The sequence below is a fragment of the Aminobacter sp. MDW-2 genome, assembly GCF_014250155.1.
In the GTDB taxonomy this organism is placed as follows: domain Bacteria; phylum Pseudomonadota; class Alphaproteobacteria; order Rhizobiales; family Rhizobiaceae; genus Aminobacter; species Aminobacter ciceronei.
Genome location: NZ_CP060197.1, coordinates 57,672 through 112,037, shown reverse-complemented (window position 1 = coordinate 112,037; position 54,366 = coordinate 57,672). Strand labels below are relative to the sequence as shown.

General features: G+C 64.6%; 60 protein-coding genes and 1 pseudogene (2 of these 61 running past the window's edge). 24 read left to right on the top strand and 37 right to left on the bottom strand.

Annotated features, from left to right (window positions below):
- The 5 genes in view from kdpA to H5P29_RS00545 are tightly spaced (at most 56 nt apart) and all read left to right on the top strand, a layout consistent with a single transcriptional unit that may run on beyond the window.
- A protein-coding gene (gene kdpA / locus H5P29_RS00565) for a potassium-transporting ATPase subunit KdpA (RefSeq protein ID WP_154384688.1) crosses the window boundary here: on the top strand, positions 1–201 show its end. Its footprint begins 1,503 nt before the window's first position; the window shows 201 of its 1,704 coding nt (coding positions 1,504–1,704); its start codon lies beyond the left edge, outside the window; its stop codon occupies positions 199–201.
- Between the two features lie 37 nt (positions 202–238).
- The gene (kdpB, locus tag H5P29_RS00560; protein WP_154384689.1) at positions 239–2,311 is read left to right on the top strand and encodes a potassium-transporting ATPase subunit KdpB; all 2,073 of its coding nucleotides are present in this window, start codon (positions 239–241) and stop codon (positions 2,309–2,311) included.
- A gap of 12 nt (positions 2,312–2,323) precedes the next feature.
- The gene (kdpC, locus tag H5P29_RS00555; RefSeq protein ID WP_067954600.1) at positions 2,324–2,893 is read left to right on the top strand and encodes a potassium-transporting ATPase subunit KdpC; all 570 of its coding nucleotides are present in this window, start codon (positions 2,324–2,326) and stop codon (positions 2,891–2,893) included.
- Positions 2,894–2,949: 56 nt separating this feature from the next.
- Complete coding sequence (locus tag H5P29_RS00550; protein WP_154384690.1) at positions 2,950–5,688, top strand: sensor histidine kinase KdpD; 2,739 nt, start codon at positions 2,950–2,952, stop codon at positions 5,686–5,688.
- On the top strand, positions 5,685–6,377 hold the full coding sequence (locus H5P29_RS00545; RefSeq protein ID WP_067954596.1) for a response regulator transcription factor: 693 nt from the start codon (positions 5,685–5,687) through the stop codon (positions 6,375–6,377). The genes H5P29_RS00550 and H5P29_RS00545 overlap by 4 nt, the downstream gene beginning before the upstream one ends.
- Positions 6,378–6,444: 67 nt before the next feature.
- On the opposite strand, the gene H5P29_RS00540 is transcribed toward H5P29_RS00545, so the two are convergent.
- Both H5P29_RS00540 and gyrB read right to left on the bottom strand, forming a co-directional pair.
- On the bottom strand, positions 6,445–7,080 hold the full coding sequence (locus H5P29_RS00540; RefSeq protein WP_067954593.1) for a Pr6Pr family membrane protein: 636 nt from the start codon (positions 7,078–7,080) through the stop codon (positions 6,445–6,447).
- Between the two features lie 165 nt (positions 7,081–7,245).
- Positions 7,246–9,693 carry a DNA topoisomerase (ATP-hydrolyzing) subunit B gene (gyrB, locus tag H5P29_RS00535; RefSeq protein WP_067954591.1) on the bottom strand — a complete coding sequence of 816 codons (2,448 nt, stop codon included), beginning with the start codon at positions 9,691–9,693 and terminating at the stop codon, positions 7,246–7,248.
- A 502-nt stretch (positions 9,694–10,195) separates the two neighbouring features.
- Between gyrB and H5P29_RS00530 the strand changes: the two genes are divergently transcribed.
- Complete coding sequence (locus H5P29_RS00530; RefSeq protein ID WP_083948229.1) at positions 10,196–12,094, top strand: PAS domain-containing protein; 1,899 nt, start codon at positions 10,196–10,198, stop codon at positions 12,092–12,094.
- Positions 12,095–12,162: 68 nt separating this feature from the next.
- On the opposite strand, the gene H5P29_RS00525 is transcribed toward H5P29_RS00530, so the two are convergent.
- Both H5P29_RS00525 and H5P29_RS00520 read right to left on the bottom strand, forming a co-directional pair.
- Complete coding sequence (locus H5P29_RS00525; protein WP_067954587.1) at positions 12,163–12,609, bottom strand: response regulator; 447 nt, start codon at positions 12,607–12,609, stop codon at positions 12,163–12,165.
- A 140-nt stretch (positions 12,610–12,749) separates the two neighbouring features.
- Positions 12,750–13,319 carry an NADPH-dependent FMN reductase gene (locus H5P29_RS00520; protein WP_154384691.1) on the bottom strand — a complete coding sequence of 190 codons (570 nt, stop codon included), beginning with the start codon at positions 13,317–13,319 and terminating at the stop codon, positions 12,750–12,752.
- Positions 13,320–13,502: 183 nt separating this feature from the next.
- Between H5P29_RS00520 and H5P29_RS00515 the strand changes: the two genes are divergently transcribed.
- Together H5P29_RS00515 and H5P29_RS00510 are read left to right on the top strand one after the other, a co-directional pair.
- Complete coding sequence (locus H5P29_RS00515) at positions 13,503–14,873, top strand: cytochrome P450 (RefSeq protein WP_154384692.1); 1,371 nt, start codon at positions 13,503–13,505, stop codon at positions 14,871–14,873.
- A 125-nt stretch (positions 14,874–14,998) separates the two neighbouring features.
- The gene (locus H5P29_RS00510; RefSeq protein ID WP_154384693.1) at positions 14,999–15,277 is read left to right on the top strand and encodes an acylphosphatase; all 279 of its coding nucleotides are present in this window, start codon (positions 14,999–15,001) and stop codon (positions 15,275–15,277) included.
- Positions 15,278–15,386: 109 nt separating this feature from the next.
- Here the strand turns inward: H5P29_RS00510 and H5P29_RS00505 are convergent, their stop codons facing one another.
- From H5P29_RS00505 to H5P29_RS00490, 4 genes are all read right to left on the bottom strand, one after another.
- Positions 15,387–15,617 (bottom strand): DUF3297 family protein, encoded by a 231-nt coding sequence (locus H5P29_RS00505; protein WP_067954580.1) that lies wholly within the window; start codon positions 15,615–15,617, stop codon positions 15,387–15,389.
- 121 nt (positions 15,618–15,738) lie between these two features.
- Entirely contained in the window at positions 15,739–16,110 is a 372-nt protein-coding gene (locus H5P29_RS00500; RefSeq protein WP_067954578.1) for a YraN family protein, read from the bottom strand.
- Positions 16,103–17,002 (bottom strand): 16S rRNA (cytidine(1402)-2'-O)-methyltransferase, encoded by a 900-nt coding sequence (rsmI, locus tag H5P29_RS00495; protein WP_067954576.1) that lies wholly within the window; start codon positions 17,000–17,002, stop codon positions 16,103–16,105. The genes H5P29_RS00500 and rsmI overlap by 8 nt, the downstream gene beginning before the upstream one ends.
- Before the next feature lie 216 nt (positions 17,003–17,218).
- On the bottom strand, positions 17,219–17,656 hold the full coding sequence (locus tag H5P29_RS00490) for an EamA family transporter (RefSeq protein WP_067954574.1): 438 nt from the start codon (positions 17,654–17,656) through the stop codon (positions 17,219–17,221).
- 92 nt (positions 17,657–17,748) lie between these two features.
- Here H5P29_RS00490 and H5P29_RS00485 point away from each other — a divergent pair, with 92 nt between their 5' ends.
- Positions 17,749–18,222 carry a GNAT family N-acetyltransferase gene (locus H5P29_RS00485; RefSeq protein WP_154384694.1) on the top strand — a complete coding sequence of 158 codons (474 nt, stop codon included), beginning with the start codon at positions 17,749–17,751 and terminating at the stop codon, positions 18,220–18,222.
- Positions 18,223–18,228: 6 nt separating this feature from the next.
- Here the strand turns inward: H5P29_RS00485 and H5P29_RS00480 are convergent, their stop codons facing one another.
- Genes H5P29_RS00480 through rph form a run of 5 tightly spaced genes read right to left on the bottom strand, consistent with a single transcriptional unit; the run spans position 18,229 to position 21,512 of the window.
- Positions 18,229–18,549, bottom strand: coding sequence for a low molecular weight protein tyrosine phosphatase family protein (locus H5P29_RS00480; protein WP_154384695.1), 321 nt, complete (start codon positions 18,547–18,549; stop codon positions 18,229–18,231).
- Positions 18,550–18,561: 12 nt separating this feature from the next.
- Entirely contained in the window at positions 18,562–19,728 is a 1,167-nt protein-coding gene (gene hemW, locus H5P29_RS00475; RefSeq protein ID WP_154384696.1) for a radical SAM family heme chaperone HemW, read from the bottom strand.
- Positions 19,728–20,375, bottom strand: coding sequence for an RdgB/HAM1 family non-canonical purine NTP pyrophosphatase (rdgB, locus tag H5P29_RS00470; protein WP_154384697.1), 648 nt, complete (start codon positions 20,373–20,375; stop codon positions 19,728–19,730). The genes hemW and rdgB overlap by 1 nt, the downstream gene beginning before the upstream one ends.
- Positions 20,375–20,785 (bottom strand): VOC family protein, encoded by a 411-nt coding sequence (locus H5P29_RS00465; protein ID WP_067954565.1) that lies wholly within the window; start codon positions 20,783–20,785, stop codon positions 20,375–20,377. Before H5P29_RS00465 ends, rdgB begins: the two co-directional genes overlap by 1 nt.
- A 10-nt stretch (positions 20,786–20,795) precedes the next feature.
- Positions 20,796–21,512, bottom strand: coding sequence for a ribonuclease PH (rph, locus tag H5P29_RS00460; protein WP_067954563.1), 717 nt, complete (start codon positions 21,510–21,512; stop codon positions 20,796–20,798).
- Between the two features lie 149 nt (positions 21,513–21,661).
- Here rph and hrcA point away from each other — a divergent pair, with 149 nt between their 5' ends.
- Both hrcA and H5P29_RS00450 read left to right on the top strand, forming a co-directional pair.
- Positions 21,662–22,732, top strand: coding sequence for a heat-inducible transcriptional repressor HrcA (gene hrcA, locus H5P29_RS00455; RefSeq protein ID WP_067965763.1), 1,071 nt, complete (start codon positions 21,662–21,664; stop codon positions 22,730–22,732).
- Between the two features lie 24 nt (positions 22,733–22,756).
- The gene (locus tag H5P29_RS00450) at positions 22,757–22,954 is read left to right on the top strand and encodes a hypothetical protein (protein ID WP_067954561.1); all 198 of its coding nucleotides are present in this window, start codon (positions 22,757–22,759) and stop codon (positions 22,952–22,954) included.
- A 12-nt stretch (positions 22,955–22,966) separates the two neighbouring features.
- On the opposite strand, the gene H5P29_RS00445 is transcribed toward H5P29_RS00450, so the two are convergent.
- The 3 genes from H5P29_RS00445 to H5P29_RS00435 are packed head-to-tail and all read right to left on the bottom strand — an operon-like array spanning position 22,967 to position 25,222.
- Positions 22,967–23,764 carry a YiiX/YebB-like N1pC/P60 family cysteine hydrolase gene (locus tag H5P29_RS00445; RefSeq protein ID WP_067954559.1) on the bottom strand — a complete coding sequence of 266 codons (798 nt, stop codon included), beginning with the start codon at positions 23,762–23,764 and terminating at the stop codon, positions 22,967–22,969.
- A gap of 52 nt (positions 23,765–23,816) precedes the next feature.
- Positions 23,817–24,749 (bottom strand): CHAD domain-containing protein, encoded by a 933-nt coding sequence (locus tag H5P29_RS00440; protein ID WP_154384698.1) that lies wholly within the window; start codon positions 24,747–24,749, stop codon positions 23,817–23,819.
- The gene (locus H5P29_RS00435; protein ID WP_067954556.1) at positions 24,746–25,222 is read right to left on the bottom strand and encodes a CYTH domain-containing protein; all 477 of its coding nucleotides are present in this window, start codon (positions 25,220–25,222) and stop codon (positions 24,746–24,748) included. Before H5P29_RS00435 ends, H5P29_RS00440 begins: the two co-directional genes overlap by 4 nt.
- A 79-nt stretch (positions 25,223–25,301) precedes the next feature.
- Between H5P29_RS00435 and H5P29_RS00430 the strand changes: the two genes are divergently transcribed.
- The 5 genes from H5P29_RS00430 to H5P29_RS00410 all read left to right on the top strand — a co-directional run bounded on the left by H5P29_RS00430 (position 25,302) and on the right by H5P29_RS00410 (position 29,974).
- A complete protein-coding gene (locus H5P29_RS00430) occupies positions 25,302–25,985 on the top strand; it encodes a DUF1956 domain-containing protein (RefSeq protein WP_154384699.1) in 684 nt (227 codons plus the stop codon).
- On the top strand, positions 25,982–26,938 hold the full coding sequence (locus H5P29_RS00425; protein WP_067954551.1) for an HlyD family secretion protein: 957 nt from the start codon (positions 25,982–25,984) through the stop codon (positions 26,936–26,938). The genes H5P29_RS00430 and H5P29_RS00425 overlap by 4 nt, the downstream gene beginning before the upstream one ends.
- Positions 26,939–27,008: 70 nt before the next feature.
- Positions 27,009–27,926 (top strand): ABC transporter ATP-binding protein, encoded by a 918-nt coding sequence (locus H5P29_RS00420; protein ID WP_067954549.1) that lies wholly within the window; start codon positions 27,009–27,011, stop codon positions 27,924–27,926.
- Positions 27,923–29,065, top strand: coding sequence for an ABC transporter permease (locus tag H5P29_RS00415; RefSeq protein WP_154384700.1), 1,143 nt, complete (start codon positions 27,923–27,925; stop codon positions 29,063–29,065). The genes H5P29_RS00420 and H5P29_RS00415 overlap by 4 nt, the downstream gene beginning before the upstream one ends.
- A gap of 87 nt (positions 29,066–29,152) precedes the next feature.
- Positions 29,153–29,974 (top strand): DUF2066 domain-containing protein, encoded by an 822-nt coding sequence (locus tag H5P29_RS00410; RefSeq protein WP_154384701.1) that lies wholly within the window; start codon positions 29,153–29,155, stop codon positions 29,972–29,974.
- A gap of 213 nt (positions 29,975–30,187) precedes the next feature.
- Here the strand turns inward: H5P29_RS00410 and H5P29_RS00405 are convergent, their stop codons facing one another.
- A complete protein-coding gene (locus tag H5P29_RS00405; protein WP_067954543.1) occupies positions 30,188–30,511 on the bottom strand; it encodes a hypothetical protein in 324 nt (107 codons plus the stop codon).
- Positions 30,512–30,689: 178 nt separating this feature from the next.
- Here H5P29_RS00405 and mbfA point away from each other — a divergent pair, with 178 nt between their 5' ends.
- On the top strand, positions 30,690–31,673 hold the full coding sequence (gene mbfA / locus H5P29_RS00400; RefSeq protein ID WP_154384702.1) for an iron exporter MbfA: 984 nt from the start codon (positions 30,690–30,692) through the stop codon (positions 31,671–31,673).
- Between the two features lie 155 nt (positions 31,674–31,828).
- On the opposite strand, the pseudogene H5P29_RS00395 reads toward mbfA, so the two are convergent.
- From H5P29_RS00395 to H5P29_RS00385, 3 genes and pseudogenes are all read right to left on the bottom strand, one after another.
- Positions 31,829–32,153, bottom strand: a pseudogene (locus tag H5P29_RS00395) (antibiotic biosynthesis monooxygenase).
- Complete coding sequence (locus H5P29_RS00390) at positions 32,150–32,482, bottom strand: NIPSNAP family protein (RefSeq protein WP_067954537.1); 333 nt, start codon at positions 32,480–32,482, stop codon at positions 32,150–32,152. Before H5P29_RS00390 ends, H5P29_RS00395 begins: the two are co-directional and overlap by 4 nt.
- Positions 32,483–32,546: 64 nt before the next feature.
- A complete protein-coding gene (locus H5P29_RS00385; RefSeq protein ID WP_154384703.1) occupies positions 32,547–32,750 on the bottom strand; it encodes a DUF1127 domain-containing protein in 204 nt (67 codons plus the stop codon).
- Positions 32,751–32,835: 85 nt separating this feature from the next.
- Here H5P29_RS00385 and H5P29_RS00380 point away from each other — a divergent pair, with 85 nt between their 5' ends.
- Together H5P29_RS00380 and H5P29_RS00375 are read left to right on the top strand one after the other, a co-directional pair.
- A complete protein-coding gene (locus H5P29_RS00380) occupies positions 32,836–33,516 on the top strand; it encodes a helix-turn-helix transcriptional regulator (protein WP_067954534.1) in 681 nt (226 codons plus the stop codon).
- Positions 33,517–33,804: 288 nt separating this feature from the next.
- Entirely contained in the window at positions 33,805–33,957 is a 153-nt protein-coding gene (locus H5P29_RS00375) for a hypothetical protein (RefSeq protein ID WP_169808285.1), read from the top strand.
- Positions 33,958–34,207: 250 nt separating this feature from the next.
- Here the strand turns inward: H5P29_RS00375 and H5P29_RS00370 are convergent, their stop codons facing one another.
- Entirely contained in the window at positions 34,208–34,828 is a 621-nt protein-coding gene (locus H5P29_RS00370; RefSeq protein WP_154384738.1) for a glutathione S-transferase family protein, read from the bottom strand.
- Positions 34,829–35,097: 269 nt separating this feature from the next.
- Here H5P29_RS00370 and H5P29_RS00365 point away from each other — a divergent pair, with 269 nt between their 5' ends.
- Positions 35,098–35,448, top strand: a complete 351-nt coding sequence (locus H5P29_RS00365) for a YciI family protein (RefSeq protein ID WP_067965761.1) — start codon at positions 35,098–35,100, stop codon at positions 35,446–35,448.
- 17 nt (positions 35,449–35,465) lie between these two features.
- A complete protein-coding gene (locus H5P29_RS00360) occupies positions 35,466–36,728 on the top strand; it encodes an RNA polymerase sigma factor (protein ID WP_067954530.1) in 1,263 nt (420 codons plus the stop codon).
- On the opposite strand, the gene H5P29_RS00355 is transcribed toward H5P29_RS00360, so the two are convergent.
- From H5P29_RS00355 to H5P29_RS00335, 5 genes are all read right to left on the bottom strand, one after another.
- Positions 36,718–37,092, bottom strand: coding sequence for a DUF1850 domain-containing protein (locus H5P29_RS00355; RefSeq protein WP_067954528.1), 375 nt, complete (start codon positions 37,090–37,092; stop codon positions 36,718–36,720). The two genes, H5P29_RS00360 and H5P29_RS00355, sit on opposite strands and share 11 nt — an antisense overlap.
- A 2-nt stretch (positions 37,093–37,094) precedes the next feature.
- On the bottom strand, positions 37,095–39,206 hold the full coding sequence (locus tag H5P29_RS00350; protein WP_154384704.1) for a TRAP transporter permease: 2,112 nt from the start codon (positions 39,204–39,206) through the stop codon (positions 37,095–37,097).
- An 82-nt stretch (positions 39,207–39,288) separates the two neighbouring features.
- Positions 39,289–40,245 (bottom strand): TAXI family TRAP transporter solute-binding subunit, encoded by a 957-nt coding sequence (locus tag H5P29_RS00345; RefSeq protein ID WP_154384705.1) that lies wholly within the window; start codon positions 40,243–40,245, stop codon positions 39,289–39,291.
- Between the two features lie 117 nt (positions 40,246–40,362).
- Positions 40,363–41,343: a cysteine synthase A gene (gene cysK / locus H5P29_RS00340; protein ID WP_067954523.1), complete on the bottom strand. Its 981-nt coding sequence runs from the start codon at positions 41,341–41,343 to the stop codon at positions 40,363–40,365.
- 154 nt (positions 41,344–41,497) lie between these two features.
- The gene (locus tag H5P29_RS00335; protein WP_154384706.1) at positions 41,498–42,115 is read right to left on the bottom strand and encodes a LysE family translocator; all 618 of its coding nucleotides are present in this window, start codon (positions 42,113–42,115) and stop codon (positions 41,498–41,500) included.
- Positions 42,116–42,345: 230 nt separating this feature from the next.
- On the opposite strand from H5P29_RS00335, the gene H5P29_RS00330 reads away from it, so the two are divergent.
- Positions 42,346–43,602, top strand: coding sequence for an Hsp70 family protein (locus tag H5P29_RS00330; protein WP_067954518.1), 1,257 nt, complete (start codon positions 42,346–42,348; stop codon positions 43,600–43,602).
- On the opposite strand, the gene H5P29_RS00325 is transcribed toward H5P29_RS00330, so the two are convergent.
- The 3 genes from H5P29_RS00325 to H5P29_RS00315 form a co-directional block, all read right to left on the bottom strand.
- Complete coding sequence (locus H5P29_RS00325) at positions 43,599–45,344, bottom strand: SulP family inorganic anion transporter (RefSeq protein WP_154384707.1); 1,746 nt, start codon at positions 45,342–45,344, stop codon at positions 43,599–43,601. The genes H5P29_RS00330 and H5P29_RS00325 overlap by 4 nt on opposite strands.
- Positions 45,345–45,429: 85 nt before the next feature.
- On the bottom strand, positions 45,430–45,672 hold the full coding sequence (locus H5P29_RS00320; protein WP_067954516.1) for a helix-turn-helix domain-containing protein: 243 nt from the start codon (positions 45,670–45,672) through the stop codon (positions 45,430–45,432).
- Between the two features lie 89 nt (positions 45,673–45,761).
- A complete protein-coding gene (locus H5P29_RS00315; RefSeq protein WP_067954514.1) occupies positions 45,762–46,448 on the bottom strand; it encodes a phosphatase PAP2 family protein in 687 nt (228 codons plus the stop codon).
- Positions 46,449–46,701: 253 nt separating this feature from the next.
- On the opposite strand from H5P29_RS00315, the gene H5P29_RS00310 reads away from it, so the two are divergent.
- On the top strand, positions 46,702–48,687 hold the full coding sequence (locus H5P29_RS00310) for a PhoX family phosphatase (protein WP_067954512.1): 1,986 nt from the start codon (positions 46,702–46,704) through the stop codon (positions 48,685–48,687).
- Positions 48,688–48,734: 47 nt separating this feature from the next.
- Here the strand turns inward: H5P29_RS00310 and H5P29_RS00305 are convergent, their stop codons facing one another.
- The 8 genes from H5P29_RS00305 to H5P29_RS00270 all read right to left on the bottom strand — a co-directional run bounded on the left by H5P29_RS00305 (position 48,735) and on the right by H5P29_RS00270 (position 53,718).
- Positions 48,735–49,073, bottom strand: a complete 339-nt coding sequence (locus H5P29_RS00305) for a hypothetical protein (protein WP_154384708.1) — start codon at positions 49,071–49,073, stop codon at positions 48,735–48,737.
- Between the two features lie 167 nt (positions 49,074–49,240).
- Positions 49,241–49,546 (bottom strand): hypothetical protein, encoded by a 306-nt coding sequence (locus H5P29_RS00300; RefSeq protein WP_067954508.1) that lies wholly within the window; start codon positions 49,544–49,546, stop codon positions 49,241–49,243.
- 168 nt (positions 49,547–49,714) lie between these two features.
- Positions 49,715–50,464, bottom strand: a complete 750-nt coding sequence (locus H5P29_RS00295) for a hypothetical protein (protein WP_154384709.1) — start codon at positions 50,462–50,464, stop codon at positions 49,715–49,717.
- Positions 50,465–50,500: 36 nt separating this feature from the next.
- Complete coding sequence (locus H5P29_RS00290; RefSeq protein ID WP_083948223.1) at positions 50,501–51,103, bottom strand: GNAT family N-acetyltransferase; 603 nt, start codon at positions 51,101–51,103, stop codon at positions 50,501–50,503.
- 110 nt (positions 51,104–51,213) lie between these two features.
- On the bottom strand, positions 51,214–51,717 hold the full coding sequence (locus H5P29_RS00285) for a DoxX family protein (RefSeq protein ID WP_154384710.1): 504 nt from the start codon (positions 51,715–51,717) through the stop codon (positions 51,214–51,216).
- Positions 51,714–52,478 (bottom strand): DNA-binding domain-containing protein, encoded by a 765-nt coding sequence (locus tag H5P29_RS00280; RefSeq protein ID WP_154384711.1) that lies wholly within the window; start codon positions 52,476–52,478, stop codon positions 51,714–51,716. Before H5P29_RS00280 ends, H5P29_RS00285 begins: the two co-directional genes overlap by 4 nt.
- A gap of 2 nt (positions 52,479–52,480) precedes the next feature.
- Positions 52,481–53,368, bottom strand: a complete 888-nt coding sequence (locus H5P29_RS00275) for a DUF692 family multinuclear iron-containing protein (protein WP_154384712.1) — start codon at positions 53,366–53,368, stop codon at positions 52,481–52,483.
- A 62-nt stretch (positions 53,369–53,430) separates the two neighbouring features.
- Positions 53,431–53,718, bottom strand: a complete 288-nt coding sequence (locus H5P29_RS00270) for a DUF2282 domain-containing protein (protein WP_067954498.1) — start codon at positions 53,716–53,718, stop codon at positions 53,431–53,433.
- 192 nt (positions 53,719–53,910) lie between these two features.
- Here H5P29_RS00270 and H5P29_RS00265 point away from each other — a divergent pair, with 192 nt between their 5' ends.
- A protein-coding gene (locus H5P29_RS00265) for a sigma-70 family RNA polymerase sigma factor (protein WP_067954496.1) crosses the window boundary here: on the top strand, positions 53,911–54,366 show its 5' portion. The gene runs 81 nt beyond the window's last position; the window shows 456 of its 537 coding nt (coding positions 1–456); the start codon lies at positions 53,911–53,913; its stop codon lies off the right edge, out of view.

The window sequence follows — 54,366 nt, the reverse complement described above, 5'->3', positions numbered from 1 at the left end:
CCGGCACTCGCCATCGCCGGTTCGCTGGTCACCAAGAAGACGGTTCCCGCTTCCGCTGGCACCTTCCCCACCGACAGCCCGCTGTTCGTCGGCCTGCTTGCCGGCGTCATTCTGATTGTCGGCGGCCTGACCTTCTTCCCGGCGCTCGCCGTCGGCCCGATCGTCGAGCACCTCGCCATGATCGTCGGCCAGACGTTCTGATGCAGCGCCGCAAAACCAAACGACTGGAGTCTCTCACATGAGTGCCCACAAATCTGCGAGCCTGCTCGACGCTCGCATCATCCTTCCCGCCATATGCGACGCGTTCAGGAAGCTCGACCCACGCAGCCTGGCCAAGAACCCTGTCATGTTCGTCGTCGCCGTCGTCACGGCGCTGACATCAGTGCTGTTCATCAAGGACCTGGTCACGGGTGCGGGCGGGCTCGGCTTCTCGTTCCAGATCATCCTGTGGCTCTGGTTCACCGTGCTGTTCGCCAACTTCGCCGAGGCTGTCGCCGAAGGCCGCGGCAAGGCCCAGGCAGACTCGCTGCGCAAGGCGCGCACCGAAACCCAGGCCAAGCTGCTCGAGGGCGAAAGCCGCACCGCCTACAAGATGGTGCCGGGCACCAGCTTGAAGGTCGGCCAGGTCGTCCTGGTCGAGGCCGGCGACATCATCCCCTCCGATGGCGAAATCATCGAAGGTGTCGCTTCGGTCAACGAAGCCGCGATAACAGGCGAGTCCGCGCCCGTCATTCGTGAATCCGGTGGCGACCGTTCGGCCGTGACAGGCGGCACCCAGGTGCTGTCGGACTGGATCCGCGTGCGTATCACGGCGGCCGCCGGCTCGACCTTCCTCGACCGCATGATCTCGCTGGTCGAGGGCGCCGAGCGCCAGAAGACGCCGAACGAAATTGCGCTCAACATCCTGCTTGCCGGCATGACGCTGATCTTCGTGCTCGCCGTCGCCACCATCCCGAGCTTCGCTACCTATGCCGGCGGCTACATTCCGGTCATCGTGCTTGTCGCGCTGTTCGTGACGCTGATCCCGACCACCATCGGCGCGTTGCTGTCGGCCATCGGCATTGCCGGCATGGACCGTCTAGTGCGCTTCAACGTGCTCGCCATGTCGGGCCGCGCCGTCGAGGCCGCCGGCGACGTCGACACGCTTTTGCTCGACAAGACCGGCACCATCACCCTCGGCAACCGCCAGGCCACAGAGTTCCGTCCGGTCAAGGGTGTAACCGAGCAGGAGCTCGCCGACGCGGCCCAGCTTGCCTCGCTCGCCGACGAAACGCCGGAAGGCCGCTCGATCGTCGTGCTCGCCAAGGAACGCTATGGCATCCGTGCCCGCGACATGGGCTCGCTGCATGCCCATTTCGTGCCCTTCACTGCTCAGAGCCGGATGAGCGGCGTCGATTTCGACGGCTCTTCCATCCGCAAAGGCGCCGTCGACTCGGTGCTCAACCATGTCAAGTCGGGCGCCGCCTCAGCCTCGGGCGCACGGGTCGATGCCGAAGCGGTGCGTGGCATCCAGGCCATCTCCGACGAAATCGGCAAGCTCGGTGGCACCCCGCTCGCGGTTGTCCGCGATGCCCGCCTGCTCGGCGTCATCTACCTCAAGGATATCGTCAAGGGTGGCATCAAGGAACGCTTCACCGAGCTGCGCCGGATGGGCATCCGCACCGTCATGATAACAGGCGACAACCCGATGACGGCCGCCGCCATCGCTGCCGAAGCCGGCGTCGACGACTTCCTCGCCCAGGCGACACCTGAGAACAAGCTCAGCCTGATCCGCGAGGAACAGGCCAAGGGCAAGCTGGTGGCCATGTGCGGCGACGGCACCAACGACGCCCCGGCCCTCGCCCAGGCCGACGTCGGCGTGGCGATGAACACCGGCACGGTCGCCGCCCGCGAGGCCGGCAACATGGTCGACCTCGACAGCGATCCGACCAAGCTCATCGAGATCGTCGAGATCGGCAAGCAGCTGCTGATGACCCGCGGCGCGCTGACGACCTTTTCCATCGCCAACGACATCGCCAAATACTTCGCCATCATCCCGGCGATGTTCCTGGCCTTCTATCCCCAGCTCGGCGCGCTCAACATCATGGGCTTGTCGACACCGCAGAGCGCCATCCTGTCGGCGATCATCTTCAACGCCCTGATCATCGTCGCGCTGATTCCGCTGTCGCTGAAGGGCGTCAAATACCGGCCGATCGGCGCCGGCGCACTGCTCCGCCGCAACCTGCTCGTCTACGGCCTCGGCGGCATCATCGTGCCCTTCATCGGCATCAAGGCCATCGACATGGCAATCAACGCCATCGGCCTCGTGTAAAGGACATCCATCATGTTGAAGCAACTCAGACCTGCGCTCGTTATGATCGTCGCGCTCACCGTCATCACCGGCCTTGCCTATCCGCTTGGCATGACCGGCATCGCCCAGGTGCTGTTCCCCAGACAGGCCAATGGCAGCCTGATCGAGAAGGACGGCAAGATCATCGGCTCCGAGCTGATCGGCCAGGCTTTCGCCGGCGAGCAGTACTTCCATGGTCGCCCCTCTGCCGCCGGCGACGGCTACAATGCCGCCGCTTCCTCGGGCTCCAACCTCGGCCCGACAAGCGCCAAGCTCATCGACCGCATCAAGGCCGAGGCGGAGGCGCTGAAGCAGAGCGATCCTGGCGCACCAGTGCCGGTGGAACTGGTCACCGCCTCTGGCAGCGGTCTTGATCCGCACCTGTCGCCTGAAGCCGCCTATTTCCAGGTGGCACGTGTGGCCAAGGCCCGAGGTGCCGATGAGGCGGTCATCCGCAAGCTCGTCGACGGCCATGTCGAAGCCCGAGCGCTCGGCTTCATGGGCGAACCGGTTGTGAACGTCCTCAAGCTCAATTTGGCGCTCGACGCAGCGGTTGCGCCCTGACAAGGTTGTGCCGGAGTTCCAGCAGAACTCCGGCACGCCAGACTGCAAAAAGACAGATGCCAGACGATATCAGGGACAAGGAATCCAGGCCTTCGCCGGACGCGCTGCTTGAGACAGCCGAGCGTGAAGGACGCGGCCGTCTGAAGATCTTCCTCGGTGCCGCCCCCGGCGTTGGCAAGACTTACGAGATGCTGATGTCGGGCCGCGCCCGCCTTGCCGACGGCATTGACGTTGTCATCGGCGTCGTCGAGACTCACGGCCGCCGCGAAACCCAGGCACTGGTCGAAGGCTTCGAGGTCGTCCCGCGCAAGGCAGTCGACTACAAGGGGCGTACCCTCGAAGAGATGGACCTCGATGCCATCATCGCGCGCCGGCCGGCGCTCGCACTTGTCGATGAACTCGCCCACACCAATGCGCCCGGCAGCCGCCATCCCAAGCGTTATCTCGACGTCCAGGAGCTGTTGAGCCAGGGCATCGATGTCTACACCACGCTCAACATCCAGCATGTCGAGAGCCTCAACGACATCGTCGCCCAGATCACCCGCGTCACCGTGCGCGAGACGGTACCTGACTCCATCATCGATCGCGCTGACGATGTCGAGATCATCGATCTCACGCCCGACGACCTGATCAAGCGCCTGCACGAGGGCAAGGTCTATGTACCGTCCACGGCGCGCCGCGCCATCGAGAACTATTTTTCGCCCGGCAACCTGACCGCTCTGCGCGAATTGGCACTGCGCCGCACCGCCCAGCGCGTCGACGAGCAGTTGCTGACCCACATGCAGGCCAACGCCATTGAGGGGCCGTGGGCGGCCGGCGATCGCGTGCTGGTTGCCGTTGACGAGCATCCGCGCGGCGCCTCGCTGGTTCGTTATGCGCGCCGCCAGGCCGACCGCCTGCGTTGCCCATGGGCGGCACTCCATGTCGAGACATCGCGCTCGGCCAATCTGCCCGACGCCGACAAGGACCGGCTCGCCGCGACCATGCGCCTTGCCGAGCAGCTTGGCGGCGAGGCGATCACCATTCCCGGCCAGTCGGTGGCTGCAGACATCGTCCGCCATGCCGCCACCCACAACTTCACCCACATCGTCGTCGGCAAGCCGGCTAAGTCGCGTTGGCGCGAGTATTTCGAGGGCTCGGTTACCCACGACCTGATCCGCTATGCTGGCAACATAAGCGTTCACGTTACGTCTGGCGTCGAGCCGGACGCGGCACTTGCTTCGCAGAGCGTGAAGACGGCCACTCCACGGCGGCGCTTCGACCCATGGCCTTATCTCACGGCGGGACTGCACGTTGTCGGCGCGCTTGTCGTCGGCATTGCGCTGCGGCAATTCCTCGACGTTCGCAACATCGCACTGGTCTTCCTGATGGCCGTGCTGAGCTCGGCGGTCACGCTCGGCCTTTGGCCGGCATTGTTTGCCTCGGTGCTCAGCGCGTTCGCCTATAACTTCTTCTTTTTGCCGCCGCTCTACACGCTGACCATCGCCGATCCTGAAAGCGTGGTCGCGCTGGTGTTCTTCCTCATCGTCGCGGTCATCGCCTCCAACCTGACCGGCCGTGTCCAGCGCCAGGCCGCCGCCGCCCGCGAGCGCGCCCGGATGACCGAGGACCTCTATCTCTTCTCCAAGAAGCTTGCCGGCACCGGCACGCTCGACGACGTGCTCTGGGCCACCGCCTTCCAGATTGCGTCGATGCTCAAGGTCCGCGTCGTGCTGCTGCTGCCCGAGGAGGGCACCATCGCCGTCAAGGCCGGCTATCCGCCCGACGACACGCTCGTCGACGCCGACATCGCCGCTGCCAGATGGGCCTGGGAACACAACCGTGCCGCCGGCCGTGGCGCCGACACCTTGCCCGGCGCCAAGCGCCTCTATCTGCCGCTGCGCACCGGTCGCATGGCTGTCGGCGTCGTCGGTCTCGACAACGATCGCCAGGGCCCGCTTTTGACGCCCGAACAGCAGCGCCTGTTCGATGCGCTGGCCGACCAGGCGGCGGTTGCCATCGAGCGCATCCAGCTCGTCGCCGATGTTGACCGCGCCAGGCTTGCCGTCGAGGCTGACAGGCTGCGTTCGGCGCTGCTCACCTCGATCTCGCACGACCTCAAAACCCCGCTCGCCAGTATCATGGGCGCGGCCGGTGCGCTGCGCGAGTTTGGTGTGTCTTTGCCCGAGGAGGGCAGGGCGGAGCTCGTCTCGACGGTGCTCGACGAATCCGAACGCCTCAACCGCTTCATCGCCAATCTGCTCGACATGACCAAGATCGAGTCGGGCGCGATGGAGCCCAATTCGGCGCTGCATTATGTCGGCGATATCGTCGGCTCCGCACTTCGCCGCGCGGCCAAGATCACCGTGCAGCACAAGACCGAACTCGACATGCCGGCCGATCTGCCGATGCTGAAGCTCGATCCGGTGCTGTTCGAGCAGGTGCTGTTCAACCTGCTCGACAATGCCGCGAAATATGCGCCCGAAGGCTCGACGATCCGCATCCGCGGCTGGGCCGACGGTGCGACGGTTGCGATCCAGCTCATGGACGAGGGGCCCGGAATTCCGCAGGCTGATCTGGAGCGCGTTTTCGATACGTTCTATCGCGTCCGCAAGGGCGACCATGTCCGCGCCGGCACCGGTCTCGGCCTGTCGATCTGTCGTGGTTTCGTCGAGGCGATGGGTGGCACAATCATAGCCTCCAACCGCGCCGACCGGCCGGGCGCGGTCTTCACCATCACCATGCCGGTGCCGGCCGAGCGACCAAATATCACCGGGCCTGTCCTGGGCGGATCAAATCTGGACGGAATTGCATGACCAACGCGTCGGTGAAGATCCTGATCGTCGATGACGAGCCGCCTATCCGCAAGCTGCTGCGGGTCGGGCTTTCGACGCAGGGCTATGCCATTTCCGAAGCACCGGCCGCCAAGCCGGCGATGCTCATGGTCAGGGCCGAGAAGCCGGATCTCATCCTGCTCGATCTCGGCCTGCCCGACATGGGCGGGCACGATCTGCTCGCTGCCTGGCGGCGCGAGGGCCTTCACGTGCCTGTGATCATCCTGTCCAGCCGCACCGACGAGGCCGGTATCGTCAAGGCGCTCGAACTGGGTGCCGACGACTACGTGACCAAGCCATTCGGCATGAACGAACTTGCCGCCCGCATCCGCAACGCCCTTCGCCATAGGCTGCAGCAGCAGGGTGAAAAGCCGGTGTTCCAGACCGGCGAGCTGTCGGTCGACCTGGTCAAGCGCATCGTCAGGCTTGGCAGCCAGGAGGTGAAGCTGTCGCCCAAGGAATACGACATCCTGCGCGTTCTGGTGCAGCACGCCGGAAAGGTGCTCACCCACCGTTTCTTGCTCGAGCATATCTGGGGCGGCTCGGCCGACGTGCAATATCTCCGCGTCTATGTCCGCCAGCTCCGCCAGAAGATCGAAAAGACCCCCGACGAGCCGCAATACATCACCACAGAAACCGGCGTCGGCTACAGACTGCGCGAACCTGATTGACCGCAGACGTTGGGCTTCGCCTTGAGGGTTGCTTGAACGCGCCCGCGTCTTGAAGCAAGAGCAGGACCTAAGCCGCCCTTGCCACGCCCCTGCGGCCGCCCAGCAGGCGGTCGATGCTGACGAGCGTGACGGCGATGATCAGGAAGGCCGCGGTCAGCAATACGATGCTGGCCGTAAGCTGCGTGAGGTTCAGCGCTTCCGGGTTGAGGAACCAATAGGCGTACCAGCCATCGGCGGCACCCCTGGCAAAGGCATAGCCGCAATAGGCCAGCGGCGGCACCGCCGCCCATAGCGCATCCCGCCACTTGAGCCCGCCATGATCCCAGACGAGCCAGGTCAGGAAAAACAGTACCGGTGTTACGTCATGCAGCGCATGGTCGGCAACGGCCTGCCAGCCGGTCGGCTGCCAGATCGCCCTGAGCAACACCGAATAGACAAGCCCGCCGAACACGATCGCCGCCGCCGTCACCAGCCGTGAGCGTACCCCGGCGAACCGCCCGCCCGGATCAAGCACCAGCGCCGTCGCCACCACCGCCGCCATCAAGTTCATGATGATCGTGAAGAAGCCGAAGAACCGCCAAACCGCAGCAAGGATCGACCCGCCGTCATTGACGGCCTGGGTAATCAGCAGCGCGAGCTGCAGGGCGAGGGCGGCCCAGGCAGCGATAGCCGTGACGAAGGCGAGGCCGCGGCGGAGGGGCAATGGAGCTTTCCTGCAAGGCTGATTTCTTCCGCCAAGCTACATCAATGCGCCATCAGCGCAATGTACCGGCAACGGTTCCGGCCATCGCAGCATCTCCCTGCCAACGAAAATCGCCCCCTCCGCTGAATGAAGGGGGCGAAACATCAAACTCAGAAAACGCCGCGATCAGACGTCCAGATTGGCCACGCTGAGAGCGTTCTCCTGAATGAAGTCGCGGCGCGGCTCGACTTCGTCGCCCATCAGGCGGGCAAACAGCGCGTCGGCATCGGTGGCGTCATTGACCTTGACCTGCAGCAGCGAGCGCACGTTCGGGTCGAGCGTCGTCTCCCACAGCTGCTCGGCGTTCATTTCGCCCAGGCCTTTGTAGCGCTGCATGGTCAGGCCCTTGCGGCCCGAGGCGAAGACGGCGGTCAGCAGCGCCAGCGGCCCTGCCAGGGTCTCCGAATTGTCCTTGCGGCGCAGCACCGGCGGCTGCGAATAAAGCTCGGTAAGGCGTGCAGCATAACGGTCAAGCGCGCGCGCGTCGGCCGAGTTGATCAGCGCCATGTCGAGGTGGATGCTTTCCTTGACGCTGCGCAGCGTGCGTTCGAAGACATAGCCGCCCGAACCGTCATTGCTGGTCGCGATCTCGCCCGTCCAGCCGCGCTCGATGTCTTCCGAGATCAGGTCGAGGCGCTGGGCGATTGTTTCGGCCATTGCCTTGGCGCGGCCGAGATCGTTGAAGATGTCGGGGTTGAGCGCGCCGGCGATCGCCGCCTGCTCGACCACCGGCCTGGAATAACGCGTATGCAGGCCGTCGATCAGCGTGCGCACGCCAAGCGCGTCGGCCACGGCCATACGCAGATCCTGACCGGTCCGCACCTCGCCCGATGCAAGCGTCAGCGACGCCTCGTCGAGACCGACATCGACAAGGTAATCCTCAAAGGCGCTTTCGTCCTTCAGATACTGCGAGCTCTTGCCGCGCGTCACCTTGTAGAGCGGCGGCTGGGCGATATAGAGGTGGCCGCGCTCGATCAGCTCCGGCATCTGGCGGAAGAAGAACGTCAGCAAAAGCGTACGGATATGGGCGCCGTCGACGTCGGCGTCGGTCATGATGATGATCTTGTGGTAGCGCAGCTTGTCGGCGTTGAACTCGTCCTTGCCGATCGAGGTGCCGAGCGCGGTGATCAGCGTGCCGATCATGTCAGATGACAGCATACGGTCGAAGCGCGCACGCTCGACGTTCAGGATCTTGCCGCGCAGCGGCAGGATCGCCTGGTTCTGGCGCGAGCGGCCGCTCTTGGCGGAGCCGCCTGCCGAGTCACCCTCGACGATGAAGATTTCGGACTTGGCTGGATCGCGCTCCTGGCAGTCGGCCAGCTTGCCGGGCAGCGAGGTGATGTCGAGCACGCCCTTGCGGCGGGTCAGCTCCCGCGCCTTGCGCGCTGCTTCGCGCGCCGCAGCGGCCTCAACCACCTTGGCGATTAGCGTCTTGGCTTCGGTCGGGTGCTCCTCGAGCCAGGTGCCGAGTGCTTCGTTGACCAGGCTCTCCACCACCGGACGAACCTCGGAGGACACCAGCTTGTCCTTGGTCTGCGACGAAAACTTCGGATCGGGAACCTTGACCGAAAGCACCGCCGTCAGGCCCTCGCGGGTGTCGTCTGCGGTGATCGAGACCTTTTCCTTCTTCGAAATGCCCGAGGTTTCGGCATAGCCGGTCACCTGGCGCGTCAGGGCACCGCGGAAGCCGGCAAGGTGTGTGCCGCCGTCGCGCTGCGGGATGTTGTTGGTGAAGGCCAGCACGTTCTCGTGGTAGCTGTCGTTCCACCACATCGCCACTTCGACCGTGATGCCGTCGCGCTCGGCACGGATGGCGATCGGTGCCGCGATCAGCGGCTTCTTGGCGCGGTCGAGATACTTCACGAATTCGATCAGGCCGCCGTCATAGAGCAGCTCCTGCACCTTCACGTCGGCATGGCGCTTGTCGGACAAGACGATGCGCACGCCCGAATTCAGGAAGGCCAGCTCGCGCAGGCGATGCTCCAGCGTGCTGTAGTCGAAATCCACCATGGTGAAGGTGTCGGACGAGGGCAGGAAGGTCACTTCCGTGCCGGTCTCGTCGCCGGCCTGTCCCACCACCTTCAGCGGCGCCACGGCATTGCCGTGGCTGAAGGTCATCTCGTGGATTTCGCCCTTGCGGCGGATTCTGAGCTTCAGCCACACCGACAATGCGTTGACGACGGACACGCCGACGCCGTGCAGGCCGCCCGACACCTTGTAGGAGTTCTGGTCGAACTTACCGCCAGCATGCAGCTGCGTCATGATCACCTCGGCGGCGGAAACGCCTTCCGAAGGGTGGATATCGGTCGGAATGCCGCGGCCGTTGTCGGTCACGGTCACCGATCCATCGGGATTGAGTGACACCGTCACCAGCGTGGCATGGCCGGCCAGCGCCTCGTCGATCGCGTTGTCGACGACCTCATAGACCATGTGGTGGAGGCCCGAGCCGTCGTCAGTGTCGCCGATATACATGCCTGGGCGCTTGCGGACGGCATCCAACCCCTTCAAAACCTTGATGGAATCTGCGCCGTACTCGGCTTCTGCGCCGGGAAGGTTCTCGGACTGGTCGCTCATGAAAAACTTTCGTCTGACTGCCGCAGGAGGACGCGGCAAAATCGGCCCCGAATCGCACGCCCGTTGGTGCCCCAGATATAGGCGTTAAGTGTGGTTTTTCCAAGTTTTACCGGGCTTTTGCGAGGGGATAACGCCATGCCGCGTGGCCTTGCGGCGCCTCGTCCTCCGGCTTGATGGTTCGACCCATCTGCGCTGCCTGCAGCGCGTCCCGAAAACGAGTACAGGCCGTAGTTTACGTGCGCCAAATGCCGACACACTGCTACCGGAAGCCGATCGACGGCGGCATGTTGGCGACGCAGCCGTGGAAGCCGCCGATTGTTGGCAAACTGGCGAAACTATGTGATTTCTCGTCCGTTCATGTAGGCGGAGTTTGGAACAAACGCCGCGCTGGTGCATTCAGGCTCATCAATAATGTTGTCTCACTTCCGTCTGACACGGTGGGGCCCACTTTTTGCCGGCCTACACTTTTCACAACAGATTTCAGCCGAGAAAATTCTCATCCATGCCGACCACAAGACCATTGAAGGCCGACGACAAGGTTTCCAATCCGATCGTTTCAGGTGAGCTGGCCGGGCTCATCGAGGCCTTGGACTGGACGTCTACGCCGATCGGCCCGATCGGTTCTTGGCCGGCAGTCGTGCGCATGACGATCCGCATCATGCTGGCATCGGCAATGCCGATGTGCCTGCTCATCGGCCGCAAGGGCGTGATGATCTACAACGACGCCTATCGCGACATCGCGGGCGCGAGGCATCCGGCCTGCCTCGGCACTTCAGTCTTTGACAGCTGGCCCGAGGTCGCGCAGTTCAACCGTACCGTCATCGACCGCATCTTCGAGGGTGAAACGCTGACCTACGAGGATCAGGAACTGGTGCTGTGGCGCAATGGTGCCGCCGAACGCGTCTGGCTCGAGCTCGACTACAGTCCTTTGCTCGACGACGACGGCGAGGCGGTTGGTGCATTTGCGATCCTGGCTGAAACCACCAAGCGCGTACGTGCCGAAAAGGCACTCGCCCGCAGCGAGGAGCGCCTGTCGCTGGCGCTCGAGGCGTCGGGCATCGTCGGTGCCTGGGAACTCGATCTGACCAGCCGGATCGTCACAGCCGACGCGCGTTTCGCCGAGATGTTCGGCGTCGGCCTCGCCGAAGCCGAACAGGGCATTTCGGCTGAAGGCTTCTTCAGGCGCATCCATCCCGCCGACCGGGACTTCGTCGCGCGCAAGACCGATGAGGCAATCGCCAATCGCGGCGGATTTCGGGCCGAGTATCGCCTCGTCGACGACGATGGCGGTATCCGTTGGGTGCTTGCCACCGGCAAGTTTTTCGAAACCGTCGGCGGCAATCCGCGTCTGCCGGGCGTCGTCATCGACATCACCGAGCGCAAGGCGGTCGAGGCGGCGCTGGCGGCAAGCGAAGCCGGCTTCCGCACGCTTGCCGACACCATGCCGCAGATGGTTTGGTCGACCAGGCCCGACGGTTTCCATGATTATTACAATGCGCGCTGGTACGAATTCACCGGCATGCCGCTCGGTTCGACGGATGGCGAGGCATGGGCAGGTATGTTCCATCCCGACGACCAGGACCGCGCCTGGGAGTTGTGGCGCCATTCGCTCGCCACCGGCGAGCCCTACCAGATCGAGTACCGGCTGCGTCATGCCAATGGCGAATACCGCTGGACACTGGGTCGGGCGCTGGCCATCCGCAACGAGGCCGGCGAGATCATCCGCTGGTTTGGCACCTGTACCGACATCCATGAAACCAAGCAGGTTGCCGAGGAGCGCGAGATCGTCGCGCACGAACTCAGCCACCGCATCAAGAACATCTTTTCGGTTCTCAACGGCATCATCAGCCTGTCGGCGCGGTCCCATCCTGACATCAAGCCCTTGGCCGACCAACTCAGGCAGCGCATCAGCGCGATGGGCAAGGCGCATGATTTTGTCCGGCCGCACAGCCGGGCATCGCGGCCGCAGAACAACCAGTCTTCGCTGCGCGCCCTGGTCGAGCTTCTGCTCGCTCCGCATGTCGGCGACGATTCCGGCCGCTTTACCTTCCACGGTGACGACGCCACCATCGACGACGGCGCGGCCACTCCGCTTGCGTTGCTGTTTCATGAGCTTGCCACCAATGCGGCGAAATATGGCGCCTTGGCGGAGGCCGATGGCCGCGTGGTCATCGACGCTGTTCTGAGCGGCGACAAGTATCGCATGGTCTGGAAGGAAACGGGTGGCGCGCCAGTTTCGGGTCCGCCCGCCGACGAAGGTTTCGGCAGCCGCCTGATCACACTCAGCGTCCAGGGCCAGCTTGGCGGCACGCTGCAGCGGCGCTGGAAGGCGGATGGGCTCGAAGTGGAACTGACGATGCCGGCAGCACAGCTCAGCCGTTCGGCAACGTTGCGGCGCTAGAGCGACGACAAAGGGCGCAACGGCTTCGGCCGGAGCGCCCCTGATGATGTTGAGACGTCGCGTTTTCGTCAGGCGGTTACGCCAAGTCCGTCCTCGCGGTCATTGCAATTATCCGCTCCAAACAGCTTCAGCCGCGTTGGCGGTTCGGCGGCAAGGCGGTGTCGGCGCGCCACTGCATATCGTACCGCTTCAGACAATTCTTCGTCCATCACCGGCTTGGGAAGCACGCCGATCGTGCCGGGAACGCCGTCGCCCAGTTGCGAAGGGTTGGCGGTGATGAACAGCACCGTCACGCCGAACTGTTCGGCAAGAATCTTGCCCAGTGAAGGGCCGGTAGGACCATCCCGCAAATTGAGGTCAACAAGCGCTATTTCGGCATGCCGCGCCAAGTCGAGGGCACTCGCCGAGTCCATGGCGATGCCGATCGGGTGGTGTCCTAGCTCTTCGAGCATGCTCTCAATTTCGGTGGCAACGAAGATCTCGTCTTCAACCACCATCACCTTGCAGTTCATCATGTCACTCTACACGCGTATTCCCTGTTGATTGGTTGCATGGGCCAAACGTCACCGTCAGCGATAGGTTGCATGCCAGGGGGGTGAATTTCCGCAAAGACAATGTTCGTCGCCTCAATTGTGGTCCTGACGCAACGACGTGGTCAACCGACACGGAGCGGCTTCAGCGCTTCGCTCCAGCGGAACAGTTCGTTGAGCATCGTCTTGGCGCTGTCGTCGATCAGCGCGTTCGACTTGAACTCGCCATCCTCGGCGAGGTGCTGGGTGAAAGCGGGGATGGCGATCGCCTCGGGGATCGGCATGATCTTCAGCGTCGTCAAAAGCATCTTTTCCGACTGCACGGCGCGCAGGCCGGCAGAGACGCCGCCATAGCTCAGGAAACCGGCCGGCTTGTAGTTCCACTCGCGCGCCAGATAGTTGACGGCGTTCACCAGCGCAGGCGCGGCGAAGAAATTGTACTCCGGCGTCACGAACACGAAGGCGTCGCCGGCCTTGATCGCCTCGGACCACTTCTTCGTATGCTCGTTCTCGTACTGACCGAGCCTTGGGTGTCTGGGCTCGTCGAAGATCGGCAGGCCGAAGGCCTCGATGTCGGTGATGACGGGTTCGAATTTGCCATGCTCGCGCGCATAGGCATCGAGCCAGCGGGCGAAAACGGGTCCGACGCGGCCGGGGCGGGTGCTGGCCACGACGATATTGAGCTGGTATTTCAAGATTTCAGTCCTTGGCAGGTAAGGGGCGGTATCAAAAGGTGACTGGCGGGAAATAGTCGCTTGGACCCCGCCATGGCAAGAAGGCACCTCGAGGTAACCCGGTCACATCTCGGTCATCGTCCCGTTCCGCCGCATGGACGTGCCCACTCTCCATGCCTACATTCCACGGATGAGGCACATTTGATGGACACAAGACCCGAACCCTTCGTCCCGCCCGCGCCGACGCCGCGCAACACGCCGCCGTCGACGCTGGAGATGATGCGCATCGTCTATCGCAATCCGCTCGAGCTGTGGGGCGAGCCGTCCTACAACGAGCCCTGGATCTCGGTGAACGGCGTCGGCGGTCCGCTGGTCATCGCCAACGATCCCGGGCTCATCCGTCACGTGCTGGTCGACAACGCCAGAAACTACAAGATGGCGACCGTGCGCCAGATGATCCTGCGACCGATCCTGCGCGATGGTCTGCTTACCGCCGAGGGCGACGTCTGGAAGCGTTCCCGCAAGGCTATGGCCCCGGTCTTTACCCCGCGCCACATTTTTGGTTTCGCCCAGCCGATGCTCGCCCGCACCCTCGACTTCGTCAAACGTTACGAGGACGCCTCAGGCACCGTCGATGTTGCCCACGACATGACCATGCTGACCTACGAGATTCTGGCCGAGACGCTGTTTTCGGGCGAGATCGCGGGCGAGTCCGGCAGCTTCGCCCACGAGATCGACCGGCTGTTCGAGACCATGGGTCGCGTCGACCCGCTCGACCTGTTGCGCGCGCCCGAATGGCTGCCGCGCCTCACCCGCATCCGCGGGCGCAAGACCATGGCCTATTTCCGCAAGATCGTCACCGACACGGTGGCGATGCGCAGCGACAAGCTGGTGCGTGACGCAGCCGGCGCGCCCGAGGATTTCCTGACCCTGCTCTTGCGTGCCGAAGGCCCCGATGGCCTGTCGCGCCAGGAGATCGAAGACAACATCATCACCTTCATCGGCGCCGGCCACGAGACCACGGCCCGCGCGCTCGGTTGGACCATCTACTGCCTCGCCGAGGCGACCTGGGAGCGCGACCGCATCGAGCAGGAAATCGACGCAGTGCTGGCGCGCGAGCCCGATCCTGTCAGATGGCTCGACGCCATGCCGCTCACCCGCGCCGCTTTCGAAGAGGCCTTGCGCCTCTACCCGCCGGCGCCGTCGATCAACCGCGAGCCGATCGCCGAGGACGAATACAAGGGCTTCAAGATCCCGCGCAAGGCGCAAGTGCTGGTCATGCCCTGGACGGTCCACCGCCACCGCAAGCTCTGGGACAAGCCGGACGCGTTTCTGCCTGAGCGTTTCCATCCCGAAAACCGCGACAGGATCGACCGCTACCAGTATTTGCCCTTCGGCGCCGGTCCGCGTGTCTGCATCGGTATGAGTTTCGCCATGCAGGAAGCCATCATCGCGCTCGCCATCCTGCTCTCCCGCTTCCGCTTCGACACAACTGACGAAACCAGGCCCTGGCCGGTGCAGAAGCTGACCACCCAGCCGCAAGGCGGCCTGCCGATGCGGGTGACGCGGCGGTGACAGCATCTTTCTCCCCGTTTGAGGGGGGGCGGCGCGACGCTCGGCAGAGCCATGTCAGTGTCGCTCGACGCCGCCTTCCCACAAAGAGAGGACGGGGAATCCGGGAGCACCACATGGAGGCTGACATGAACGACAGCGCCGTCCTCGTCCGCATATCAGGCCGCGTCCAGGGCGTCAGTTTCCGCATCTGGACGCAGCGCGAGGCCCGTCGCCTCGGCCTGAACGGCTGGGTCCGCAATGAGCGAGACGGCTCCGTCAGCGCCTTGATCTCGGGTCCTGAAGAGGCAGTAACCTCGATGCTGGATGCGTTTTGGCAAGGGCCGCCCGGCTGTGAAGTCCGCAGCGTGGTTCAGGAAACGGCCAGTCCTGCCGACGTTTCCGCTGGCTTCAACATCACCGCTTGACCAACGCAACCGCGCCGACTGGCGCTTCCTCTCCCCCTGTCGAGGGGGAAAGTGGTACGCACAGCGGGTGGTGCTTAGGGGCGGCTGTTCAGCGTACTGCTCGCCAACATCACGCCTTCACGAAAGGCTCGACAGTGCCCTTGAGCTTGATGGTGATCGGCTCGCCGAAGCGGTCCTTGGACTTGCCGGCCGGCACACGGATCCAGCCTTCGCTGACGCAATACTCGCTGACGTCCTGGCGCTCTTTGCCGTTGAACATGATGCCGACGCCAGCCTCCAGCGCCTCTGCGTTGAAAAAGGGACTGCGCGGGTCGTTGCTCAGGCGGTCGGGCAGGGACATTGCCATCTCCAGTAACTAGGGCGCCCCCTGGGCGCGAACCTCGATTGCCCGCATCGCGAGCTTTGCGAGGCCTGTTAAGGGCAATGGCGGCAGGCGTAAAGAGCCAACGGCTGCTCGAAGCTCAGTTCCGCCCCTGGAAGGCGTTCTCGACATGCACCGGCCAACGACGCGGCAGCACCGCCACCATGTCGAAACGCACCGAAAGCTTGCCATAGTCGGGCTGTCGCGCGAGCCACAAATCGGCAGCGCCCTCGATGCGCCGTTCTGACCCATAGGCGACGGCCTCCATCGCCTCGACCAGCGTTCTACGCGCCTTCACCTCGACGATCAGCACCAGGTCGCCGCGCCGCGCGATCAAGTCGATCTCGCCGAGCTTGGTCTTGTAGCGGCGAGCGACGATCCGATAGCCCTTGAGCATCAGCGCAAGCGCGGCCAGCCATTCGCCGCGATGGCCGCGGCCCAGTGCCTTCTGCCGGGTGCGCCGGTCAGTCACCGGATCCTTCCCGGAGCTCCAGCAATCGGCGATAAAGCGCCGGTTTCTGCTGGCCGGTCATGCGCGCGGCTTCCGCCGCCGCCTTCGACGCCGGCATCTCCTTGGCCAGCGACAGCAGGAGCTTGTCGACGTCGTCGGCCGTCTCGGTCCGTTCCGCGGGTGGCGCAACACAGATGACGATCTCGCCCTTCGGCGTGTCGGCCGCAGCATAGTGCGCGGCGAGTTCGGCCAGCGTGCCGGTGCGGATTTCCTCGAAGGCCTTGGTCAGTTCGCGCCCGATCGCTGCCTGGCGCGCGCCCAACACATCGGCCATGGCTTCAAGGGTGTCGGCCACCCGTCGTGGCGATTCAAAAAAGATCAGCGTGCCGGGCACGGTCCTTACCTCTTCGAGCCGCGTCCGCTTCTGGCCGTCCTTGACCGGAAGGAAGCCGGCAAAGAAGAACGCATCCGAAGGTAGTCCCGAGGCGGTCAGTGCCGCCAGCACAGCCGAGGCGCCGGGGATCGGCACGACGCGAATGCCGCGCTCCTGTGCTTGCCCGACAAGGCGAAAACCCGGATCGGAAACCAGCGGCGTTCCCGCGTCCGATACAAGCGCTACGCTGCGACCGTTTTCCAGTGCCTCGATCAGCCGCGGCCCGGCTTCGCCGGCATTGTGCTCGTGATAGGCGGTCGGCCGCTGGCGGATGCCGTAGCGGTCGAGCAATACGCGGGTAACACGCGTGTCCTCGCAGGCGACATGGTCGGCGCCGGCCAGGGTCTCCAGCGCGCGCAGGGTGATGTCGCCGAGATTGCCGATCGGCGTCGCCACCAGATAGAGCGCAGGCGTCAGCGGCCGCGCCGCGATCTCGGTCTGTCCGATGACATAGACCCGCTTGTTTTCGTTGTTCTGCACGCCGCCTCGCTTTCACCTTCTCCTTGGCATGGTCCGATCCGGCTTGCAAAAGGATGTGATCGATTCTGCCATGGCTTTGCCACAGTGCGGGAAGCAAATCGCCGCCGCGGATCGGAACAGAGCGATTCGTGAACAGAGGCAATCGTACCGGCCATGCCCCATCGTTTCGACGCCTTCATCTCCCGCCTCGACGCCGCCACCAAGGCGGCTCCACCCTCACGCCTTGTAGGCGACCAGCACCGCACCCGCCGCGATCAGCGCGACGCCGAGCCAGTTCGCCGTGCCAAGTCGCTCGCCAAGGAAAATGACGCCAAACACCGCGACAAGAACGACGCTTAGCTTGTCGATCGGCGCCACCTGCGCCGCGTTTCCGAGCTTCAGCGCGCGGAAGTAGCACAACCACGACGCCCCCGTGGCCAGCCCGGAAAGCACGAGGAACAGATAGGTCTTGCTCGAAATCTCGCCGAGCGGCTGGAACTGCCCGGTGGCGGCAATGATTGCGCCGAGCACCAGAAGGATCACCACAGTCCTGATCAGCGTCGCGAAGTCGGAATTGATGTTCTCGATGCCGACCTTGGCGAATATCGCCGTCAGCGCCGCGAAAGTGGCTGAGAGAATGGCCCAGAACTGCCAGGAATCTAGGGCTGAATTCATGTTGGCTCCGTTGTTCTGATCTCTTGGCTGCTGGATCGTTGCTTGCCCATGCTGTACCGGACGCCTGAAAATTTCGAAATCGGGCTGATACCATGGCGACGCACAAGACCTATTCCATCTCCGATCTTCGCGACAGGCCGGATTTCGCTGATGACGTCGCCGACCGCATCTGGAACGCCTGGTGGCGTCAGGACGGCCACGAACGCGCCTTTATCAGGGGCCTCGTCGACGAGAATTTTGCCTCGACCGGCCTGCCGCAGGCGTTCGTCGCCCATGACGGCGACACCTTTCTCGGCACCGCTCACCTGATAGACAACGATCTCGAATCGCGGCCGCAATATTCGCCCTGGGTGGCCGCCGTCTGGGTCGACGAAACCGCCAGGAGGTCCGGCATCGGCGCGGCTCTTGTCCAGGCCGGGGCGGACGCGGCGTTCGGGCAGGGTTTCGACACCGCCTATCTCTGCGCCAAACCTGCCGTCTCCGCCTTCTACGAGCGCCTCGGCTGGCAGCGCATCGAGGAAGATGTCGAGGGGCTCAACGTTTTTTCGATGAAGCGTGGTGCCTGATCGGCCTTAGCGCAGGTGCCCCGGCACCCGCTCTTCCAGCAGCGTCACCAGTGCCGGGTCCATGAAAGCGTAGTCTTCGGGAATATCGAGGCAGACGACGCGCGCCTTCAGCGACCTGCGGAATTTCTTCTGTAGCTTGGTGCGGTGGGCCTTTTCCATCACGAAGATGATGTCGGCCCACACCACCAGTTCCGCTGTCAGCGGGTTCTCGGCATCGTGGTTTGTGCCAGCCGAGTCGACTTCTATGTCGCGCCGGGCGGCAAACACCTGCTCGGCCGTCGGGCTGCGCAACCTGTTCTGGCTGCAGACGAAGAGCACGTTCTTCATCGCAGTCCCCGCCTACCGCGCCAGGTCGGCCACGACGGCGTCCAGCACGATCATGCCCTCAGGCGTCGCGCGCAAGCGCGAATTGCCGATCGGTGCCACCAGCCCTTCGCCCTGCAGGATCGACAACCGTGCCGAAGACAGCGACTTGCCGGATAACTGCTCGTAGCGGGCGAGGTCGATGCCCTCGACCAGCCTGAGGCCCATCAGCAGGAACTCGTCGGCCTCTTCCGAGCGTGTCAGCGTCTCGCCGCCGACCACGCCATGGCCACGTTGCTCGACCAGTTCGACCCAGCGTTCCGGCAGCTTCTCGGCGATGGTGACGATGCGCGTGCCGTCCTCCAGGAAGCGGCCATGGGCACCGGGGCCGACGCCGACATATTCGCCGTAGCGCCAGTAGGTCAGATTGTGCCGGCTCTCGGCGCCCGGTTTGGCGTGGTTGGAGATTTCATAGGCCGGCAGGCCATGCGCCGCCGTTACGTCCTGGGTGATGGCGTAGAGCTCCGCCGCGTGCTCGCCGTCGGGGATCTCGAACTTGCCGGCATTGTAGAGCTGGAAGAAGCGCGTGCCTTCTTCGATTGTCAGCTGGTACAGCGACAGATGGTCGACGGCATAACCGATCGCCTGCTTCAGCTCCGCCGCCCAGGCATCCGGCTTCTGGCCGGGTCGGGCATAGATCAGGTCGAAGGACAGGCGCGGAAAAATCTCGCGTGCCAGTCCGATCGCATGCAGCGCCTCCTCGACATTGTGCAGCCGCCCGAGGAAGCGCAAATCCTGGTCGTTCAGCGCCTGCACGCCAAGCGAGAGCCGGTTGACCCCGGCAGCGCGATAGCCGCGGAAGCGCTCGGCTTCCACCGACGACGGGTTCGCCTCGAGCGTGATTTCAGCACTATCTGCGATCGTCCAGTTGGCAGCGATCGCCTCCAGCACGGCGCAGACCGTCTCGGGCCGCATCAGCGACGGCGTACCGCCGCCGAGAAACACGCTCGTCACCTCGCGCGGCCCGGTGCGGGCGCGCATGTTTGCTAGTTCCGTCGAAAAGGCGCGGGCAAAGCGCTCCTGGTCCACCGGCTGGTGGCGGACATGGCTGTTGAAGTCGCAATAAGGGCATTTGGCCGCGCAGAACGGCCAGTGCACATAGACGCCGAAGCCGGGGTCGCGGCTGAGCGACGCAAATGCCATCAGGCCGAACCGAGCATGGCACGGGCGAACTTCTGGAAGGCGCGGGCCCGGTGCGACAGTGCGTCGGCCTGGCCCGGCTTCCAGCCGTGCTTTTCGTCGGCGCTCATCTCGCCGAAGGTCTTGTCGAAGCCCTTGGGCAGGAATACCGGGTCGTAGCCAAAGCCTTTTTCGCCGCGCGGCGGCCAGACGAGATTGCCCTCGGCTTCGCCACGGAAATACTCGGCGTGTCCGTCCGGCCATGCCAGGCAGATGACGGCAACGAAGCGGCCGGTGCGCTGCGCGACGGCCTTGGCACCGCGCTCCTGCAGGGCGTCCTCGGTGCGCTGCATTGCCATGGCAAAGTCGCGCGTGCCATCCGGCTTTTCGGCCCAGTTGGCGGTGTAGACACCGGGTGCGCCGTCGAGCGCGTCGACCACCAGCCCTGAATCGTCAGACATGGCCGGCAGGCCGGTCGCGGTCGCCGCGGCCAGCGCCTTGATGTAGGCGTTTTCCTCGAAGGTCGTGCCAGTCTCGTCGGGTTCGGGCAGGCCGTATTCCTTGGCCGACTTGGCCCCGATGCCGAACGGCGCCATCAGGTTGGCGAATTCGCGCAGTTTGCCGGCATTGTGGCTGGCGATCACGATCTCATTGTCGGCAAGCTTGCGCATCAAAGGCCCCATAGTTTCGGCTCGGCGATCTCGAGCGAATTGCCACTGGGATCGCGGAAATAGATGGAACGGCCGCCATTGGGCCATTCGAAATCGGCTTCGATGGCTATACCCTCGCCTTCGAGCCGCGTCTTCCAGTCCTCGACTTCTTCGGCCGTGCCGGCAAAGCACAGATGCCCCGGGCCTGACGTACCATGCGGCGGCACCGGCAGCCTGGCATCGGGCTTCGGTGGCTGCCGCGTCGCCTCGGCGTAAAAGAGCAGAAGCACGCCCTGGCCGCAGCGGAAGAACACATGCCGCCCCGGCACCTTGGCGATCCGCTCCAGTCCCATCACCTCGCCGTAGAAGTTTTCTGCGGCATCGAGGTCGGTGACATAGAGCGCGGATTCGAGGATCGCCGAGGGCTGCATGGCGAGAGCCTCAGCCCACCGCCATCTTCTGCAGGTCGACCAGACGCGCAATGCCCTTGCGGGCGAGGCCCATCAGCTGCAGGAACTCTTCCTCCGAGAACGGCGTACCTTCGGCGGTGCCCTGGATCTCGACGATGCCGCCCTTGCCGGTCATGACGAAATTGGCGTCGGTGCCGGCCGAGGAATCCTCGAGATAGTCGAGGTCGATGACCGGCTGCCCATCATGGATACCGCAGGAGATCGCCGCGACATGGTCCTTCAGCACCTTGTCGATGCTGACCATCTGGCGCGCTTCCATCCAGCGCAGGCAATCGTACAGCGCGATCCACGCGCCGGTGATCGAGGCCGTGCGGGTGCCGCCATCGGCCTGGATGACGTCGCAGTCGACGGTGATCTGGCGCTCGCCGAGCGCCTGCATGTCTACCACGGCCCGCAGCGAGCGGCCGATCAGGCGCTGGATTTCCAGCGTGCGGCCGCCCTGCTTGCCGGAAGAGGCTTCGCGGCGCATGCGTTCGCCGGTCGAGCGCGGCAGCATGCCGTACTCGGCCGTCACCCAGCCCTTGCCGGTGTTGCGCATCCAGCCCGGCACCTTCTCTTCAAGGCTCGCCGTGCACAGCACATGGGTGTCGCCGAACTTGACTAGGCACGAGCCTTCGGCGTGCTTGGAGATGTTGCGCTCGAAGGAGATGGCGCGCATTTCGTCGAACTGGCGTTTGGAGGGGCGCATACGGCTACTTTCTATGGCGAAATCGGAAATTGTTGCCGGCTTGTAGCCCCATGGCCGGACCAGCGCAAAGGAAAACCGGTTCCGTGGCTGGAGCTGTTGTGTTCGCGGCCATGCGGTCTATATCATTTTGGACGGAGACCATGAAGCAGATGACCAAAGCGGTACCCGATCCCACGCTGCAATCGCTCGATATGCGGTCGCGTGACATCTTCCGGCGCATCGTCGATTCCTATCTCAGGGATGGCGAGCCCGTGGGCTCGCGTAACCTGTCGCGCATGCTGCCGTCGTCGCTGTCGCCGGCGACCGTCCGCAACGTGATGAGCGATCTCGAGCAGCTCGGCCTCGTCTACGCGCCGCACATCTCCGCCGGCCGCCTGCCGACGCAAAAGGGGCTCAGGTTCTTCGTCGACGCCTTCATGGAGCTTGGCGATCTGCCTGACGACGAACGCCGGACGATCGAGGCGCAGGTCAAGGCTTCGGGCGAGGGCGCCACGCTGGAGCACATGCTGACCGAGGCGAGCCAGATGCTGTCGGGCATGTCGCGCGGCGCAGGCCTCGTCCTCGCCGCCAAGAACGAGGTCGCGCTCAAGCACATCGAGTTCATCCAGCTCGAACCGACCAAGGCGCTCGCCGTGCTGGTGTCGCAGAATGGCGATGTCGAGAACCGTGTCGTCGAGCTGCCGCTCGGCGTCACCGTTTCGCAACTGCACGAAGCGTCGAACTTCCTGAATGCCCATATTCGAGGCCGTACCCTTGCCGAGGCCCGGCTGGAGATCGCCCGTATCAAGGACGAGACCAAGGCAGCCCTCGACACGCTGTCGCAGGACCTCGTCGAAAAGGGTCTCGCCGTCTGGGCCGGCGCCGAGAGCGGCCTGCCGGCGCGCCTGATCGTGCGCGGCCGCGCCAATCTGCTCGAAAACGTCACCGCCCAGGCCGACATCGAACTGCTCAAGCACCTGTTCGAGGACATGGAAACCCAGGACGGGCTGATCCAGTTGCTCGACCTCGCCGAGGAAGGCTCGGGCGTGCGCATCTTCATCGGCTCGGAAAACCGGCTGTTTTCGCTGTCCGGCTCGTCGCTGGTCGTCGCGCCCTATCGCGACAAGGACGCTCGCGTGGTCGGCGCGCTCGGCGTCATCGGACCGACCCGGCTCAATTATGCCCGCATCGTGCCGATGGTCGACTATACGGCGCAGCTGATTTCGCGCATGCTGAGGTGAGCTGAAACTGCGGAGAACCGGACCATGGCACTCGAACAGATCAAGGCCCAGATAGCCGTGCTGCTCCAGGAAATGGTCAACCAGCCCGAGGATTCACACGAGTTGCAGGAACAGCTGCGCGAGAAGCTCTCCGAGTTGCGCGCCCAGGGCCTGCCGCTGCCCAAGGACCTCGTCGACCTCGAAAAGCGCCTCGATGACGATTTTTCCGAACAGGAAGAATGAGCAGTCGGGCGATCACGCCCCTTTGCTGGCCTTGTCCTGCTCGCCCCATGTCACCTGCCGGTAGTCGAAGCCATATTCCAGCGTTGGTTTGACGATGCGGAAATAGGGCGACAGGTCGAAGTCGCGCGGCGTGTAGAGCGAGTGGTGGCGGATGTGCATGATCTCCTGGCGCATGTAGGTCGACTGCGCCGAAGCGCGGCCGGGGGCGCGGGTGATCTCGGGCAGGATTGGATAGCGGATCTCACCATAGGCCTGCGCGATCATCGTCGAGCAGATGGCGCGTGTCGGGTCGCCGGAACCGAAGGCCAGCATGCGGCGGCGCCAGCGCACGGGCACCGGCGGCCGCGGAATGAAGTAGCGCAGCATGTCGGTGATGTTCTTGAGGTCGTATTTCAGCCCGAGCCTTTGCACCATGAACCTGACGACATGGTCGCGATCCTCCGGTGACAGGCCGTTGGCCCGGCAGATGCGGGTGTTGTAGGTGCGGTATTTCGACAGCGGCACGGCAACGCAGCCTTCTCCGAGATTGACCTCGATCAGCCGCGGCCGCTCCGATCCGTCCGTCGGCTCTGGCAGCGCGTCGCCGATATAGAGTGCAGAATGCGACCAGGTCGACTGCGTCAGATACTTGATGACGGCCGAAATACGCTGGTTGCCTTCGATCAGAAGGATGTCGCCGGGCTCCAGCGTTCGCCGCAGCGTGTCCGGGTCGGAAGGTGTGTAAGGCTCGTAGCCGGAGGATTCGACCTGCAGCCGGGAGGCGAGCCAGCGGCCGAGACGGTCGAGCAGGGTGTCGGTCTTTTGCGTCATGACGCACAGGACGTAACATGAGCCGGGCCGGCGATGCCAGCGGGGCAAACAGCTAGTCGGCTTCAGTTTCCGCCAAGGTTCCGCCGAGGTCGTCGCGGACCTTCTTGGCCAGCCTGCGCACCGTGCGCCGTGGCTTGTCCTCGAACAGTTCGGCGGCGTCAGCGAGGCACAGCTTGCGCAGCGCTTTCTCCGAGCGCTTGAGCAGCCTGACCAGCTGTTTCGGTTCCAGGCCGTCGAATGGCTTTTCGCCGGCCTCGATCAGCTGGCGCATAACGAACACGTCGTGCAACTCGCCCAGGCTTTCGCCGAGCGCTTCGACGCGCTCGCGGCGCGGCTTGACCGGCGAGGGCCACAGCTTGCGCAGCAGGGACAGGTGTGCGGCATGCCGCTTCACCGCCTTGCGCAGCTCATGAAAATCATCCGCTTCGCCGCGCTCGCGGGATTGCTGCAGCGCCTTGCGCGCCCGCCTCAGCGTCGCCAAGGCGCCGTCGGCCAGGACGTCGGCGGCATTCTCCGGCAGGTCGGGCAGAGCGAGGGACTGCAGCGCTTCGAAACCTGCCTGGCATTCGCCGATTGCCGTGTCGAGTACGGCGTCCAGGCCTGCATCGCCATGGGCTGCCTGCGCGCGATGGCGCACCAGCATGGCGCGGATTGCGATCAGCCCGGCGTCTGCGGCGTACTCGGCGAAATCCTCAGCCAGCCGGTCGATGGTTTCGATCAGCGCGGTCGCCTGCCGTGGTGCCGCGATCGAGGTCGAGATGGCGCGGTAGCGGTCGTTCTCCGCGCGGCAGAAGGCCTCGTCGCCCGGCCACACCAGGTGCAGCAGCGCGCGCAGCGCCTTGAGCCGCCTGCGCGCCTTGTGCAGCGCCTTGTCGGGATTGTCGCGGGCGGTGACCAGATGGGCGGCGATCTTCTCGATCTCTTCGCCGGCGATACGGCGGACCTCGCCGGTAAGCGCCAGGCGCGGATCGATGCGAAAGCTCATGCAACGGCCTCCGGGACGTCGTCGCTGTGGGCAAGCGACGCATTGTAGTAGCGCGGATCGCCGGTCACCTCGCGGCCGAGCCAAGCCGGTAGTTCGGATGCCGGAACATCCTCCGGCGTCTCGAGTTCCGCGATGATCAGCCCCCTCAGTTCGCCTCCGAAAACGTCGATCTCATAGAGGCGGCCACGATGGCTAACATGGTGACGTGTCTTCTCGATGACACGGCCGATGGCAAAATCCATCATCTCCTCGGCCTCGGCGAGGGGCACCTGATACTCGAATTCGTCGCGCACGCGACCCCTGGAGCCGAATTTCAGCGTCAGCGTCGCCACTTCGCCATCGGAGATGCGCAGCCGCACGGAGCGGCCCGTATTCGAGGCGAGATAGAACTGGCGGATGCGGATCCTGCCTTCGACAAGGCTTCGCCACTCCTGTCCGTTCACGAGGAACTTGCGTTCGACTTCCTTGGCCATGGGCGCCAATAAAGCGCGGCCCGACAGCCGGTGCAACATTTCATTTGACTTTAATCAATCGATTGATTAAATCGCCGAAATGAGCAAGACACAAACCCCGCAAAATCCCTCCGCAGCCGACGCCACCCGCCTGGCCCTGGTGATGGCTGCCCTGAAACTGTTTGGCCGCCAGGGCTTCGACGGCACCTCGACGCGCGAGATAGCCACCGCAGCCAATGCCAATATTGGCTCGATCGCCTATCATTTCGGCGGCAAGGAAGGGCTGAGGCTGGCCGCAGCCGACCATGTCGTGGCGACCATCCAGGCGATCGCCAGCCAGGCGCTCGGCAATACCGGGCTGGCCCAGCCGCAAGTAGTCTCCGCCGAAGAGGCCGAGTCCCAGATCGAGGCGGCGGTAGAGCGCATGGTCGGTTTCATGGTCGCCCGCCCCGAGGCTGGCGAGATCGTCCAATTCGTGCTGCGCGAGCTGTCGACGCCGACCGATGCGCTCGACCGTATCTACACCGGCGTGTTTGAGCCGGTGCACCGCAGGCTGTGTCACCTCTGGGCCGCCGCCACCGGCGAGGAGGCCGAGAGTGAGCGCGTCAGGATCAGCGTCTTCATGATGATCGGCCAGGTCGTCTACTTCCGCATCGCCCGCGCCGCGGTCCTGCGCCGGATGGGCTGGGTCGACATCGGCCCCGCCGAAGTCGGCAAGGTCATCGGCATCGCCAGGGAAAACGTCGCAGTCATCATCGCTGCGCGAAAGGCAGGAAAGCCATGAGTGTTCTGTGTTCCATACCCTTTGCCGCACAGCTGTTTTCGGCCTGTGCCGGCCCGGCACCTCTGGCCGTCGGTTATGTCGAGGGCGACTATGTCCAGCTCGCTCCCATCGAGGTGGCGCAGGTTGAAACCGTCTCCGTCCGCCGCGGCGACCGCGTCGAGGCAGGCAAGCCCGTCGTCACGCTGGAAAGCGGCGACGCCAGGATCGCGGTGACCCAGGCCGAGGCAGCCCTTGCCCAGGCAGAGGCGCAGCTCGCCGACCTCAAGATCGGCAAGCGTCCCGACGAGATCGCCGCCCTCGAGGCAGCCGTGCGCTCCAGCCAGGCCCAGGCCGACGATGCCCAGCGCAGCCTGACCCGTACCCAGGATCTCGCCCGACGTTCGATTGCCACCCAGGCCCAGCTCGACGACGCGACGACCAAGCTCGAGGTCGCCCAGGCGGCCTTTGGACAGGCCACAGCCAATCTCGCCGTCGGCCGCCTGCCGGCCCGCAGCGAGGTGATCAAGGCCGCCGAAAAGCAGGTCGAGCAGGCCCGCTCAGCGCTCGGCCAGGCAGAGTGGCGGCTGTCCAAGCGCACGCTGACCGCACCCGCCGCCGGCCGCATCAACGACGTCATCCGCAATGCCGGCGACACCGCCGGCCCGTCCTCGCCGGTGCTGTCGGTGCTGCCCGACGGCGCGGTCAAGCTGACCTTGTTCATCCCGGAGCGCGCGTTTTCCTCCGTTCATGTCGGCACCCGCCTTGCCGTACGCTGCGACGGCTGCGCCGACGGGCTCACCGCCAAGGTCAGCTACGTCTCGCCCGATCCCGAATTCACCCCGCCGGTCATCTACTCGCTCGAGAACCGGCAGAAGCTCGTCTACCTCGTCGAGGCGCGCCCTGAAGGCGCCAACTCGGCGCTGCAGCCGGGCCAGATCGTCGATGTGGCACTGGAGAAGGGAGCAGGGGAGTAAGGCAGTAGGGCAGGCCAGGCGCGTTGCAGCCCTGTTGCCCTATTCACTTACTGCCTTGTCTACGGCACCCATGAACGCCATCGAAGTCACCAACCTCGTCAAGCGCTTCGGCGACAAGACCGTCGTCGACCATGTCACCATGACCGTCGCCGAAGGCGAGATCGTCGGCTTCCTCGGGCCCAACGGCTCGGGCAAGACAACCACCATTCGCATCATGTGCGGCCTGCTGACGCCCGACGAGGGCGAGGGCCAGGTGCTGGGCTACGACTTGCGCAGCGACAGCCTCAAGATCAAGCGCGAAGTCGGCTACATGACGCAGAAGTTCTCGTTCTACGAGGACCTGACGATCGGCGAGAACCTCGAATTCGTTGCCCGGCTCTACAAGCTCAGACCTGTCGAGGAGCATGTCGCCCGAACCCTCGAAGAGCTCGGTCTGACCACGCGCCGTAACCAGCTTGCCGGCACGCTGTCGGGCGGCTGGAAGCAGCGCCTGGCACTCGCCGCCTGTATCATGCACAAGCCGAAGCTGCTTCTGCTCGACGAACCCACCGCCGGCGTCGACCCCAAGGCGCGGCGCGAATTCTGGGACGAGATCCACCGCCTGGCGCGCGGCGGGCTCACCGTGCTCGTCTCCACCCACTACATGGACGAGGCCGAGCGCTGCCACCGCATCAGCTACATCTCCTATGGCAAGATGCTGGCGTCGGGCACCGTCGAGGAGGTCGTGCGCAATGCCGGGCTGACAACTTTCGTCGTCTCGGGCCCGCGGCTCGACCAGATCGCCTCCGCGCTTGAAGGCCGGCCCGGCGTCGAGCAGGTCGCCCCCTTCGGCGCGACGCTTCATGTCGTCGGCTCAGACAGGCAGAAGCTCGAGGCAGCCCTTGCCGACATCGGCAGCCGTGAAGGCGTGACCGTCGCGCCGGGCGAAACCAGCCTCGAAGACGTCTTCATCCAGTTCATGGCCGCTTCCAGGGACAATATGTCATGACCGCCAACGGCTTCTTTTCCTTTGCGCGGCTCGGTGCGCTGCTGACCAAGGAATTCATCCAGATGCGGCGTGACCGCATCACCTTTGCCATGATGCTCGGCGTGCCGCTGATGCAGCTGGTGTTGTTCGGCTTCGCCATCAACAGCGACCCCAAGAGCCTGCCCGCGGCACTGCTCGCCACCAGCAACGACCAGTACACGCGGGCCATGGTCTCGGCGCTGCAGAACACCAACTACTACCGCTTCGACCACATCGCCCATACCGCCGCCGAGGCCGAGGAGCTTATGGCCAGCGGCGAGGTTGCCTTCGTCGTCACCATCCCAGCCGATTTCGGCCGCCGGGTGGCGGCCGGCGACGCGCCGCAGATCCTGATCGAGGCCGACGCCACCGATCCCTCGGCCTCCAGCGGTGCTGTGTCTACGCTGGGCACGGTGGCCAACCAGGCGCTGCTCAGGGCCCAGGGCATGGAAGCGTCTTCCGCCGAGACCGCCAAGGGGCAGCTCGAGGTCGTCGTCCATCGCCGCTACAATCCCGAGGGCATCTCGCAATACAACATCGTGCCCGGCCTGCTCGGCGTCATCCTGCAGATGACCATGGTGATGATGACATCGATGGCACTGACCCGCGAAACCGAGCGCGGCACGATGGAAAATCTGCTCGCCATGCCGGCGAGCCCGGCCGAGATCATGCTCGGCAAGGTCTTGCCCTATCTTGTCGTCGGCGCGGTGCAGGTGACGGTGGTGCTGGTCGCCTCCAAGCTGCTGTTTGCCATCCCGTTCATCGGCTCGCTGTCGTTGCTTCTGTCGGCGATCCTGGTCTTCGTGCTGGCGCTGGTGCTGCTCGGCTACACCATCTCGACGATTGCCCGCACCCAGATGCAGGCGATGCAGCTGACCTTCTTCTTCTTCCTGCCGTCGATCCTGCTGTCGGGTTTCATGTTCCCCTATCGCGGCATGCCCGGCTGGGCCCAGGCGCTGGGCGAGATCCTGCCGCTGACGCATTTCCTGCGCATCATCCGCGCCGTCATGCTGAAGGGCGCAGAGCTGCCGGCCATCGCCGTCGAAGTCGGCATTCTCGGCCTGTTCGTTGCCGTATTCGCTGGGCTGGCCCTGTTCCGCTTCCGCCGCACTCTGGACTGAGAAGGTCTGGCAGCTGCCTTGTGGCATGAGCTTTTGCGCCGCCCATGGCTCTGCTAGGCTGCCTGCTCCCGGCTGAAGGTGCGGCACATGCTTCGCGGCGGACTACGCAACGCGCTGACAGCGCTCCTGCTGCTTTTCGCTGGCGTCGGCCAGGCGAGGGCCGACGACCTCTATTCCGTTGGCACGATCACCAGCGGCACCGCGCCCGAGCGGCGCGACATCGGTTTTGCCAATTGCCTGCGCAATGTCGTGGTCCGGGTCACCGGCGACAGCAGGCTGCTCAATGAGCCGCGCCTTGCCAAACAAGCCGCGCATGCCGGCGAGCTGATCGCCAGCCACAGCTTCCGCGACCGCATGAGTGGCACACCTATTCATGACGAGCAGGGCAGCTACGACCGCCCGCACGACCTGACCTGCGTCTTCGACCGCACAAAGCTCGACGCCTTCCTGAAGTCGTTCGACCACAAACCTTGGCTCAAGCGTCCAAGACTTGTCGCCGTCATCGGCGCCCTCGACATGAAGGGGAGGGCCAGCATGCTGGCCAGCGACAGCATTGCCCCGCGCGATGAAGACATGCGCGCAGCACTCGTCAGCGCCGCCGACAAGGCAGCCTTGCCGCTTCTGCTGCCGTCGCAGCAACAGTTGATGCACGCGGGGCTTTCGGCTTCGACCCTCGCGAAAGCCGATCCGGCGCGCCTCGGCACCCTGGCCCGCATGGCCGGCGGCGAGCGGGCGCTTGTCGGCACCATCGTCTGGAACAGCAAGCCTGCCGGCTGGGTCGCCGAATGGCGCATCGCCGACGCGTCGCCCGCCACGCGCTGGGGCATTTCAGGCGTCGGCTTCGATGACGCCTTCCGCAACGCCGTCTCAGGCGCCGCGCAGGTGCTGTCGGGGCATGAGGCGCCGTAGTGGCGCCGCCTTGTAGAGGCGGGGCGCTCCGGGTCTGCGAGGCCGCGCCTATGAGGTTGGCGATTCCTCTCCCTCACGAAATGGGAGAGGTGGCCGTGTAGCGCCCGGAGAGGGGTGCTTGGCGAAGAGACTTGGCCCTCCGCTATGGGCTCCGGGCGTTCGTCGTTGGAAAAGCCAGATCGTTGGCTTTTCTTGGCCTGCGGCCAACACTCCTCACCCCATCAGCGACCTGACCCGCTTCTCGCCACCAGCCTTGCGCCACGCATTGAACCTGTGCGTCGCCGCCGCGAACGAGATCTTCATCGCCTGGGACACCGAGTAGCGCGACTTGCCCTCGTCGAACATGCGGTAGCAGCATTCGACGCCGTCGGGCGTCAGCTTGCCGTCGCAGGTCTTGTTGTGCGGGTTGGCCGGGTCGAACTGTTCCGGCTGCGGTTCGAGCATGCCCTTGAGGCGGGCGAGGTCTGCTTCGATGCTGGCGATCAGCTCGAGCACGGGCTTGGGGTCGATGTGATGCGCCTGCTGCTTGGCCGCCATTGTGCATTCCTTCTATCAGGTGAGATTAGGCTATATAGCCACACATTCCCCTATAACAAGGCGCGCTGTCGCACCTGATTTGGCATGCGGCAAATAGATCATACCTGGGGTAAGCGCGCATTGACCGGGAGGCGTCGAACACCTAGTTTAGAATCATTCTAAACTGGAAGATTCGCAGATGTTGTCCCGTGTCTTCGGCTTCGGCCGCCGCGCCTTCGATTCCTTGTCCGAGCAGGAGATCCTGGCTCTCGCCATTTCGTCGGAGGAGGATGACGGCCGCATTTATCGCGCCTATGCCGACGGCTTGCGCGACGCGTTTCCGCAATCGGCCAAGGTGTTCGACGCCATGGCCGAGGAGGAGGACGGCCACCGCGCCGCACTCATCGAACTGCATCGGGCCCGTTTCGGCGAGCGCATACCGTTGATCCGCCGCGAGCATGTCCGCGGCTATTACGAGCGCAAGCCGGACTGGCTGGTGCGTCCTCTCGGCATCGACAAGGTCCGCGACCAGGCAGAGGACATGGAACGCCAGGCCTACCGCTTCTACATCGAGGCGATGAAGCGGACGAGCGACGCCTCGACCCGCAAGCTGCTCGGCGATCTTGCTGCGGCGGAGCAGGGGCACGAAACGCTCGCCCAGCGTCTCGGCGACAAGCTGGTGCCCAAGGACGTCAAGGACGAGGAGCTGGCTGGCGAACGTCGCCAGTTCATCCTGACCTATGTCCAGCCGGGCCTAGCCGGGCTGATGGACGGATCGGTGTCGACGCTGGCGCCGATCTTCGCCGCCGCCTTCGCCACCCAGGACACCTGGCAGACCTTCCTCATCGGCCTGTCCGCCTCGGTCGGCGCCGGCATCTCGATGGGGTTCACCGAAGCCGCCCATGACGATGGCAAACTGTCCGGTCGCGGCTCGCCGCTCAAGCGTGGTCTTGCCTCGGGCATCATGACCGCAGTCGGCGGCCTCGGCCATGCTCTGCCCTATCTCATTCCACATTTCTGGACCGCCACAACGGTCGCCGCCATCATTGTCTTCTTCGAGCTCTGGGCCATAGCCTTCATCCAGAACCGCTTCATGGAGACGCCGTTCCTGCGCGCGGCCTTCCAGGTCGTGCTCGGCGGCGCGCTGGTCTTCGCGGCGGGTGTGCTGATCGGCAATGCGTGATGCCTGGGCGTTGCCCATCACCCTTTCCCCGTGAAGGAAGGGGGGAGGGGCCGTCGGCGTTGCGGCCGTATCCCGTCCTTACGGGGAGAAGGTCCTGCAGGCGATTAGGGGTAGCGTATTCGGTCATGGATAGAGGGGGCGCGAAGGAGCCTGACCTACCCATGCACGTCCCGACTATCCCCCGGCGCTTCCGCCCGCTCGTTCAGCCCGTAATCGCGCACGACATGGGCAATGCGCAGCGCCGCGCCCTGCCATCTGCGCCTGCCTGTGTTCCTCGGTGTTGCGCCAGGCCTCCACCGCTTCCTCGTCGCGCCAGAACGACAGCGACAAAAGCTGCTTCGGATCGGCCAGGCTCTGGAACCGCTCGATCGACAGGAAGCCGTCGATGCTCTGGAGCAGCGGACGGAGGTCGGCGGCGATGCCGAGATAGGCGTCGCGCCGGCCCTCCGCCGGCTCCACCTCGAAGATCACGGCGATCATGGCTTCACCAGTGGCGCATGCGGCCCCGACGCCAGCTTCAGAAAGATGCGATCCTCCTTGAGGATGAACTTTTCGCGGCGCGCAAATTCATAGTTCTCACGCCCCAGCGGGTCGGCGGCGAGCCGTGCCCGATAGGCTTCGTAGGCCGCCAGGTTGTCAATGTTGTAGACGCCGTAGGCCGTCGTCGCCGAACCCTCATGTGGGGCGAAGTAGCCGACGAGGTCTGCTCCGCAGCGCGGGATCGCCTGGCCCCAGTTGCGGGCATAGGCCTCGAAAGCCGCTTTGCCGAACGGGTCGATCTCGTAGCGGATGAAGCAGGTGATGGTCATCTTTGTCTCCGGAAGTGTTGGCAATGGTTCGGCCGGCGTCGAAGCATCGGGCCGAGGTCGCGTGCTAGCGCCAGAAGGGTTTTGCGGCTTCACGTGTCGCCTGGCGGCGGCTGAGCCCGATGTCGTCGAGCTGTTCGTCGGTCAGTTGGGAAAGGTCGAGCCGTTGCAGATGCCTGTCGTAGCCGCGGAACAGGAACGCCAGCACCCGGCTGAGCGCATCCAGCGGCAGGCGTCTCGGCGTGGTGGCGAATTCGCTTCTCGTCGTCATGGCTCACTCCTCTGTCTGGTCGGAGACTACGCCTTGCCTGGCGAGAATGCTTCGACTAGCATCGAACCATGGAGGTAGAAGCGCCATGAAAGAAGGTCCCGATATCGCCCGCATCGCCAGCCTTGTCGGCGACCCGGCGCGCGCCAACATGCTGACCGCGCTGATGGATGGCGGCGCGCTGACAGCCAGCGAGCTGGCGCTCGAAGCCGGCGTGTCGCTGCCGACGGCCAGTTCGCATCTCGCCAAGTTGATGGACGGCAAGCTGCTGACGGTGGCGAGCCAGGGCAGGCATCGCTACTACGCGTTGTCAGGTGCCGAGGTCGCCAACATGATCGAGGCGATCAGCGGCGTCGCCGCCCATTCCGGGCCCAGGCGCGCGCGTCCGGGCCCACGCGACAAGTCGATGCGCGAAGCCCGCGTCTGCTACGACCATCTCGCCGGCGACCATGCAGTGGCGATGTTCGACCGCCTCATTGCCCAAGAGATCATCGTCCGCGACGACGAGGAGATCAGGCTCGGCCCGGCGGGCCAGGGTTTCTTCGCCGCCATCGGTATCGATACCGCGACGCTCGGCGCCTCGCGCCGGCCGATGTGCCGCGCCTGCCTCGACTGGAGCGTCAGGCGTTCGCATCTGGCGGGATCGCTCGGCACTGCGATCCTCGACAAGATCCTCGCTGAGAAATGGGCGCGCCGCCCAACAGGCAGCCGCGTCGTCGAATTCACCCCGCCGGGACGCAAGGCTTTCGAGAAGCTGTTCCTCTCCTGACGCCCGATCCGTCGCAGCCACGCCGCTGACAGCCCCTGGCGATGTAACCGCGCCGCGAAACCTGTGGATAATTTCGCGGCAATTGGTCGTTACATCGGTGGCGCAAAAGACACATCTTAATCAATGCCGCCCGATCCGGTCTAAATGCCTAGAAAAAAACATGATTCAGCCCTGATCGGGCGCATTTTCACACGAAGATTAACATCGCGTTCACCGAAGATTCACACCCGCCGGCTATGATCGCTTTCACGTTTCGGGACGAGCCCCGGGCGGACAGGGATAAGAACAATGGCTATCTGGAACCACCTCACTTACGCCGCTGTGGCGTTTCGCGAATTCATCGCCCCGACCTACCGCCCCGAGCGTCACTACATGCGCGGCCCGGGACCTGCCTGCGCGCGCCGCTCCGGCTCGCTTCAGTCGCGCGTGACGTTCCACTGATCATGACCGTTACCGGACGTCACGAAAGCCGCATCGCGCGGCCGACCAGCGATCATCGCTCGACCACCTTGCGCGGCGAACGCCAGGCAATCATCGCCACGCGCCTGTAAGGCTTGCTCGCTACGCCGGCGGCGCAATGCCGGCCTGTTTCAAGACGAGCTCTTCAAGACACGATGACGAACCGGCGCGCTGCTTCTTTGCGGATGCGGGCGCCTTGCCGATCGGCCCGTTCATACGGGCCGTTCCGCCTTCACCACATGGCGTGGCTGGCGTTCAGCTCCTTCAGCACGGCATCCTCCTTGAGAACCGTGCACAAGCGCCCGATGTTCGGCCAGGCCAGAGCGAGCTTGGCCGGCTCCGGGTGCCAGTACGCCAGCATCAGCAGATAGACGTCGGCGATCGACATATGCGTGCCGGCGAGCCAGTCCCGGTCTTGCAGTGCCGCCTCGACAACGCCGAAGCTGCGCTCCGCCTCTGCGATTGCGGCTGCCTTCACCGCCTCGATGCCATGAGCGTCCGTGGTATAGCGATGAGCGTAATATTCGCGCAGCAGCGCCGGATAGGTCACCGATGTCAGGAAGGCCATCCAGCGCAGGAAGTCGGCGCGCCCAGACGCATCCACTGACGGTGCCAGCCGGGCGTAGGGATGGCGTTCGGCGATCAGCTGGCACATCGCAGCGGACTCCGTCATCGCCTGTCCGTCGGGCAGCACCAGCGCCGGCACCTGGCCAAGCGGGCTGATCTTGCGGAACTCTGATGTGGGCTCGACGCCCTTGACCACCTCGATGCGCTCGAATGGCACACCCGCCAGGGCGAAAGCCGCCTCGACGACAAAGCCGCCGCTGCCGGCGCGTGTGTAAAGCCTGTACATTTCTGCCCCCAGCCGTTCTTCCCCGGCGCTCGGATATGACATGCCGCCGACATCCTGCTCAAGGCGGGCAGGCGCTTGCCAGGATCGATTTTTCGCCGGTCCAGCCGCTACGGCCCTGCTGCGCTGCATGATCCCCTTAATCGGGATCGATTTTCGCATTCGACCGGCGCGCGGCCGAAAAAAACTCTGCTAGCCTGTCGAAATCCGTCGAGGTGGCGCGACTTCCGTTCGGCCCGCGACGACGCGGCCTGGAACAACAGGAGACCACAATGCAGTACATGCTTCTGCTTCATCACGACGACACGCCCTTTGCGGCGGCGAGCCCGGAAGACCAGGAGAAGATGAGCGCGCCCTACATGGCCTACAATGAAGCGCTGATCAAAGCCGGAGCCATGGTGTCGGGCGAGCGTCTGCGCGGCGCGTCTTCGGCGACGACAGTCCGTGTCCGCGACGGCAAGACCGAAGTGCTCGACGGCCCTTTCGCCACGACCAAGGAGCAACTCGGCGGTTTCTACATCATCGAGGCGCCGGACCTTGACGCCGCGCTCGGCTGGGCGGCGCGTTGCCCAAGCGCCAATTACGGCATCGTCGAGGTCCGCCCGATCTGGCCAACCCGCTAGCATGGCTCCCCATTAGCATGGCTCAGGGCGCCGAACAGGCGCGGGCGGCGGCGGAAGCCGCTGCCCGCCAGAGCTACGGCAGGCTCGTTGCCTGGCTGGCGGCGCGCACCCGCGATGTCGCCGGTGCCGAGGACGCGCTTGCCGACGCTTTCGCCGCGGCCTTGTCCAGATGGCCAGAGACCGGCGTGCCGGACCATCCCGAGGCCTGGCTGCTGACAGTGGCGCGGCGACGGTCCATCGACCAGCGGCGTCGGCGCATGACCGGCGAAGCGGGCCAGGCCCATCTCAGGCTCATTGGCGAAGAACTGGAACAGGAGATGGCGCGCGAGAAATGTCCCGACGACCGGCTTGGCCTGATCTTCGCCTGCGCCCATCCGGCGATCGACGCCGGCGTGCGTGCCCCGTTGATCCTGCAGACGATCCTCGGCTTCGATGCCGCCACCATCGCCTCGGCCTTCCTCGTCTCGCCCTCGACGATGAGTCAGCGGCTGGTGCGGGCGAAGTCGCGTATCAAGCATGCCGGCATCCCGTTCCGCATTCCCGAAAAGGCCGAGCTCGGCGAAAGGCTGCTGGCCGTTCTGGAAGCGATCTACGCAGCATTCGCCGAAGGCTGGACCGACGCCAGCGGTGCCGAATCCCGCCGCCGCAACCTCGCTTCCGAAGCCATCTGGCTCGGCCGGCTGGTGGTCGACCTGCTGCCGGACGAACCGGAGGCGCTCTGCCTGCTGTCCCTGATGCTGCATGCCGAGGCGCGCCGGCCGGCCCGCCGTAACCCGCTGGGCGAGTTTGTGCCGCTCGGCGAGCAGGACACCTTGTTGTGGGATGCTGGCCTGATCGGCGAGGCCGATGCATTGCTGCAGCGCGCCGGCGCCTTCGGAGGCATCGGCCGCTACCAGATCGAGGCGGCCATCCAGTCGGCCCATGCCGCGCGCCGTTTTGCCGGCCGCACCGACTGGGCGGCGATCGCCACCCTTTATGCCGGGCTGATGACGCTCTCGGCCTCGCCGGTCGTTGCCGTCAACCACGCGGTGGCTGTCGCCTATGCCGGCGCGCCCGAACAAGGTCTGGCCCTGCTCGACGCCATCGACGACGCCAGGCTCAACGAGTACCAGCCCTATTGGGCGGCGCGTGCCGAATTGCTGACGCTCTCAGGCAATCTCGCCGAAGCCGACAAGGCCTATGAACTCGCCATCGGCCTCGAACCCGACCAGGCCGTGCGCCGGTTCCTCAAGCGCCGCAGAGGCGACGCAGCTTCACGCCGCGGGCAGGTCAGCGGCTGAGCGCGGGGTCGCAGGCGCGCAGCATTACCGTCGCTTCGGCGTCTTCGCCAAGCGTCAGGCAGCCTTCACTGGAGCAGAGCAGCCAGCCGTCGCCGGTGGCGCCCGATGCGGCCAGCACCAGCACTTCCTGTGGGCCGACCTTCGGTGTGTAGCGCCACCAGCCGTTGTCGAAGACAGCGCCTTCGGGCGGGTCCATGCCGGCGCCCGAGCCCTGCACGCGGGCGCCAACGATCTGGAGTTTACCGTCGCTCACGCGCCAGTCTTCTTCCCAGCGCAGTTTTTCCACCGAATGTGTCCAGCTCAGCGTGAAGGCGGCCACCGCGAGCGCGGCCGCCTTTGAGCCGGCGACTATGCACAAGCCCACGGTCAGGCCTTGTTGCTCCCTGCTGCCGCTCCAGCTTCGGGCTGTCCGCGCGTGCGCAGCCAGTGAAGCCCTATGATCACGGCCGCAAGCGCGAAACCGATTTCGTCCGTCATCGGCAGGGCGGCGACCAAGGTGAAGGCCGCTGCGGTCGCCAGCAGGCGTTCCCATGCGACCATGCGCCTGCGCAGGAAGCCGACGACTGCGGCGCCCCAGAGGGCGATGGCCAACCCGGTCTTGAAGACGATGTAGGCGACTGCCGGCCAGTAACCGATGGCGGCTGCCATCGGCCCGCCTTCCTGAAGCATGAGCGAGGGAGTGTAGACCGCCATGAACGGAATGACGAAGCCTGCTGCTGCGACCTTGATGGCCTCGAACGAGATCTTCAGTCCGCTCTCGCGCGCGATTGGCGCCGCAGCAAAACAGGCAAGCGCCACCGGTGGCGTCAAGTCGGCCAGGATACCGAAGTAGAACACGAACATGTGGCTGACCAGAAGCGGCACGCCCAGTTCGAGCAGGGCTGGCCCGGCGATTGACGAGGTGATGATGTAGTTCGGGATGGTTGGAATGCCCATGCCAAGCACGATGCAGGTCACCATCGTCAGGACCAGCGACAGGAACAGGCTCGATTCGCCCACCGAAACGATGAACGCGCCGAAGGTTGTCGCGACTCCGGTCAGCGTCATCGTGCCGATGATGACGCCGACGACGGCGCAGGCGACGCCCACCGGCAGCGCCGTCCTGGCGCCTTCCGCAAGGGCGTCGCGGCACGAGATCAGCGTGTCGCGGCCGCCGCTGACGAAGGCGTTGACGGCGATCAGGGCCGCTGCCGCAACAAGGATCGCGCCGATGCCGATGCGAAAGAAGCTCGCTGCCACCAGGCCAAGCCCGATCCAGAAGACCATCCGGATGACCATTGAAGGCAGCCGCAGCGCCACCGAACCGCCGAGGATCAGCAGAACCGTCATCGCCAGGCCGATGGTTCCGGCATACAGCGGCGTATACCCGGAAAACAGCAGGTAGATCAGCACCGCCAGCGGCAGGATAAGGAACCAGCCTTCGCGCAGCGCGCGGATCGGCGAGGGCAGGTCCGCCCGCGGCAGCCCGTGCAGCCCGTGCTTGCCCGCTTCGAGATGCACCATCCAGAATGCTGAGGCAAAATACAGCAGGGCCGGAATGAGCGCTGCCTTCACCACCTCGTAGTACTCCACGCCCAGCGTCTCGGCCATGATGAAAGCCACCGCGCCCATCACCGGCGGCATGATCTGCCCACCCATCGACGCGGTCGCCTCGACGCCGCCGGCAAAGGCAGGGCGGTAGCCGAACCGCTTCATCAGTGGGATCGTGAACTGCCCGGTGGTCACCACATTGGCCACGCCAGAACCGGAAATCGTGCCCATCATGCCCGAAGCGATTACCGCTACCTTGGCGGCGCCACCGCGCGCGTGCCCGACGCAGCCCAGCGAGATGTCGGTGAACAGCTTGATCATGCCCGCGCGTTCGAGGAACGAGCCGAACAGGATGAACAGGAAGATGTAGGTCGCCGAGACGTAGATCGGAATACCGTAGATACCCTCGGTGCCGTAGGCCAGCTGGTCGATGACTTGCGAGAAGTCGTAGCCGCGATGGTTCAACGGCGACGGCAGGTACTGGCCGAACAACGCGTAAAGAAGGAAGCTTCCCGAAATGATCGGCAATGCCGGTCCCATCATCGCATAGGCGGCGAGGAATACGGTTGCCAGGGCGATCACGCCGAAGACCAGGTCGACCTGGTTCAGGTCGCCGGCCCTCAGGATCAACGGTTCATATTCGATGAACTGGTAGGTTGCCACCGCAACGCCGAGGAAGGCGAGCCCCCAGGCCAGCGCCTTGCCGGTCGCACCGGCGCCGCGCGCCGTCGCCACCAGTGGAAAGGCCAACAGCAGCAGGAAGGCGACATGGGTCGCCCGCAGGACCTGGCTCGGCACGCTCAGCACATGGGCCGCCGTGGCGATCTGGAACAGCGAGAAGGCAACCGCCGTCCAAAACAGCAGCCGGCCTTCGGGTGTCTTGGCAAAGCCGCTGCCGGTCGGGTCATGGAAATCGGCTGCGGGCGGGGAGACGTCGGGTCGCGACATCGCTGGCTCCGGCAAGGGCTATGTTGGAAGTTAGGGCGGCAAGGTGTCGCCCAGCTGGATCAGGCCTGTGCGTGGGCCGGGCCTACATCAGGCCCTTTTCCTTGTAATAGCGTTCCGCGCCCGGATGCAGCGGGATGGGCAGGCCCTTGGCGGCGCTATCGGCGGAGATCGCCTTCGCCGCGGCATGGGCTGCTGTCATCTGGTCGAGATTGTCGAACAACTGCTTGGTCATTTCATAAGCGAGGTCGTCCGACACGTCGGAATTCGTCACGAGGATGTTGGTGATCGCCAGCGTCGGCACGTCGGCCGACTGGCCTTCATATGTGCCCGCCGGAATCGTGGCTGCCTGGAATGGTGCGCCCAGCTTCTCGGCGACGTCGGCCGGCACCGCCACGACGGTGATCGGCAACGACACCGCAAGGTCTTTGATCGACGCGACGCCAAGTCCGGCAGACTGCAAGGTGGCGTCGAGCTGCCGGTTCTTGATCAACTCGACCGACTCGCCAAACGGCAGGTATTCGGTCTTGCCGAGGTCCTGGTAGCTCATGCCGAGCGCTCCGAAGATGGCGCGAGCATTGAGCTCTGTGCCCGACTTGGGGGCGCCGACGGAAAGGCTCTTGCCTTTCAGGTCGGTGAAGCTGCTGATTCCGGATTCCTTGGCGGCCACGATCTGCACATAGTTCGGATAGATGGCGGCGATCGCCCGCAGCTTGTCGAGCTTCTTGCTGAAGCCTGCCTCGGTGTCGCCTTCCCAGGCCGCCTTGACGGAATCGCCGAGTGCGAAGCCTATTTCGCCCTTGCCCTGCTGCAGAAGGTTCAAGTTCTCCACCGACGCCTTGGTTGCCTGCACCTGAGTGCGCACGTCCTTGATGCTCTTGCCGTAGATTTCCGACAACGCGACACCGAGCGGATAATACACGCCCGAAGTGCCTCCGGTCAGCACGTTGATGAACTGTTCCGCCGTGGCCGGAACTGCGGCCAGGGCGACACCGATGGCCACGGCGCCGGCAGCAAATAGCTTCGACTTCAGATGCAGCATGTATCTCTCCTCCGATTGACGCGCCCGCGCTCTGGTCTGCGCCGACTTGCGGGCATGTTAGCGGGAGGAGGTCAAATGCCAAGCCTCAATTGTTCACAGCAAACCTACGCTTCGTCCTCAGCCGCCCAGCCCTTCGAACAGCACCGTCGACAGATACCGCTCCGCAAAGGACGGGATTACCACAACGATGTTCTTGCCGGCATTCTCCGGCCGCGAGCCGACGATCACTGCAGCCTGCAGCGCTGCACCCGAGGAGATGCCGACCGGCACGCCTTCGAGACGCGCGACGAGGCGGGCGTTTGCCACCGCATCCTCGTTCGAAACCTTGATGATCTCGTCATAGACGGTCGTGTCGAGCACTTTGGGCGCGAAGCCGGCGCCGATGCCCTGAATCTTGTGCGGGCCGGGCTGGCCGCCCGACAGCACCGGCGAACCCTCGGGCTCGACTGCCACGACATGCAGCGAAGGCTTGCGGGCCTTGATCACCTGGCCGACGCCGGTGATCGTGCCGCCGGTGCCGATGCCGGCAACGAAGATGTCGATCGACCCCTGCGTGTCGTTCCAGATCTCCTCGGCCGTCGTCTGGCGATGGATCTCGGGATTGGCCGGGTTTTCGAACTGCTGCGGAATGATCGCGTTGGGAATTGTCTGCACCAGCTCCTCGGCCTTGGCAATTGCGCCCTTCATGCCCTTGGCGCCTTCGGTCAGCACCAGTTCGGCACCGAGCAGCGCCAGCATCTTGCGGCGCTCGATCGACATCGTCTCCGGCATGGTCAGGATCAGCTTGTAGCCTTTGGCGGCGGCGGCAAAGGCAAGCGCGATGCCGGTATTGCCCGACGTCGGTTCGATCAGCGTGCTTTTGCCCGGCTCGATGCGGCCGGCGGCTTCCAGCGCCTCGACCATGGCGACGCCGATGCGGTCCTTGACCGACGCGATCGGGTTGAAGAACTCCAGCTTGGCGATCAGGTTCGCGACGACGCCCTTCTCCCTGGCGAACTTGTCGAGCCGTACCAGCGGCGTGTCGCCGATGGTTTCGGTGATGGAGCCATAGACGCGTCCGCGACCTGGTACGCGCGTGGAGGTAACGGGCTTGTTCATCGATTTCGCTCCCTAGGATTGCCTGAGATGTGAACTGCGAAGATAGGGGGTCGCAGGGCAAATTCCGAGTGGGTGCCGTGCTGATTAGGCAAGGCCCACGGAAACATGTTTCCGTGGGCCTTGATTTGTAGGAATGAAATTCCAGTCCGCCTGTCTACTGGCGGACCGCGATGGCAGCGGCGGCACCAACCATGAAACCGGCTGCGGTGCGGTTGAGCAGCTTGAGCGCGCGCGGCGTCTTGAGGAACCAGCGCGCCTGCGAAGCCAGCGCCAGGTAGGGCACCAGCACGATCAGCAGCACGACGATCGTGACAGCGACGAGAATGCCGTAGTCGCCCAGCGTCAACGCATGCAGGTCGACGACCGTCGGCATGATCGCCATGTAGAAGATCATCGACTTGGGATTGCCCAAGGTCACCGTCAGCCCGGCGAGGAAGCTCGAGAACAGTCCGCCCTTGCCGTTCCTTGCCTCGACCGTCTCCGGCGTGATGCCGCTGGTCCAGAAATTCCAGGCGAGCCAGGCGAGATAGGCGACGCCGAGCCACTTGATCGCCAGGAACACCATGCCGAAGGACTGGGCGACAAAGGCAAGGCCAAGCGCTACGGCGGTGAGATAGGTGAGATCGCCGAGCACGATCCCGAGCGACATGGCCAACGACGAGCGGAAGCCCGAGCCGAGCGCGCGCGCCACCAGCGCCGTCACGCCCGGACCAGGAATGGCGGCAGCGATGGCGAGCGCACCGCTATAGGCAAGAAAACCTGTAAGGGTCATGGCGGAATCCAGGCAGGATTGAATGGTCGCGCTATCGCACGAAAGCGGTATCCATGGAATGCCGCGGGGATTGGGCCAGCGTTCACATTTTTCAGGAATTTGCCCTGTACGCTCAGAAAATGCCCTGGAGAGATCGACATTCGTCCCCCCGTCGTGTAGGCGCACGGTCCGATTGCGGCCCGGCAGACGCATGGGGTCGCCCGTTCATGCACAAAATTCAGGACTAGGTGATGCGACCGGCTTTCGGCGGCATAGACTTCGGCACTTCCAATTCGACCGTCGGCGTTATCGAGAACGGCCGTCCGCGCCTCGTTGCGCTCGAGGGTGAAAACGTCACACTGCCGTCGGCCATCTTCTTCAACTTCGAGGACAACCAGACGGCCCTTGGTCGCCGCGCCATCGGCGAATACACCGACGGCGCCGAAGGCCGCCTGATGCGCGCGCTGAAGAGCGTGCTCGGCTCCTCGCTGGTGCATGAGAAGACGCGCATCAAGGCGCGTTACATCGCCTTCACCGACATCGTCGGCATGTTCGTCGGCCATCTCAAGGACCGCCTGGAGAACCACGTCGGCGAACCGGTCGAAAACGTCGTGCTCGGCCGTCCGGTGCAGTTCGTCGACGACAATCCCGAGGCCGACGCGGCTGCCCAGAGCGAGCTCGAAAAAGCCGCCCGCGCCCAGGGCTTCAAGCACATCGATTTCCAGTTCGAGCCGATCGCCGCCGCACTCGACTATGAGCGCACGGTGACGCGCGAGGAACTGGCGCTGATCGTCGACATGGGCGGCGGCACCTCCGACTTCTCCATCGTCCGCGTCTCGCCCGAGCGCGCCACTTCCGGCGACCGCAAGGCCGACATCCTGGCCAATCGCGGTGTCCATATCGGCGGTACTGATTTCGACCGCCTGCTGTCGATTGCCCACGTCATGCCCGAACTCGGCTACCTCACGCCGACCAAGGACGGCAAACGCAACCTGCCGGCGGGCTATTTCATCGACCTCGCCACCTGGCAGCGCATCAACCTGCTCTACACGCCCAAGGCGATGCTCGACTTGCGCGCAATCCGCTTCGAGGCCGAGCGTCCCGATCTTATCGACAGGATGATCGAGGTCGTCGATCAGCGTTTCGGTCACGCGCTGGCGACCAAGGTCGAAAAGGCCAAGATCGAGCTGACCGATGCGACCGAAACCGCCATCGACGTCGCCCTGCCGGGCGCCAAGTTCACGGCGTCGCTGACCAGGCAAGGCTTGGAAGACACTATCCGCGGTGCCGTCGAGCGCGTTACCGCGACCGTCGCCGACACTCTTGCCGAAGCGCAGGTCGGCGCCAAGGACATCACCGCCGTGTTCCTGACCGGCGGCTCGACCGCCATCCCGCTGGCGCGCGAAAGCATCCTGGCGCTGGTGCCGGGCGCCCAGATCGTACAGGGTGACGCCTTCGGCTCCGTCGGTCTCGGCCTCGCCCTCGACGCCCAGCGCAAATTTGCTTAACGCTCCAGGGTGCTGGTCTTCCCGGGCTTGAGCAGGTCGAGTGCGTCCCGCACTGAGGCGGCGTAACTGACGGCGGGATGCTTGACGCCGTGGTTGATCAGCATCCGTCGCGTCTGCGGCGATGCTCCTGTGATGAAGAAGCGGACACCTGCCTGCCGTGCCTTGCGTGCGGCGCCTTCGAGCACGTTCGCTGCGGTGGAATCGAGAAACGGCACGCCCGAGCAGTCGAGAATGAAATTCTTGCGCTGGTCGGCGATGCGGTCGAGCACAGCCCCCACCGTCGAGGCCGCGCCAAAGAAGAACGCGCCCGAGATACGGTAGATGACGGTGTCGGCATCGCCCGCATCGCTCGCCTCATAGGCGTGGCGGCTGCCATTGGTGGCGTCGGCGACATCCTCCTGCACCAGTGGCTGATCGCTCTCCACCGCGATGCTTTTTGCCATGCGGTCGATGAACAGGATCGAACCGAGCGCGAAGCCGACGACGATGCCTTCGGTCAGGTCGCGGAACACCACCAGCAGGAATGTGACCATCAGCACCAGCGCGTCCCCCCATGACGAGCGGATCAGTGTCGCGAAGGCCTGCTTTTCGATCATGTTCCAGGCCACGACCGCCAGCACACCGGCGAGAGCTGCGAGCGGGATGTAGGCGGCAAGCGGTGCGGCTACCAGCATGAAGGCGAGCAAGAACAGCGAATGCAGAATGCCTGATACCGGGCCGTGCGCGCCCGCCCGCACATTGGTTGCCGTTCGGGCAATCGTACCGGTCACGCAGATGCCTCCAAACAGCGCGGCACCGATATTGGCAAAGCCTTGTGCCACCAGTTCGCAGTTCGAGCGATGCCGCCTGCCGGTCATGCCGTCGGCAACGACGGCGGACAGCAGTGACTCGATCGCGCCGAGCAGCGCGAAGGCAAGCGCGTCCGGCAGTACCGCAATCGCCTTGTCCACACCGAAGCTGGGCAGGGCAGGCCAGGGCAGGCCGCGCGGAATGCCACCGAAACGCGTGCCGATGGTTTCTACCGGCAGGTCCAGCAGGGCAACGGCCATGGAAGCGACGCCGACCGCGATCAGCATGCCCGGCCAGCCGGGGCGCCAGCGTTTGAGCATCAGGATGGTGCCAATGGTCAGCACCGTAATCGCCAGGGCCGCGATGTTGAGCGTGCCCATCGCATCAACCAGTGCCATCAACTTCGGCACAAGCGGACCCGGTTCCTTGCCGCTGAGCGTCAGTCCGAACATCTCGCTGATCTGGCTGGCGAAGATGATCACGGCGATGCCTGCGGTGAAACCCACCGTCACCGGATAGGGAATGAACTTGATGTAGGTTCCGAGCCGGAGATAGCCGATCGCCGCCAGGAACACCCCAGCCATGACAGTGGCGAGGATCAGCCCGTCCACGCCTTCGCGCGCCACCGTTGCCGCCACCAGAACGATGAAGGCGCCTGCCGGACCACCGATCTGGAAGCGGCTGCCGCCGAGAGCCGAGACTATGAAGCCGCCGACGATTGCCGTGAACAGCCCTTTGTCAGGCGACACACCCGATGCGATGGCGATTGCCATCGATAATGGCAGAGCCACGATTGCCACCGTCAGCCCCGAAATCGCGTCGGCCTTGAACTGCAGCGCGCCATAGCCCTCGCGGAAAACAGTCACCAGCTTGGGCGTGAACAGTTCCGCGAAAGTCGGTTGCCCGTGCTTCCCTGATCCGTATCGCCTTGGATTGCCGCCCGCATTCATCATCCGCACCACTGGAAACGCGGCGGCTTCGTCGGCAAGACTGTCGGCGGTCGCCGTCGCGACTACATCATGCGGATAGCCGGAAGCTTCACGCCTTCTTCTTCAGGCGCACGCCCCGACCGCCGGTCTCGCTCTCGCCGATCAGTTCCACCCCGGCATCTTCGATCGCCTGGATGACCTTGGTCAGCGTATCGACCACGCCACGCACCACGCCCTCGCTTGCTTCCATGCGCTGGATCGTCGGCACCGAGACACCGGCCATTTCGGCGAGCGTCTTCTGGTCGATGCCTGCCAGCGCTCTTGCGGCGCGCATCTGTGCGGCTGTGATCACTGAGGTGGTCCCGTCTCGATCCGCATCACGAATGTATCATACATTCATGATGATGTTTCAAGCATCATTATTGATGCCTGAGCCCCATATCATTCATCGGCCTCGGCCGGCCGCATGAAGCGGCGGCTGATCAGCCAGCACAAAGTCGCCCAGGCAAAGCCCGCGCACCAGCCCGCTAGCACGTCCGAAGGCCAGTGCACGCCGAGATAGACGCGGCTGATGCCGACCATGAGCGTGGTCAGGATGCCGATGGCAAAGACGAAGACCGTCGCCGCCCGCCCGGGCAGGAAGCGTGCCAGCAGCGCCCCCAGCGTCAGATAGGTGACCGCCGATAGCATGGCGTGGCCGCTTGGAAAGCTCATCGTGTGCACCTGCGCCAGATGCGGCACGAGGTCGGGCCTGGGGCGGTCGATGCCGAGCTTGAGCAGGCTCGACAGCACCTGGCCGCCGGCGACCGAGACGAATACGAACAGCGCCGGTCCCCAGCGCCTGGACATGCCGAGATAGATGATGCTGATCGCGGTGATGTAGATCAGCACCGAGGCGCTGCCCAGCGCTGTGATATCGCGCATCGCCTCTTCCACCCAGGAGGGGCCGATCGGATCGGCGGTGTTGCCGGCCGCGCGGAAGAACAGCAGGATGTCGGTATCGAAGGCGTGCGGTGCGGCGTCGCGGGCGATCTCCGACAACTCGACGAAGCCCCACAGGCCGCCGGCAATGATGATGCCCGCCGCCAAAAGCGAAAACTCGATCCTGTTCCACAATCTCTGCTGCATCGTCCTGCCGTGTCTCGGGGCTGTTCTGCCCTTGGGATGGCCGCTTCCCGACCCATTCGCAACAGGTGGGGATGGCTTTCCCAAAGAAAAGGCATGCAATGCAAAAGGTCGCAGCAAACCAACTCGCGTGAGCACTCAGGTCACGTTTTTGGGTGCTGTGGATTTTCGGCCAATCTGTCATGCTGTTGTTATGCACGGCAACTAGCGGTCTCGGCGAACCCCAAGCCGAACACCCCAGCCAGAGGTCGACGCCATGAACCAGCCCCATGATCAGAAATTCCGCACCTCGATGCTCGAGGAGAATGACGGTCCCGGTCACAACCCGACCGACAACCGCACCATGGGCGACATCATCGCCAAGCGCTTCTCCCGCCGCAGCTTCCTCCAGGGTTCGCTCGCCGTCTCGGCCATCGCCGCAACCGTAAGCCCCATCGCAATCCTGCTCGCCGACGACGCCCGCGCCGCCTCTGCCTCCGCTTTTGCCTTCGACGAGATCGAGGCCGGCATCGACGACAAGCATCACGTCGCCGCTGGCTACGACGCCGACGTGCTGTTGCGCTGGGGTGATCCGATCTTCGCCGACGCGCCCGAATTCGATCCGACCAACCAGTCGGCGGAAGCCCAGGCCAAGCAGTTCGGCTACAACAACGATTATGTCGGCTATATCGCCCTCGAAGGCTCGTCCGAGCACGGCCTGCTGGTGGTCAACCACGAATACACCAACGAGCACCTGATGTTCCCCGGCATCGTCAAGATCGTCGAGGGCAAGATCGAGGTCGCGCCAGCGGACCAGAAGCGCGTCGACATCGAGATGGCGGCCCATGGCGGCACCATCGTCGAGATCCGCAAGGAAGCGGGCAAGTGGCATCCGGTCCGCGACGGCAAGCTCAACCGCCGCATCACTTCGACCACCGAGATGCAGCTGACCGGCCCGGCCGCCGGCCATGATCGCCTGAAGACCAATGCCGATGCCACCGGTACCAAGGTGTACGGCACGCTCAACAACTGCGCCGGCGGCGTCACGCCCTGGGGCACCTACATCATGGCTGAGGAAAACTTCCACGGTTATTTCGGTGGCGAGCTGCCGGCCGATCATCCGGAGGCCGCCAACTACAAGCGCCTCGGCGTGCCGGAAGGCACTTATGAGTGGTTCAAGTTCTACGACCGCTTCGACGTCTCCAAGGAACCGAATGAGCCCAACCGCTTCGGCTGGATCGTCGAGGTCGACGTCAACGACCCGAACTCGCTGCCTAAGAAGCGCACGGCACTCGGTCGCTTCAAGCACGAGGGCGCTGAATCCATCGTGGCCAGCGACGGCCGCGTCGTCTTCTATCTCGGCGACGACGAGCGCTTCGACTACGTCTACAAGTTCGTGACCAAGGGCAAGTTCAACCCCGACGACCGTGCCGCCAATCTCGACCTGCTCGACGACGGCACGCTCTACGTCGCCAAATTCGCCGAGGACGGCACCTTCGCCTGGCTGCCGCTGGTCCAGGGCGACGGCCCGCTCACGGCCGACAACGGCTTTGTCAGCCAGGCCGACGTGGTCATCGAGACGCGCCGCGCCGCCGACCTGCTCGGTGCCACCAAGATGGACCGCCCCGAGGACATCCAGCCCAATGCCGTCAACGGCAAGGTCTATGTCATGCTGACCAACAACACCAAGCGCAAGGCCGACCAGGTCGACGCTGCCAACCCGCGCGCCGAAAACGCCTTCGGCCACATCATCGAACTGATCGAGGACGGCAGCGATTTCACCGCCACCAAGGGCAAGTGGGAAGTGCTGCTCAAGTGTGGTGACCCGTCGGTCGCCGAGGTCGGCGCGTCATTTTCGACTTCGACCACCCAAAATGGCTGGTTCGGAATGCCCGACAACTGCGCCGTCGACTCCGCCGGCCGCCTGTGGGTGTCGACTGACGGAAATTCGCCCAAGGCCACCGGCCGCACCGACGGCCTGTGGGCCGTCGACACCGAGGGCGCGGCGCGCGCCACCTCGAAGCTGTTCTTCCGCGTGCCTGTCGGCGCCGAGATGTGCGGCCCGCTGTTCACGCCCGACGACCAGACCGCATTCGTTGCCGTCCAGCATCCGGCCGACGGTGGCGAGGATTGGGAAGGCTTTGGCCGTCCGTCCTATTATGAGGACCTGTCGACGCGCTGGCCCGACTTCAAGCCCGATATGCCGGTCCGACCGGCCGTCGTCGCCATCACCAGGCAGGGCGGCGGCAAGATCGCCGTCTGATAGAAGTCTTTGTGCCTGAGGGAAGCGGCCGCGTTCAGCGGCCGTTTTCATTTTCCGGCCAGCGCCGGCCCGAGCGTGATCAGCGCCACCGCCACCACCGCGAGCCCGACGCCGATGCCCTGTATGCCGCTCAGCCTCTCGCCGAAATAGATGATGGCCACCGCGTTGACGGCGATCAACTGGATCACCGCCGACAGCGAGAATGACACCGACATGCCGAAGTCGCGCACCAGGCGCAGCATGATCAGGTTGCCCAGCGAATAGAGGATCAGCGTCACCACCAGCTTGCCGATGGTCGGCTCGACGCCCCAGGTCTTGGCCACCATCGCAGCGATCAGGAAGATGACGGTCGAAAAACCGAGCAGCGAAAGGCCGACGACGGACATTTTTCAGGCAAGCTCCCACAAATGTCCGGCGATTTGCTCCGAATGCCGCGCCAACGTCAAGCAGAGCGGCGACACGCTCCAACGTTATGGCGCCATGCGACGCAAAAACCCTCCCGTCCGGAAACGGGAGGGCGCTTGGCTTCAGGTCTTGGGAACCCCTGATTCCATCAGGGATAGGTACACTTGCCCTTCTGCGGTTCGCCCTGCGGGCCCGGTGTGCCGGTCTCCTCCCAGTCGCCGCCATGGCTGATGCAATAGGAGATCATCAGGTTGCACGACGCCTTGTTGTTGCAGGTCTCGACATGGCCGTGGGTCTGTCCGCCGCCCGGCGCCTTGAGGCCGAGCTGGTGCGGCGGCGGTGCCGGCACGCGGGCCTTGAGCTGGGCAGCCGATGCAGCACCGGCAAAGGCCGACATCGAAAGTGCGAGCGTCGCGATCAGCGACGAGCGGATGATGGTGTTGGTCATGTTCATTTCGGTTCTCCTCTGGGACACTTTGATCTTGCGGCTCACCGGCCGCCACGATCGTGTGTGTCGGGGCTGGAGAAGAAGGTTCACGGCGGAGCTGGAAAAAAGTTCGGACGATCTTTGAGGCCTCTTGCCATCCCGCGAAAACAGGCTGTCGGGCGGCAACCCGACAGCCTATTCGCCACTCACGGGGATCGTTGCAACAATCCGCCCGGAAAGCGCCAGGTCGTCGTTCGTCGCCATCACCGCCAGCGACGTCACCGGCAGTTCGGCCAACACGCGCCGCCGCCACCGCTCCGCCAATCCTGCCAGATCAGTCGTCTCCGCAGCGGTCAGAGCCGCCGCGAAATGGTAGAGGCCGACCACATGGAAGCGGGTCTGCCGCGCGCCGCAGGCTTGCTGGACCAGGCCGAAGACATCTTCGTCGTGGTGGCAGCAGGGATAGACCGGCAGGTAGATCCGGCCGGTGTTGATCCGGCCGAGGAACGGCCCGCCGAGGCGCAGGGCAAGTGCTCCCAGCGGCGCGAGCGCTACGGTCACAGCCTGCACGCACCGCGCGATGTCGGGCTCGGACAGGCCACCGACGATGGTGGCATGCAGCTTGCCGGCGCGCTCGCGGCCGAGCTGCCAGGCGATCTTGTCGCTGAACGAAAACGAACGCAGCTCCGCCTCGAATGCTTGGAACGTATCGCTGCGGCCGAGCGCCTGGGCGTCGATGGGGACGACAAGCGAATGGCGCGGCGTGTCATAGCGGCCATTGCGATAATCCGTGCCGTCCTTGCCGGCAATGATCTCGGCATGGCCTGGAGCAACCAGCGGCAGATGGGCAAGCCTATAGGCATCGTCGAAGGTCAGCGTCTCGCCGGGACCGAAGACCCGGCGCGACGCGTCAAAGGCCATGACGTTGTCGTTGCAGAATTTCATCCTGAAACGTCCATGCGGCGGGTTCCCCCTGCGCGCTCATCCCGTTCGCGGCTTGACCATCAGCACCCAGTTCTCGCCTGCACCGGTCCAGCCATCCTTGACCATCGGCTCGGAGGCGACCTCGCGATAGCCGACGCTTTCATAGAGATGGCGGGCCTTGGTGTTGGCGTCCGAAACGATCAGGCTGGTGCCGGTGCAGCCGGTGGCCTCGGCGATCGCGTCGGCCATGGCCAGTAGCCGCGAGCCGTAGCCGCGCGCCCGTGCCTCCGGCAGCGTCGCCATGACGTTGACATACCAGCTGCCCACCGCCATCGCCTCGAGCATGTTGAATGGCACGAACATCGCCGGCGTGTCGGGGTCGGGCAACGACGGCTCGATCGGATAGCCGATCAGGCAGGCAATCACCTTGCCATGTTCCAGTACCACCGCGTTGCGATAGGAAAAGCTGCCTTGCTCGCGTTGCGCCCGCTGGCGGCCGACCTCCCAGGGGTCGCCACCTTCGGCCATCTTGGTCCAGAGATAAAGCGGCAGCCCGTCGCCAGCCATGTTGACCAGCTTGGCCAGGATCGCGGCGTCCTCCTTGGTGGCGGGCCGCGCCTCGGCAGTCAAACCCTCGTCGCGGTGCGCCTTTTCGGGCATGACATGCTCCTCCAGTCCACAGCGTCCCCTCGCTGCGGCAGTATAGGAGCGCGCGTTCCGGGCGGCGTCAACCGCCGACCGCGTGTGTCTCGGGCAGGCCCGCCACCACCTCAGTCTTTACGTGCGCCAAGGCCAACCAGCCTGTCCAGAGAAAGCTGTCCGCCCCCATAAGCAGCCAGCGCCAATGCCATCGCCGCCCAGGGCAGATGGAAATTGGCCCAGCCCTCCGGCACCGTCAGTTGGATCACTGCCGTCATCGCCAGGATGCCGAGGGCGGCAAAGCGCGTGCCGAGCCCCAGCACCAGCAGGATCGGCAGCACAATCTCGCCGATGCCTGCCAGCGTCGCCATCAGGATCGGCGCCGGATAGGGGTACTGGCTGCCGAGGATGTGCAGCGAAAACTCCTGGGTAAACAGATAGCGCGCGCCGTTGGACAGCGTCAGGAAGCCGTCCCATTTGGTCAGTCCCGACTTGAAGAACGGCACGGCGATGGCAAAGCGCAGCGCCAGGAGTGGCAGCGCCTCGGGGATCGCCGCAATCGCTGACTCAATGCGCCGGATCGCGGAGCCCAAGCCGGCCTTGTGCGCCATTGGCGCGTGGTTGATGTCGCTCATCTCATGTCTCCTTGTTGGTCAGCCACGCCGGCGAACATGCCGAGCGCGACCAGGCCGACGATGGCGCGGCCGAAGTCGAATGCCGGGTCCGTGTCGAAGGCTTCAGCCGCGGCGTCGCCGATGCTGTCGCCGCGCAACAGCGCTGCCGCGAACACCGCGTCCGCCTCGGCGATGACATGCACGGCCACCTCGATGTCCGGCCGGGTGATCACGATGCTCTCCGGCTCGAGCACCGTCTGCACGCGGACCTCGTCGCCCTGGTGGGCCTGCCAGATCGTCCCGATGGAAAACTTCGAACGAACCAGCGCCGCCGCCGGATGCGCAATGAGGGTGGCGCTGCCGAGCCGCTCGGGCGCCAGCCTTGCCAGCGCCGCGACGTCGAGCGGAACGATGTCGGCGGCGTGGTAGGCGCGGGTCCAGTAGGCCTCCAGCCGCGCCGTGTCGGCGAGATAGGGCAGGGCGGCGGCCGGGGCGAAGCCGGCGACGAAATCGGGAAAGCTGTCGCCATAGGCAAACATCACCGGGCTATCGGGCAGCGTCGTTGCGATGAAGGCGCGTGCCATGCCGTTGAAGAAGTCGTCGCCGACAAGCCGCCGCAGGACCGGGAAACGCTGGCTCAGCGCCTTGGAGAGCGAAACCGCGATATTGTTGCGGTAGACGGCGAAGCGCGCCGCATCAGCCTCGCCGCGCGCGCTGGTCACGCCGTCCGGCAGCGGTCGTGTGGCATCGAGCAAGGCTGAGGCAAACGTGTTCTGGTCCATCGTCACGCGCGCCTGGAAAACCGCGCATCGCGCCGCAGCGCTGCCTCGTCGAGCACGGCCTCGGCGCGCGTGGCCTCCGCCAGCAGCACGGCAAAGGCCGGCACGTCATTGTCCCATTCGATCAGCGTCGGTACCGGGCCGGTGCGGCCGATCGTGTGGCGATAGAGCGAAAAGACGTCGTCGGCGACTGTCGAATTGTGGGCGTCGATCAGCAGCCGGTCACCGGCGCCGTCGACGGTCTCGTCATAGCCGGCGAGGTGGATCTCGCCGACGCGCTCGACCGGGAAGCGGTCGATGTAAGCGAACGGGTCGAGCCTGTGGTTGATGGCCGACACCATCACGTTGTTGACGTCGAGCAGCAGCCCGCAGCCGGTCCTTTCGGCAATGGCGTCGAGGAAGTCGATCTCGTCGATCGTGCTGTCTTCGAACAGGATGTAGGTCGAGGGATTTTCGAGCAGCATGCGCCGCCCCACCGCCTGCTGCACCTCGTCGACATGGGCGCTGACATGCGCCAGCGTCCGGTTCGTATAGGGCAGCGGCAGCAGGTCGTTCAGGAAGCCGGCGTCATGCGTCGACCAGGCCAGATGTTCGGAAAAGGACTGCGGCTGGTAGCGGTCGATCAGCCGCCGCAGCCGCGCCAGATGCGCCTTGTCGAGTGGTCGTTCGGCCCCGATCGACAATCCGACGCCGTGCAGCGACAGCGGATAGCGCGCAACGATCTCGGACAGTGTCCGGTGCGGCGCACCGCCGTCGCCCATATAATTCTCGGCATGGACCTCGAAGAAGCCGATTTCGGGCTCGGTCGCGATGATTTCGCCTATGTGCTCGGGTTTGAGGCCAAGGCCCGCGCGGGCGGGTAGGGACTGGCCGCTTTGTGTACCGGTATTCATGCTGGGTGCTCGGATGGGTCGGGCAGGCGAGATGGGGCCCGGCGCGCCGGGCCCCATGTGCATCACATGGCAGTTGGCTCGAGCATGCCCTTGTGACCGTCGACGTCCATCGTCGTGCAGGTGCCGGCCGGCACGGCCTTCCAGGCGTTGCCCTGATAGTCCATGGTCGAGGTGCCGGCGCAGGTCGTGCCTGCTCCCGCGGCGCAATCGTTCTGGCCCTTCAGCGAAATGCCGTAGCACTTTTCCATGCCGACCATCTTTTCAGCCGGCAGCGGGGCGGCAAAGGCGGACGAGGCAAGTGCCGATGCGAGCGAGCCGGCGAGAGCAAGGGCTAGGGTCTGGCGATTCATGACGTTCTCCTGATAAAGGATTGACAGGGAAGCGTTCTGCGTCCCATGCCGTCGACTTCGCCGGCACCTCGCCATTCGTTACGCCGGGCCGTGAACACGGTTTCGTGAGTGAGACGGCAGTTGGCGTTGTAACATTTCTGCGTCGACTGAAGTAACAAACGGCTTTTTAAGCCGAAGAGAAGGAAGACAGGCTTGACGAGGACGGATGACGCCGAACTCGCTCGGCTTTTCAGGGCGGCAATTTCAGGTGACGAAGGCGCATACGCTGCCTTTCTCGATGGCGTGGCGCAATTGGTGCGCGGATACTGCCGCAGACGTATCGTGCATGGCGGCGTCGAGCCGGAGGATGTCGTCCAGGAGGTTCTGCTTGCGATTCATCTGAAGCGTCATACCTGGCGCCAGGATGAAGCAGTGACGCCTTGGGTCTACGCCATCGCCCGCTACAAGCTGATCGATGCCTTCCGCCGCCGCGGCAAGCGCATTGAGGTCGACATCGCAGACTTCGCCGAAACGCTCGCCGAGCCCGAGAAGGACGAAGTGGGCGAGCGCGACATCGGCCGTGCGCTCGACGGCCTGGCCCCGGTGCAGCGCAGTGTCGTTGCCTCGGTTTCGGTCGAGGGTGCCTCGATCGGCGAGACGGCCAATGCG

Bases quoted from the DNA above. Each gene is read 5' to 3' on its own strand.
- kdpB (WP_154384689.1), top strand. From the start codon at position 239: ATGAGTGCCCACAAATCTGCGAGCCTGCTCGACGCTCGCATCATCCTT.
- kdpC (WP_067954600.1), top strand. From the start codon at position 2,324: ATGTTGAAGCAACTCAGACCTGCGCTCGTTATGATCGTCGCGCTCACC.
- H5P29_RS00550 (WP_154384690.1), top strand. From the start codon at position 2,950: ATGCCAGACGATATCAGGGACAAGGAATCCAGGCCTTCGCCGGACGCG.
- H5P29_RS00545 (WP_067954596.1), top strand. From the start codon at position 5,685: ATGACCAACGCGTCGGTGAAGATCCTGATCGTCGATGACGAGCCGCCT.
- gyrB (WP_067954591.1), bottom strand. From the start codon at position 9,693: ATGAGCGACCAGTCCGAGAACCTTCCCGGCGCAGAAGCCGAGTACGGC.
- H5P29_RS00530 (WP_083948229.1), top strand. From the start codon at position 10,196: ATGCCGACCACAAGACCATTGAAGGCCGACGACAAGGTTTCCAATCCG.
- H5P29_RS00525 (WP_067954587.1), bottom strand. From the start codon at position 12,609: ATGATGAACTGCAAGGTGATGGTGGTTGAAGACGAGATCTTCGTTGCC.
- H5P29_RS00515 (WP_154384692.1), top strand. From the start codon at position 13,503: ATGGACACAAGACCCGAACCCTTCGTCCCGCCCGCGCCGACGCCGCGC.
- H5P29_RS00510 (WP_154384693.1), top strand. From the start codon at position 14,999: ATGAACGACAGCGCCGTCCTCGTCCGCATATCAGGCCGCGTCCAGGGC.
- H5P29_RS00505 (WP_067954580.1), bottom strand. From the start codon at position 15,617: ATGTCCCTGCCCGACCGCCTGAGCAACGACCCGCGCAGTCCCTTTTTC.
- H5P29_RS00490 (WP_067954574.1), bottom strand. From the start codon at position 17,656: ATGAATTCAGCCCTAGATTCCTGGCAGTTCTGGGCCATTCTCTCAGCC.
- H5P29_RS00485 (WP_154384694.1), top strand. From the start codon at position 17,749: ATGGCGACGCACAAGACCTATTCCATCTCCGATCTTCGCGACAGGCCG.
- H5P29_RS00480 (WP_154384695.1), bottom strand. From the start codon at position 18,549: ATGAAGAACGTGCTCTTCGTCTGCAGCCAGAACAGGTTGCGCAGCCCG.
- hemW (WP_154384696.1), bottom strand. From the start codon at position 19,728: ATGGCATTTGCGTCGCTCAGCCGCGACCCCGGCTTCGGCGTCTATGTG.
- rdgB (WP_154384697.1), bottom strand. From the start codon at position 20,375: ATGCGCAAGCTTGCCGACAATGAGATCGTGATCGCCAGCCACAATGCC.
- H5P29_RS00465 (WP_067954565.1), bottom strand. From the start codon at position 20,785: ATGCAGCCCTCGGCGATCCTCGAATCCGCGCTCTATGTCACCGACCTC.
- rph (WP_067954563.1), bottom strand. From the start codon at position 21,512: ATGCGCCCCTCCAAACGCCAGTTCGACGAAATGCGCGCCATCTCCTTC.
- hrcA (WP_067965763.1), top strand. From the start codon at position 21,662: ATGACCAAAGCGGTACCCGATCCCACGCTGCAATCGCTCGATATGCGG.
- H5P29_RS00450 (WP_067954561.1), top strand. From the start codon at position 22,757: ATGGCACTCGAACAGATCAAGGCCCAGATAGCCGTGCTGCTCCAGGAA.
- H5P29_RS00445 (WP_067954559.1), bottom strand. From the start codon at position 23,764: ATGACGCAAAAGACCGACACCCTGCTCGACCGTCTCGGCCGCTGGCTC.
- H5P29_RS00440 (WP_154384698.1), bottom strand. From the start codon at position 24,749: ATGAGCTTTCGCATCGATCCGCGCCTGGCGCTTACCGGCGAGGTCCGC.
- H5P29_RS00435 (WP_067954556.1), bottom strand. From the start codon at position 25,222: ATGGCCAAGGAAGTCGAACGCAAGTTCCTCGTGAACGGACAGGAGTGG.
- H5P29_RS00430 (WP_154384699.1), top strand. From the start codon at position 25,302: ATGAGCAAGACACAAACCCCGCAAAATCCCTCCGCAGCCGACGCCACC.
- H5P29_RS00425 (WP_067954551.1), top strand. From the start codon at position 25,982: ATGAGTGTTCTGTGTTCCATACCCTTTGCCGCACAGCTGTTTTCGGCC.
- H5P29_RS00420 (WP_067954549.1), top strand. From the start codon at position 27,009: ATGAACGCCATCGAAGTCACCAACCTCGTCAAGCGCTTCGGCGACAAG.
- H5P29_RS00415 (WP_154384700.1), top strand. From the start codon at position 27,923: ATGACCGCCAACGGCTTCTTTTCCTTTGCGCGGCTCGGTGCGCTGCTG.
- H5P29_RS00410 (WP_154384701.1), top strand. From the start codon at position 29,153: ATGCTTCGCGGCGGACTACGCAACGCGCTGACAGCGCTCCTGCTGCTT.
- H5P29_RS00405 (WP_067954543.1), bottom strand. From the start codon at position 30,511: ATGGCGGCCAAGCAGCAGGCGCATCACATCGACCCCAAGCCCGTGCTC.
- mbfA (WP_154384702.1), top strand. From the start codon at position 30,690: ATGTTGTCCCGTGTCTTCGGCTTCGGCCGCCGCGCCTTCGATTCCTTG.
- H5P29_RS00390 (WP_067954537.1), bottom strand. From the start codon at position 32,482: ATGACCATCACCTGCTTCATCCGCTACGAGATCGACCCGTTCGGCAAA.
- H5P29_RS00385 (WP_154384703.1), bottom strand. From the start codon at position 32,750: ATGACGACGAGAAGCGAATTCGCCACCACGCCGAGACGCCTGCCGCTG.
- H5P29_RS00380 (WP_067954534.1), top strand. From the start codon at position 32,836: ATGAAAGAAGGTCCCGATATCGCCCGCATCGCCAGCCTTGTCGGCGAC.
- H5P29_RS00375 (WP_169808285.1), top strand. From the start codon at position 33,805: ATGGCTATCTGGAACCACCTCACTTACGCCGCTGTGGCGTTTCGCGAA.
- H5P29_RS00370 (WP_154384738.1), bottom strand. From the start codon at position 34,828: ATGTACAGGCTTTACACACGCGCCGGCAGCGGCGGCTTTGTCGTCGAG.
- H5P29_RS00365 (WP_067965761.1), top strand. From the start codon at position 35,098: ATGCAGTACATGCTTCTGCTTCATCACGACGACACGCCCTTTGCGGCG.
- H5P29_RS00360 (WP_067954530.1), top strand. From the start codon at position 35,466: ATGGCTCAGGGCGCCGAACAGGCGCGGGCGGCGGCGGAAGCCGCTGCC.
- H5P29_RS00350 (WP_154384704.1), bottom strand. From the start codon at position 39,206: ATGTCGCGACCCGACGTCTCCCCGCCCGCAGCCGATTTCCATGACCCG.
- H5P29_RS00345 (WP_154384705.1), bottom strand. From the start codon at position 40,245: ATGCTGCATCTGAAGTCGAAGCTATTTGCTGCCGGCGCCGTGGCCATC.
- cysK (WP_067954523.1), bottom strand. From the start codon at position 41,343: ATGAACAAGCCCGTTACCTCCACGCGCGTACCAGGTCGCGGACGCGTC.
- H5P29_RS00335 (WP_154384706.1), bottom strand. From the start codon at position 42,115: ATGACCCTTACAGGTTTTCTTGCCTATAGCGGTGCGCTCGCCATCGCT.
- H5P29_RS00330 (WP_067954518.1), top strand. From the start codon at position 42,346: ATGCGACCGGCTTTCGGCGGCATAGACTTCGGCACTTCCAATTCGACC.
- H5P29_RS00325 (WP_154384707.1), bottom strand. From the start codon at position 45,344: ATGATGAATGCGGGCGGCAATCCAAGGCGATACGGATCAGGGAAGCAC.
- H5P29_RS00315 (WP_067954514.1), bottom strand. From the start codon at position 46,448: ATGCAGCAGAGATTGTGGAACAGGATCGAGTTTTCGCTTTTGGCGGCG.
- H5P29_RS00310 (WP_067954512.1), top strand. From the start codon at position 46,702: ATGAACCAGCCCCATGATCAGAAATTCCGCACCTCGATGCTCGAGGAG.
- H5P29_RS00305 (WP_154384708.1), bottom strand. From the start codon at position 49,073: ATGTCCGTCGTCGGCCTTTCGCTGCTCGGTTTTTCGACCGTCATCTTC.
- H5P29_RS00300 (WP_067954508.1), bottom strand. From the start codon at position 49,546: ATGAACATGACCAACACCATCATCCGCTCGTCGCTGATCGCGACGCTC.
- H5P29_RS00295 (WP_154384709.1), bottom strand. From the start codon at position 50,464: ATGAAATTCTGCAACGACAACGTCATGGCCTTTGACGCGTCGCGCCGG.
- H5P29_RS00290 (WP_083948223.1), bottom strand. From the start codon at position 51,103: ATGCCCGAAAAGGCGCACCGCGACGAGGGTTTGACTGCCGAGGCGCGG.
- H5P29_RS00285 (WP_154384710.1), bottom strand. From the start codon at position 51,717: ATGAGCGACATCAACCACGCGCCAATGGCGCACAAGGCCGGCTTGGGC.
- H5P29_RS00280 (WP_154384711.1), bottom strand. From the start codon at position 52,478: ATGGACCAGAACACGTTTGCCTCAGCCTTGCTCGATGCCACACGACCG.
- H5P29_RS00275 (WP_154384712.1), bottom strand. From the start codon at position 53,368: ATGAATACCGGTACACAAAGCGGCCAGTCCCTACCCGCCCGCGCGGGC.
- H5P29_RS00270 (WP_067954498.1), bottom strand. From the start codon at position 53,718: ATGAATCGCCAGACCCTAGCCCTTGCTCTCGCCGGCTCGCTCGCATCG.